The following is a 53,609-nucleotide window of genomic DNA, read 5'->3' as shown; positions in this document are numbered from 1 at the left end:
TCGCGATGTTGCTGGCGCGGGCGCGTTGACAAATTTCCTCTGCATCATAAATGTCGGGTAGGGCAAGCACAGCATGTAAGCCGGAATTGAGGCCAACTAGTTGGCCGGAAATCCGGTTGGCTTGTAGCGCCTCAGCCAAAGCCTGACGTTTCTGCCGATAGATTTTGCGCATCTTTCGCAGATGTTTTTCAAAATGCCCCTTTTGAATAAATAGTGCCATGGCGTTTTGCAGCACAATGCTGGGCGCATAATCCAGCAATTGCCGCCTTTTGGCGAGGGCGGCGATGATTTCTGGCGGGGCGACCAGATAGCCAAGGCGCAAATCTGGGAAGAAGGATTTGGAGAAGGTGCCCATATGAATGACCATCTCCGGCGCGTGCGCGGCCAGAGGAGGCAGCGGCGGCACGTCATACCGAAACTCGCCATCATAATCATCTTCCAGAACGGGCACGCGATGCTGTTTGGCAAAGGCCAAAAGCTTGGCACGACGCGGGGCGGATAAGCGCCCGCCCAAGGGAAACTGATGTGCTGGCGTGACATAGATTGCGCCGAAATTGCTCTGCACCGCAGGCAAAGCTTCGATGTGAATGCCATCCTGATCTGTGGGGCAGGGCATGATGTCCGCCCCACCGCGCTGGAAAATCTGCCGGGCCAGTGGATAGCATGGATTTTCCATCAAGATCTCTTGCCCTTCGGCCAGCAGAAGCGGTGCCAGCAAATTGCTGGCATGGGAGATGCCGCTGGTGATGATGAGGTGATTTGGGTTCACCACATATTGCCGATTGCGCCGCAGATAGGCGGCAATCTCATGCCGCAATGTGATGGAACCCTGCGGATCGCCATAATCCGCCTGCGGCGACATGAGGGCGGCTTGGGCGAGGCAACTTCGCCATTGAGCTAACGGCAGTTGGCTGACATCTGGTCGACACGGCAGAAAGTTGATCTTGGCGTGCGGTGCCACATCAATGTCGGGTTCGGCAATGGCATCAAAGTTGAAGGCAAAGCCTGCCTCTAATGTGCCATTTTCATGCGCCGAAAGGCGGGTGGGCATAGCTGCTACAAATGTGCCTGCTCCCGCGCGGGTGTGCAAAATGTCCTCCGCCAGCAAAATTTCATAAGCCAATTGAACGGTGCCGCGGGCGATGCCCAGTTCGTTTGCCAACTGGCGGCTGGGTGGCAATTGATCTCCCGGTATCAATGAGTTTTGCTCAATGGCATTACGGATTTGCTGAGCAAGTAAGGTGGATAAATTTTGCCCGTCATCGGGGTTGCTGAGATCGAACTGCAAGTCAATCATTGAAAATTGGACCATTCAAATATGCATACATTGGCTCATTTATATAATCCAATATTTTGCTAGGCAATCTCCTACCAACTTAGGAGGCATGCCGATGGACGATAATCAAAATTTACTGGATCGCTTCAGCGCAGCGTGGAGCGAAAAGGATGCGGAGAAAGTGGCGAATTTGTTCGCGCCGGATGGTGTCTATTTCGCCTCAATTGGGCCAGAGCCGGGGCATAAAGCCGTGGGCCGGATAGCGATCAAGAAATTGGTAGCCGCAATGTTTGCCCAAGATGCAGGGGCGCAAAGCCAGACAAGCGTACCAATTATGATGGAAGATGCAGCCTTTTGGACATGGCAATATGATTTGCCCGACGGCACCACTGAACTTGGATGTGATCTCTTGCGCTTGGCAGACGGTTACATCACCCTGAAAGATGCCTATAGAAAGGTGCGCCAAAAATGAGCGTGATGAAAACAGACCCATATCAAGGCCGCGACTATGTTTATTGCGGTCGCGTGCAACAATTTGGCTTTGAGCTGAAAACCTATTCCATTTGTGCCAAAAGCCGGACGCCTCTGCCGACCGATCCCATTTTTAGCGCGGCGATGGAAGCGCTGCACACATCTCAAATTATAGACATGCCGCATCAGGGCATCGGCTATCTAATGGTGCACTTTGGCGAGGCAGCCAATTGGGTGCTCACCCGCGTTTGGCGCGAGGGCGACATTGTGGCGGGCTTGTTGACCCACTTTGAAGCGGGGAAATTGCTGCAAGTTGATGAGCCGATGATCGAGTGTGTTTGGGAAGAAGTTATTGTGCATCATGAGCGCAATGCCTGGGTGAAACACATGATGGGCGGCGCGGGCAAAGAGGGCTATTTGGCGGACCATTTGGCCGATGGACAATATTGAGATTATCCATTCGCCGCTTGGAATTGTGCCAATTGATCAGCATGTGCTTTGACAAAGGCAGGGCGGGCCTCGCCGCGTTCTTTTAAGGCTCGGCACTTCCGATAGGCGCTGAGGCCATCAAACCGATCGATCAAGCGCAGCACATCCACCATCAAAATGTCGGCGATGGAAAATTGGTCATTAAGCCAATGTTTGTCGCCGATGAAACTTTCAAGGTGGGTCAGGCGATTACCAAGAAAATTATCGAACATGCCAAAGCCAGATTGATCATTGTCCGTGCCGGAAAATTTGAACAGCGACCATGGCACGCTGGCCATCTCCATGGAGTTGAGGGCGCCAAAAACCCATTGGGTAACGGCAAAGCGACCGGCCTGATTGCGTGGCATCAAATGCTCACTTTGCTCGCCCAAATAGAGCAGGGCAGCACCGCTTTCGAATATGGTTTGGCCATTGTGCGTCAGCCAGGGGATTTGGCCAAAAGGATGTTTGGCGAAATGCTCCGGCCCACGATCATGAAACGGCGTGCTCTCAACGCGATAAGGCAGCTTGGCTTCTTCCATCGCCCAGCGCAACCGCAAATCACGAACATAGCCGCGCGGCAATTCTGGCACCCAATCATATGTGGTGATGATAAATTCTGACATGCGACGCTCCCCTAAACTCTCCAATAGGGCTGCCAGCTTTGGGCAATCGCGTCAAGCGAAGCGGCGCACGTTAATTCTATTGCATCGCCAGACGAACATTCCTAAGTTGCAACACATATTGTTTTAGGGGGATAAAATGCTCTGGCTGATCTTAGGCTTAATCTTGTTTTTAGGCGTTCACTCGGCACGTATGTTGGTGCCTGATTTCCGCGAAAAATTCATTGCCAAGCGTGGCGAGATGACCTGGAAAGGGCTTTATGCTGTCGAATCTTTGATCGGCTTCGCCTTGATCGTTTGGGGCTATGGCCAAGCGCGCATGGACCCGGTGATCATTTACGAAACACCATATTTCTTCCGCCACATCGCCCACGGCCTGATGCTGATCGCCTTTATCGCTTTGGCAGCGACCTATGTGCCAGCCGGCAAGATCAAAGCAGCGCTAAAGCATCCAATGATCCTTTCCGTCAAAATCTGGGCCTTCGCCCACCTTTTGGTGAATGGCGATCTGGCGTCGATCATCCTGTTTTTGAGCTTCTTAGGTTGGGCCGTTTGGAACCGCATCAATTTGAAACGCCGGGGCGCACCGAACCCGGTTGCCGGTCCAGTGACCAATGATGTGATTGCTATTGTGGTTGGCGGCGTTGCCTTCGCCCTGTTAGCATTCTGGGGCCATGGTGCGCTGATTGGCGTGCCGTTGTTCTAACAAACGTCTGCTGCGGGCTGAATCAGTCAGTGTTGATTTTTATGGCCTGATCGCGGATCGTGGTCAGGCATGAACACGCGGGCCGACGAAGAGGGCAAGCAGCGATTTCGATGCTGCCTAGTCGGCAAGTTTTCGGGGAAATAGTACCCTAGTTTCGGCCTCGTTTTACTCAAGTTTTGAAAAGCTGTTCGAACTTTAGAAGTGCGGCCTTCACCCATTTGCGCACCATGACAGGAGAGCGGCAAATAGTGTTTGATTTTGGATATCAGGCCCAATTCGCCTGACCTTAGTGCATGGCAGTAAATGCTACGGCAAAGAATGGTTTGTGTCCTAAAGCAGTCAGTTTACGGTTGCAAATGTTCTCTATATGTTCCATCTTGACCTAGCGTCCTAATTTTTAGGAGGGGATGATGGATCAGGAAGCAAAGTTCGGCATTTTAAAGTCGTTACACAACAGAACCGGGGCGTTCATTATGCCAAACCCTTGGAATGCGGGTTCGGCACGGCTGCTTGCCAGCATGGGGTTTGAAGCCATGGCGACGACCAGCGCTGGCTATGCCTTTTCGGTTGGCAAGCGAGATTCTTTTGCCGGACTAAGCCGAGATGAGCTTATTGCAAACGCGACCGAAATTGTTAGAGCTTGCGATATTCCAGTGTCTGCCGATTTAGAGGATGGATTTGGTGATCAGCCCGAAATCTGCGCGGAAACTATTTGCATAGCATCTGACATCGGCTTGGTTGGCGGTTCCATTGAGGATGCGACTGGCAATCCCGATGAGCCGATTTTTGAATTTGATTTGGCAGTCGCACGCATTCGTGCTGCTGCGGAAGCTGCGTCGGAACTTCCTTTTCTGCTAACTGCCCGCGCAGAGAATTACCTCTGGGGTCGGCCCAACCTCAAGGATACAATATCGCGCCTGCAGGCTTTCTCGGAGGCAGGGGCTGATGTGCTCTATGCCCCCGGTTTGCCGGACATTGAGGCCATCCGAACCGTGTGCAGCGAAGTTGATAAACCGGTGAATGTCGTAATGGGACTTAGTGGTCAGAGCTATACTGTTGAAGAACTATCTGAAGCAGGGGTTAGCCGTATTAGTGTTGGTGGTTCCTTTGCTAGGGCTGCATATGGTGCGCTTAAGCGTGCGGCTGAGGAAGTCAGGGATAAGGGCACATTCACCTACGCTTCGGCTGCTATTCCGGATGCTGTTTTGGCCGACCTCATGTCGCAAGAGCAATATTCAGGGCGAAAGTGATTGTTATCATTTCCATTGCAATATGGACGTGCACCTAATTTGACTATCTGCTTTTGGCACCAAATGATGAACTCGATTATTGAGGCGGATTGCTAGAGAGTTTGGGGCGTCGCCTGCCAAGATGATCTAACTCCTCCGCGCGTTTCCCCGTACGTCCAATATATTCAACAGTGCTTCGCTTGCCGTTGTCATCCTCAATCGTGATAAGATAGCTGACCTCTGTTTTGTGTAAAACGAAGCGAGCTAGAAACGCTTTGTATTCAGACACATGAACACCGTGCTTCTCACAAAATTGGGGGAACGCATTTTTTAGCAATGGCAATGCCTGCTCGACTTCCCCATTCTTGATCGCGCCGTCAACCTTGCCGGTCAAAAAGTCCGCTGTGATAACACCCTCTTTGTTTGCTGCCGCCTCTGCAAAAATATCTGAAAGAAGAAGACGATTTGGAACAACAAAACTTACGCCACCTGCCAGCGAGGTGGCGTAATTGTGGGCAACGCTGTGAAGCTTTTTGTGTCTCATTTGTAAATACTAAACTGGTGCAAAAATGGTAGTGAAGCCACACCACTCTCGTCAGGTCAACATGAGCCTCACTCATTCCCCTCTGCACACCGAATACAAAACCCTGCTGCGGGGTCGACTTCCAATCGCCGTTTCGCGATAGGGTCGCCGCAATTGTCGCAATAGCCATAGTCGCCATTTTGTAGGCGGGTGAGGGCCATCTCGATGCGGGTAAGTTCGCGGCGGCGTTGGCGATTTTGCGCTTGCGCCATGGCTTGGCCCTGCATCGCATCCATGCGGGAGAGGCGGCCGACGGATTGTTGGTCCAGCTCTACCGCTTTGCGCGCATCTTCGCTTATGGCATCAATTGCCTGAAGCTCTTGCTGTTTTGCCAACAAAACCTCTTTAAAGTGCGCGATTTCTTGTGCGTTTAATTCGTCCATAAGCTACTGATTTTAACCGCATTTGGAAAAAATCAAAGGGGGCGTGAATTTTCATCGTATTTTGCACCAGAAAAATTGCATTTTCCTTTGCATCACACTATGGTGCGGCACTCAAACACGGCCCGAATAAAGAGCATATCTAAATGTCAGACGAAATTTTTAACGAAGTCAACGAAGATCTCCGCAACGAGCGTATGCGCAAGCTATGGCGCCAATTTGGCCCATGGATCATTGGCGCGGCGGTTGTTATTGTGCTGATCGTGGCCGGTAATGAGGCTTGGCGCTGGTGGCAGAGCTCGCAGCAAAATGCATCTGCAGAGCAATTTGTGGCAGCGCTCGACGAAGTTGAGGCAGGAAATTACGAAGCTGGCTTGGAAGCGTTGAACGCAGTTGAAACAAGCGGCGCTGGCAATTACCCAACCTTGGCAAGCTTCCGTGAAGCGGCTGCCCTTGCGCAACAAGGTCAGGTCGATGAAGCCGTTGCAGCTTATGATGCAATTGCGACCACGCAAAATGATCAACGCTTGCGTGAACTAGCTTCCTTATTTGCAGCCTATTTGCTCGTAGATGGTGGCGACCCATTGGCCGTGAGCCAGCGCGTTGGCGATTTGCAAGTGGATGGCCATCCACTGCGCAATGCGGCGCGGGAAGCGCTTGGCCTAAGCTATTATCAGGCAGGTCAATTTGTTGAAGCGCGCACCCAGTTTGACGCGGTGGCCAATGATCCGGCAGCGCCCCGCAATTTGGCGCAACGGATTGGGCTATACATTGCGCAATTGGAATCGCAAGGCGTGACCGGTGGCGACAGTGCTGATGCGGAAGCTGACGCCGCAGCCACTGATGCCGAGGCAAGCGAATAAGCGGCTATTCCGCGAACATATTTAGGCTATTGGAGCCATCAAAATGAGTGTATCTGTTGCGATCGTTGGGCGACCCAATGTCGGTAAATCGACATTGTTTAATCGCCTAGTGGGCAAAAAACTGGCGCTGGTGGATGATTCACCTGGCGTAACCCGCGACCGCCGCGAAGGCACGGGCCGCATCGGCGATCTGACATTTAATCTGATCGACACCGCAGGTTATGAAGATGCTGATGACGGCAGCCTAGAAGCACGGATGCGCGAGCAAACCGAGCAGGCCATTCAAACCGCAGATGTCATCCTGTTTATGATCGACGCACGCGCTGGCGTGGTGCCGATGGACGAGCATTTTGCGCGCTTGCTGCGCAAGGCCGACAAAAAAGTGACGCTTGTTGCCAACAAATATGAAGGCCAATTGGCAGATGCCGGCCTTTATGAGGCGTTCAAGCTGGGCTTTGGCGAGCCGATCGCGCTTTCTGCCGAGCATGGCATGGGCCTTGCCGACCTATACAACATTGTTGCCACAGCAATTGAAGAAGCAGCTGAAGTGCTTAAAGAAGGCGAAGCTGAATTTGAGGCGGCGGTGGCCAACCTCGATGATAGCATGATGCCCGAGATCAATGTTGAGCTGGACGAAGATGGCAAAGGCGTTGAAGACGGGAAGGGCACATACGACCCCAATCGCTTTTTGAATGTGGCCATTGTAGGTCGGCCCAATGCGGGCAAATCAACGCTGATCAATAAGATGGTGGGCGCTGAGCGCGTGTTGACCGGGCCCGAAGCAGGGATCACACGCGATGCGATTATGGTGCCATGGGATTGGCATGGCCGGACCATCAATTTGGTGGACACGGCGGGTATTCGCAAAAAATCTCGCGTGCAGCAAAAGCTGGAAAAGCTCTCTGTCGCTGATGCGCTGCGCTCAATCCAATATGCCGAAATTGTTGTGCTGATGCTGGACGCAACCATCCCGTTCGAAAAGCAGGACCTGCAATTGGCTGATCTGGTGGAGCGCGAAGGCCGCGCCATCGTGATCGCGCTGAACAAATGGGACCTTGTGAAGAACAAGCAAGAGCATTTGCGCGAAATGAAAGAGGCGTGCGAGCGGCTGTTGCCACAGCTTAAAGGCGTGCCATTGGTGACCTTATCTGGCTTGCGTGGCAAGAATATTGACCGCTTGATGGAAGCGGTGCTGAAGGTGGAAAAGACTTGGAATTCAAGGATTTCCACCGCGCGTTTGAATCGATGGTTGAGCGGCATGACCGAAAGCCATCCGCCCCCAGCCGTGTCTGGTCGCCGCATCAAATTGCGCTATATGACCCAAGCCAAAACGCGGCCACCAAGCTTTATTATTTTCTGCTCGCGCCCCGATGCGCTGCCGAAATCTTATGAGCGATATTTGGTGAAGGGCTTGCGCGAAACATTTGGCCTTGAAGGCGTGCCGATCCGGCTTTGGATCCGGGGGGGACAAAACCCCTATCACGAAAAAGGCAAGTTTAAGCCATCCTAAAATCAAGGGCCGCGAAAGCGGCCCTTTTTGTTCTTGAACTTAGGCCTTTTGGACCAAAGCGGCTGCGGCCGCTGAGCCGAGCAGGCCCGTCGCAGCGCCATATTTCAGGGTGATCTGCCCCGCGTGATTTTCAAACAACAGACGGCTATAGCCTGCCAAAAAGGCACAGATGGCAAAGATCACAAACACCAGTGACATAAAGAGCGGCACCAGCACCATCAGTTGGGCCAAAACGTCGCCGCGATGGTCAATAAATTGCGGGAAGAAGGCCACGAAGAAGCCGATGGCTTTGGGATTAAGCGCGGTGATGGCAAACCCTTGCGTAAACGGGGCTTGCACCTTCTGGTTGGTTTCCAGCTTGATTTCGCTTGGCGCACGCAATTGCTTGATGCCCAGATAAATCAGATAGGCGACGCCAGCCCATTTCACGATGTTGAACAACATTGCAGAACCTTGCAGCACCGCGCCAAGGCCAAGCAAGGAGATGGTGAGCAACACAGCATCTGCTGCCAAAACGCCCAAAGTATATTTGAGGCCAGCCATGGTGCCTTGCCGGAGGCTCACCACCAAAAGCAGTAAGATAGAGGGGCCGGGGACAATGGTGATCAAAATCACCGCAATGATAAAGCCTATCAGCATAAATATCTCCCAAATTTGACAACCATTAGGCCATGAAGGCTGAATCAATGAAAGTGATAATTATCAATGGATCTATTCATCCCAGTGATGGATTGTGCTTGACCAACTAATCATGTCGGATTAGCGTGAGCCGCAAACGTCTAATAGAGCTTCACCATGACCACTGTTTCTTTGATCGCTTATTGCATCGCGCTCGCGATTGCTGTTGCCATTCCCGGCCCGGGCATTATGGCCCTGTTGGGCACGGCTTTGGGGCGCGGGTTCAAACCTGCTTTTGCCATGCTGATCGGCATCACCTTTGGCGATTTGACTTGGCTGACGCTTGCCATTCTTGGCCTCGCAGCCGTGAGTGAGCTTTACGCAGACGCGTTCTTGGTGGCTAAAATCATCGGCGCTGCCTATCTGCTATATCTCGCCTATAAATTCTGGATGAGCAGCGACGCGCCGAAAAAGACCGAAGTGGTCAACAAACGCGGTATCTTTGCGCTGACGCTAAACGGCTACATTATCTGCCTGAGCAACCCAAAGCCAATCCTGTTTTATCTGGCGCTGGCCCCTGTGCTGCTCGATATGAGCGCAATTACGCTCTCGGATTACTTTGTCATTCTAGGTTGTACAGCAGCAATTTTGTTGCTGGTGGCTGTGCCATATCTATTGTTGGCCGCCGGGGCACGTGAGTGGCTTTCATCGACCCGCGTTTACAAATGGATGAACCGTTCTGCCGCCGTGATCATCGGCGCAGCAGCATTAGCTATCGGCTTCCGGGCACATTAAATGCGCGTACATGTGGAATGGGGCGCAAAAGCATTGGAGCGAGCCACTGGCACCGCGATCATTGTGGATTGCTTGAGCTTTTCGACGGCATTGTCTGTTGCATGTGCTCGCGGAGCGAAAGTGTTCCCGTTTGGCACTTATGAGGGCGGCAAGAGGCTAGCCGCTTGCCTCTCAATTGAATGCGTGGGCAAGCGCAAAGAGCAGGGGCTTTCGCTCTCACCGCCGACATTGGACATGGTTCAACCCGGCCAAAAAATTGTTTTGCCGTCGCCAAACGGCTCAAACCTCTCGACTCTGTCTAAGGCAAAGTCCAGTTTTGCTGGCGCGTTGCGCAATGCCAAAGCGGTTGCAGAGGCGGCGATGGGGCAGGGCGATGACATTGTGATTGTCGCGGCAGGTGAGCGCTGGCATGGAGATGGCAGTCTACGCCCAGCATTTGAGGATCAACTCGCTGCGGGCGCGATTGCGTCTTTTCTCACTGGCGACAAAACATCTGAAGCGATTGCTGCGATGGCGGTTTTCAACGCGTGTGAAAATGATTTGCTGGCGGCGTTGCACCAATGCGATTCAGGCAAAGAGCTAACCGAGCGCGGCTTTGCGCAAGATGTGGAATGGGCAAGCCAATTGAATGCGGCCAATTGTGTGCCGCGATTGCAGACACTTCAAAAGACTTATGAAGATATTGGCATGAAAGCGGCAGATATGCCCGGCGATATGAGCCCGAACGAAAAGATACGGTTTTACTCAAGCTCGCAATTGTAAAAGCCGCGGGTCAAATCAATATTTCCGCCAGCGTCTAGGCAAGCATCGACAACGAGCCAGCGCTCAATATGCATACCAAACCAAATGCCGAGGGCCAAAAGGGCAAAGCCGCCTACAATGATAGCGGCTTTTCGGTTCACAGTGGTGAAACCTTGCCGTTGTCTTTCAGGTCAACAAATTGACCATTTTCTGCAAAATCGGGCGAAATCAAATCAATGAATTTCGGCGCAATCTCACGTGGATGTGGAATTGTTTCCGGATCTTCACCAGGCACGGCCTTGGCGCGCATTTGTGTGCGGGTAGGGCCGGGATTGACCACATTGATGTTCAGCGGCGTGTTGGCGTTTTCGCCCGCATATGACTTGGCCATGGCGTTCAGCGCCGCCTTGGTGGCCGCATAAAGGCCCCAATAGGGCTTGCAGCTATAGGCTGAACTGGACGAAACAAATACAACGCGGCCAGCGTCTGACTGCTTCAACAATGGTTCAAGCGAACGCACCAAACGGAAGTTGGCGATCACATTGAGATTAAATGCTTTATCGACATCTTTGGGGGACAGGTGACTAACGGGGCTGATGGTGCCCAACATGCCCGCATTGGCCAACAAGCCGTCCAGCTTGCCCCAACGATCAAAAATGGCACGGCCCATACGGTCAATCGCATCGCCATCCATCAAATCCAAGGGCACCAAAGTGGCACTGCCGCCAGCAGCTTGGATTTCATCATCCAAATCTTCCAACCCACCAACGGTGCGGGCAATGGCGATCACATGCGCGCCGCGCTTTGCCGCCTCAATCGCGCTAAAATAGCCAATACCTCGAGAGGCCCCTGTGACCACAATCACACGGCCAGCCAGATCTTGTTGTTCGGTCATGGATTATCCTGCCTCTCTAAGCATAGAGCGTTGTTTGATATTGCCTTTTTCCGCTTCCAAATCCACTAGACGGGTCGGATATTCCCCAGTGAAATAGTGATCGGTAAATTGCGGATTTTTCGGGTCGCGTTTAACGCCACCCACAGCATCATAAAGCCCATCAACAGACAGGAAGTGCAGGCTGTCGCAACCAATAAACTTACACATCTCGTCATGATCAACATACTGATTGGCGATCAATTTCGATGGGTCCGGCGTATCAATACCGTAATAATCGGAATGGGTGATCTTGGGGCTGGAAACGCACAAATGCACTTCCTTTGCCCCCGCGTCGCGCACCATCTGCACAATCTTCAAAGATGTGGTGCCGCGCACAACTGAATCGTCAACCAGCACAACGCGCTTGCCATCCAACTGGCCACGGTTGGCCGAATGTTTCAGCTTAACGCCAAAGGCCCGAATTTGCTGGCTCGGCTCAATAAAGGTCCGGCCCACATAATGGTTGCGGATGATGCCCAATTCAAACGGGATGCCGCTTTCCTGCGCATAGCCAATCGCGGCTGGCGTGCCACCATCTGGAATGGGCACAACAACGTCCGCATCAATTTTGGCTTCGCGTGCCAGATTGATGCCCATGTTTTTGCGGACATTATAAACAGAACGGCCAGAGACAATGCTGTCTGGACGCGCAAAATATACATATTCGAATAGACACATGCGTTCAGGCTTTTCGTCAAACGGCATGGAAGATTCGATGGTCACCTCACCATTGGGCTGGCGTTCGCAAATGATCACTTCGCCATTTTTAATGTCGCGCACAAACTTCGCGCCAATAATGTCCAAAGCACATGTTTCAGAGGCCAAAATCGGAGAGCCGTTCAAATCACCTAACACCAAAGGACGAATGCCATTCGGATCACGCGCACCAATCAATTTTGTGCGGGTGAGGGCGATCAATGCATAGCCGCCTTCCATCTGGCTGATGGCATCCACAAAACGATCGGACGACCGTTCTTTTTGCGAGCGCGCAATCAAGTGCAAAACCACCTCCGAGTCAGATGTGGACTGGCAGATGGCGCCATCTTTAATAATCTCTTTGCGCAGCTTAAGTGCGTTGGTGAAATTGCCATTGTGCGCAACAGCGATACCGCCTGCGCTCAATTCAGCAAAAAGTGGCTGCACATTGCGCAAAGCTGTTTCGCCAGTTGTTGAATAGCGCACATGTCCGATTGCGGCTTTGCCCGGCAATTTTTCAAGGGTGGCTGCATCTGTGTAATGGTCGCCGACGAGGCCCATATGCCGTTCAGAACGGAACTGTTCGCCATCAAAGGTTACGATGCCTGCGGCTTCCTGACCACGGTGCTGCAAGGCGTGCAGGCCAAGTGCGGTGAGGGCGGCGGCGTCGCTCTGCCCTAGGGTGCCAAATATGCCGCATTCTTCACGCAACGTGTCTCCATCAAGATCAAACGCTTCGGTGTCATCTTGGATACCGGCTTGGCCGGTTGCGTGTGGTGCGTGCATCAGCATTCTCGCCCTAGAAAGTGAAAGGGGTTACCATATGTTTCGGCTCATTACGCCGCTATGCGGTGAGAGTCAACCAAACTCACCGCAAACACCGGTCAACAATTAGACGCATGACGCGCTAAGTTGAACTGGTGCTCAATTCTTCTTCAAACTGATCAGTGCCTTCAGTCACTGGCACTTCTTGTCCAGGTGTGCTGCTGCCGCGCAAGAAATCTGTGAACATCGCTTCCACATCATCCGGTAGGGCTCTGATCAGATCCTCACCGAGATCCGTTAGGATCGGCATGGTTTTGCTGTCAGCTGCGAAACTCCGCAAATCATTCGCAAACAGCCAATTGCCGAAAATTAACAATACCACAATGATCAAGATGCCGCGGATGCCGCCAAAGACAAAGCCTAATGAACGATCCAATGGGCCAATTTTGCTGTCGCTCACCAGATCAGCAATCCACATGGTCAGTAAATGCAGGATAATTAGCGCTACAATAAAGCTGAGAAGCACGGTGACGATGTCCGCCACCATTGGGTCTGCCACATAATTGCGGGCCAACTCAGGATTGTTGTAATACATCCAGACAGCGAAAGCAGCAGAGCCGCCCCAAGTGAGCAGCGACAAAACTTCACGGGTAAAACCGCGCATGGTGGCCAAAAGCGCCGAGATCAACACAAGAACGCCGACAATAATATCAAAGGTGGTGATCATAAATATATCCCTTTTGAACCACTTTGTGCTTCATTTACCCTTTATCTGCCAGCCTGCCAAGACTACAGGGCGAATTTAACCAAACTCGTACACAGGCGTGGCTATACAGGTTCACGCTGCGGGTTTGCCCGGCCCTTAGCGGCGATTTGCGCCACAAGGTCAGCCAATTGCTTGTGGGTGCCCAATTGCAAGGCCAGCCCTTTATCCACATCTTTCAGTTGTGCCGTATGAGCAATGCCGAAGCCAAGCTTTTGCGCCTCTTTTAGGCGCGTGCCCGCATGGGACACGGGACGCACGCCGCCAGAAAGGCTAACTTCGCCAAAATAGACCGCGTCCGCGGGCAATGGCGAATTGGTGAGGGACGACACAAGGGCGGCCGCCACGGCCAAATCGGCCGCAGGTTCCGAGATTTTCAAGCCACCAGCCACATTCAGATAGATATCGTTCGCCCCAATGCGCACGCCGCAATGGGTTTCAAGAACGGCCAGCACCATGGACAGGCGGGCATTGTCCCACCCCACAACGGCGCGCCGGGGCGTGCCTAAAGGCGAGGGCGAAACCAAAGCCTGAATTTCAACTAGAACTGGGCGCGTGCCTTCCATGCCAGCAAAAACAGCAGAACCCGTCGCGTCTTTATCGCGTTGATCAAGAAACAGGGCAGACGGATTGGCGACTTCGCGCAGCCCCATATGGGCCATTTCGAAAACACCAATTTCATCAGTGGCGCCATAGCGGTTTTTCACGCCGCGCAAAATGCGGAAATTGTGGCCGCCATCGCCTTCAAAATACAGCACCGCATCAACCATATGCTCGACGACACGCGGCCCAGCGATCTGACCATCTTTGGTGACATGGCCAACCAACACCACAGCGGCGCCCGTTTTTTTGGCAAAGCGCGTCATCGCCTGTGCACTGGTGCGAACTTGCGTCACCGTGCCGGGCGCACTGTCGATCCGATCTGTCCATAAGGTCTGGATTGAATCGATGATCACCAAGTCTGGTTTTCCAGCAGATTCCAGCGTGGCCAAAATGGTTTCCACATGGGTTTCGCTGGCCAATTGTACCGGAGACGATTCCACCCCGAGACGGGTGGCCCGAAGGCGCACTTGGGCGATGGCTTCCTCGCCCGAAATATATACAACATTGTGGCCCTTGGCGGCGAGGGCGGCCGCGGCCTGCAGCAAGAGTGTAGATTTGCCGATGCCCGGATCACCGCCAACCAAGCTGGCAGAGCCGACTACAAAGCCGCCGCCCGTAACCCGGTCTAGTTCTGAAATGCCTGTTGTGATGCGCTGCGCGTCATCAGTGGCACCGGTGAGGGGAACAAGTTCGATGGGGCGGCCAGCCGCGGTAGCGGCCTTTGGCCCGGAGCCGACGCCGGAATTGACCTGTTCTTCAACAATGGAGTTCCATTCGCCGCAATTGTCGCAACGACCCGCCCAGCGTGGCGTTACACTGCCACAAGACTGGCAAATAAATTGCGCCTTCTGCTTGGCCATCTATTCGACGCTCCCAACATAGGTGCGGCGATAGCGACCACGCAGATTGGTCAAAACCTCATAGCCGATGGTGCCACAGGCATCTGCAATGTCGTCGATTGAAACATTAGGCCCCAAAACTTCGACCATCTCGCCCGGAACAGGGCCGTTTGGTCCTAAGTCAGTGACATCGATTGCGAACGTATCCATGGAAATGCGGCCCAAAATCGGCACCAATTTGCCTTTGACGGCAACACGCGCACCCATATGGTTGGTGGCCGAACTGTTGGCGCGGAAAAAACCGTCGCCATAGCCGATGGCGGCAATGGCAATGCGGCTATCGCGCTGCAATGTGTAATCAGCACCATAGCCAACAGATTCACCGGTCTTAGCGTCGCGCACCTGCAAAATAGGTACGTCCAAATTGACCACATGCGCCAGCGGGTTGTTGCGACCACTAATGGCACGACCACCAAATAGCGCAATGCCCGGACGCACTAACTGGAAATGGTTCTGCTTAGATCCCATCAAGCCCGCCGAATTGGCCAAAGAGGCTGGAATCTCAGGGAAATGCGCCATGATAGATTGGAAAAACGCGAGCTGCGTGCGGTTTTTCTCATGCGTTGGTTGGTCGCCGCAGGCCAAATGGCTCATGATCATTTGTGGCTGATAGCCCGTACGTTCCAACTGCTGACGCACCCAGCTTACATCGGAAAGTCGGAAGCCCAAGCGGTTCATGCCCGTGTCAAAATGAAGGCTAGAAGGATAGGCTTCCCCATGCTCAACGCAATAGGCAAGCCACTCTTCCAACATAGCCATGGAATTGAGAACAGGCATCAAACGGGCCTGCGTGTAAATCTCAGCTGTACGCGGCCACAGGCCGCCCAAAACAAATATGTGCGCAGCAGGCAAGGCAGCGCGCAGACGCAACCCTTCTTCAGGATTGGCGACAAAAAAGAATTGTGCGCCTTCCTTAGCAAGTTTTTTGGCAACTTCTTCCAGGCCAAGCCCGTAGCCATCCGCCTTGACCACAGCACCGGTGAGGGTGCCTGGTGATATTTTGTCGAGTGCCGCCCAATTGCGCGCAATTGCATTCAAATCAACGGTGAGTTGACCTGAACTCAATAGCGAGGAAGCGGAGATGTCGGTCATATTTGTGTCCAATGGCTCAAAACAAGGCAAACGAGATGCAGATCAAACTATTCCAACTGCTCTGGCAGATACTCATCTTTGGCCAAATTACCAAAGCGTGTCAGATTCGCGTTAAAGTGTAGCTGCACAGTGCCCGTAGGACCATGCCTTTGCTTAGAAATAATCACTTCAGCTCGGCCTTCGACCTCATTCATCTTTGCTTGCCACTCGAAAAACTCCGGGGTGTTTTCCTGCGGCATCTTACCTTTGAGGTAATATTCTTCCCGATACACAAACAGCACCACGTCAGCATCCTGCTCGATAGACCCTGATTCCCGAAGGTCAGCAAGCTGTGGGCGCTTATCGTCACGCGCTTCCACCTGTCGGGAAAGCTGGGAAAGGGCAATGATGGGCACTTCCAGCTCTTTCGCCAATGCTTTCAAGCTGGTGGTAATCTCGGTCAATTCCTGCACCCGGTTGGCTTGCGACTTGGCAGAAGAGCCGGACAGAAGCTGCAAATAGTCGACGATCAACAGGTCCATGCCTTTTTGACGTTTTAAACGCCGGGCACGGGCTGCCAATTGCGAAATGGCCAAGCCACCAGTGTCATCAATGTAAAGCGGCGCTTTCGCCATGATGTTCGAGGCTTCAACCAGCTTGGAAAACTGGTTTTCATGAATTTTACCGCGCCGAATGTCAGAAGATGAAATCCCCGACTGTTCCGCCAAAATACGAGTGGCCAGCTGTTCAGCACTCATCTCCAAGGAGAAGAAGGCGACCACACCGCCATTGGCGGGCTTGATCGACCCATCGGGCAACACTTCCGGCTCATATGCCTTAGCAATGTTGAACGCGATGTTGGTGGCCAGCGAGGTTTTACCCATCGCAGGACGGGCAGCGAGAATGATCAAGTCAGAACGCTGCAACCCGCCCATCTTTTGGTCCATATCCACAAGACCAGAGGCCAGACCAGATAGCGAACCATCGCGCCGATAGGCTTCCCCCGCCATATGCACGGCTTCACGCAAGGCGGCGCCAAAATCCACAAAGCCACCATCGGAGCGGCCTTTCTCGGCCAGCTCAAATAGCGCTTTTTCAGTATTCTCAATTTGCAGGGCAGGGGGACTATCGAAATCTGCCGTGTAGGCCTCATTCGCCAATGTCTCACCCACCACAATCAGTTTGCGGCGAATGGCCAAATCATAAATGGTTTGCCCATAGTCCGACGCGTTGATGATGGTGGTGGCATCAGCAGCCAAACGCGCCAAATATTGCGTCATGGAAAATTCAGGCGTCAGATCATCTGGCAAGAAGGTTTTGACAGTGATCGGTGTTGCGCGCTTGCCTGTGCGGATAATCTTGGTGCAAACCGAATAAATGTCAGCGTGAACTTGTTCGTAAAAATGTTCGGCCAACAGAAAATCTGACACCCGGTCAAACGCCTCGTTGTTCACAAGGATCGCGCCCAAGAGCGCTTGTTCTGCTTCAACATTGTGTGGCGCCTGCCGATAGTCCTCAGACTGCGCAACGTCGAATTTTTGTGCCGCTTCCATTTCCATACCCCTTAGCCGATTGTCCACATTATGACAATTTTGGCTAGTCTCATTTGTGATCAGTGAGCATTTACTTCAATGCCTGTTTGATCGCCTGTGATCAATGGGGAAAAATGCAATCATACACGAATAATTGCCGATGGTTCTCAACAGGCAACAAAAAAGGCTGGAGCAGAACTCCAGCCTTCAAATTTTTGCGTAAAGAAGATTGCTTATTCAGCTTTTTCTTCTTCAGCGTCATCAGCAGCAGCTTCGGCTTCTTCAGCTGCTTCCTCGGCAGCTTCTTCAGCTTCTGCTTCAATCTCTTCAGGTACTTCGTCGAAGTTCATGACAGTCATGTCTTCGCCCTGTGCCTGACGATCAGCTTCGTCCTGTGAGCGCGCTACGTTAACAGTGATTTCTGAAGTCACTTCAGCGTGCAAAGCCAATGCAACAGTGTGCAAGCCAACAGCTTTAATCGGTGAGTTCAATTCAACCTGTGAACGGCCAACTTTAACATTGTCTTCACCCAAGGTGTCAGCAATGTCACGTGCAGAAACAGAACCGTAAAGCACACCAGTTTCACCAGCCTGACGGATGATGGTGATGGTTTTGCCATTTACTGATTCGGCAACTGCCATCGCAGAATCGCGACGTTCAGCGTTGCGTTTTTCAATTTCTTCACGCTCAGCTTCGAAACGGGCGCGGTTTGCGTTGTTTGCACGCAAAGCTTTGCCTGTGGGCAACAAGAAGTTACGTGCGAAGCCGTCTTTAACAGCTACTTCGTCACCAATGGTGCCCAAACGACCAACGCGTTCAAGAAGGATAACTTTCATTTTTATTCTCCAATGCTGTCCCGCAAATTGCGGTTAGGGGACCGATCCCCAACGTTCGGCGAGCCGAACTTAACTTACGACGTAAGGCAAAAGGCCCAAGAAACGTGCGCGTTTGATTGCGCGAGCCAGCTCACGCTGCTTTTTCGCAGAAACCGCAGTGATACGGCTTGGAACGATTTTGCCACGCTCTGAAACATAGCGCTGCAACAAACGAACATCTTTATAGTCGATCTTTGGAGCGTTTGCGCCAGAGAAAGGACATGTTTTACGACGACGCTGGAAAGGACGACGTGTTTGTGTGCCGGATAGATCACGAATAGCCATGCTCAAATCTCCTTAGAAGCGACGTGGACCGCGACGATCGCTACGATCATCACGTTTTTGCATCATTGGTGAAGGGCCTTCTTCAAGCTCTTCAACGCGAACAGTCATAAAGCGCAACAAATCTTCATTAATGCGCATTTGACGTTCCATTTCAGCAATTGCAGTCGCCGGCGCATCAATGTTCAGCAAAGTGTAGTGTGCTTTGCGGTTTTTGTTGATGCGGAATGTCAATGATTTCAAACCCCAATATTCAGTTTTAGAAACTGAACCACCGTTTGAGGTGACAAGGTCTGTTACAGTTTTGGTAAGCTCTTCCACTTGTGATGTGGAGATATCCTGACGTGCCAGGAAAATATGCTCGTACAATGGCATATTAATCGCCTTTTGTTTGGTTTACACTTTTGTTCATCCGCCGGCGCAAAGCCCCTTTGAAGCCTTCAAAAGGCGCCAAAGAAATCTTACAAAGAGCGGGAACACGGGAGGCCGATGCCGTTCTTAGCATCATCTGCTCGCACAACCATGTGGCAATGAAAAACAGTCCTCCGTTCAGCTCCCGGCCAAACGAACTCGGGCTTCATAAAGCGGCAAACGGTAAAATGCAAGCCTAAAGCGGCGTTTTTGTTGCTATTTAACGCCCCATGATTGCCGCACTTACTCACAGGCGAATTGGCTTTTGACCGAGTTTGTCCTTGCGTCTCATTCTGAGCAAACTATAAACTCCCGACAAAATTATAAGCATAAAGGGGAGTGGCCAGCCTATGTCCACGTCAAATGTACGCCCATTGGAGAATGATGATAAGGAACGCTGGACGGAGCTTTACGCCGCCTATGCGCGCTTTTATAATTCCACCCAAAATGGCGAAATGCGTGAACAAGTCTGGTCTTGGCTGATGGATGAAGCCAACGACCTGCAAGGGCTGGTGGCTATGGACAAAAAAGGGAATGTGGTAGGCATTGCCCATTATCGTCCGTTCCTGCGCCCCTTGGCAGCATCCAAAGGCGCATTTTTGGACGATTTGTTTGTTGACCCGTCGCACCGGGGCTCAGGCGCGGCCGAGGCATTGATCGAAGAGATCAAGAAAGTTGCCGAGGAAAAGGGCTGGTCGATTGTGCGTTGGGTCACCGCCGACAATAATTATCGTGCACGCGCCGTTTATGATCGGCTGGCACGCAAGACTGACTGGCTGACATACGATATACAGCTATAACTCTTTTCGAAATCAAGTGAGGCTTGAAATATGAGTTCAACCGCATTCACCTTCCCCGGACAGGGCAGCCAAGCCGTTGGCATGGGTCAAGAATTGGCCGAGCACTATGATGTGGCCAAGAAGGTTTTTGATGAAGTTGATGACGCGCTTCAAACCAAATTGTCGTCTATCATGTTTGGTGGTCCAGACGATACATTGCGCCTAACTGAAAACGCACAACCTGCCTTGATGGCCGTTTCCATGGCGGTGATCCGCGTGTTGGAAAGCAAAGGTGTGCAAGTGGGCGATGTGGCCAAATATGTTGCCGGACATTCTTTGGGCGAATATTCAGCCCTTTGCGCTGCGGGTGCGTTGTCAATTTCAGATACCGCTCGTTTGCTGCAAGTGCGCGGCCGCGCCATGCAACAGGCCGTGCCTGTGGGCGAGGGCGCAATGGCGGCCATTCTCGGTCTTGAATATGCAGACGTTGAAGAAGTGGTTCAAGCCGCTGCGCAAGGCGCTGTGGTGGACGTGGCTAACGACAATGCACCAGGCCAGATCGTGGTCTCCGGCGCGGCATCAGCGGTGGAGCGTGCTGTTGAAATGGCAAAAGCGAAAGGCGCTAAGCGTGCAATGCTCTTGCCTGTATCAGCACCTTTCCATTGCTCTATGATGGGCCCTGCTGCCGAGGCGATGGAAGCTGCACTGGCCAGCGCTGACGTGAAGGAGCCTGTGGTACCCGTCGTTTCAAACGTATTGGCTGCGCCGATTTCAGACCCAAGCGAAATCAAAAAGCGCTTGGTGGAGCAAGTGTGCGGCAAAGTACGCTGGTCACAATCAGTTAGCTGGATGACAGGCGAGGGCGGGATCGATACGCTTGTGGAGCTGGGCACTGGCAAAGTTCTGACTGGATTGGCCCGCCGCATTAACCGCGACGCCAACGCCTTGGCCATCAATACGCCAGATGACATTGAAAAATATGTCGAGAGCCTTAACTAACACCCGAACCAATAGGGGAAGACTACATGTTTGATTTGAGCGGCAAAAGAGCGCTTGTAACTGGTGCCAGCGGCGGTATTGGCCGCGCCATCGCCGAAAAGCTTGCAGAAGCAGGCGCAACTGTTGGCCTTTCAGGCACACGTGTTAACGTGCTGGAGGAAGTCGCAAGCAGCATCTCTGGCGATACGCATATTTTGCCTTGTAACCTTTCCGACACGGAAAGCGTGGACGCTTTGATTCCTTCCGCTGTGGACGCCATGGGCGGTTTGGACATTCTGGTGAATAATGCCGGCATCACTCGCGACAATATTTTCATGCGCATGAAAGATGAAGAGTGGGATGATGTGATTGCGGTGAACCTAACCGCTGCCTTCCGCTTGTCTCGCGCTGCGGTTAAAGTGATGATGAAGCAGCGCTATGGCCGCATCATCGGCATCACATCTGTTGTGGGCGTCACCGGCAATCCGGGGCAGGGCAACTATGCTGCGTCTAAAGCAGGATTGATTGGTATGTCCAAAGCGATTGCACAAGAAGTGGCAAGCCGAAATGTGACCGTAAACACCATCGCACCGGGCTTTATCGCCTCTGCCATGACGGATGAATTGAACGAAAAACAACGCGAAAGCATTTTGGGCACAATTCCGTCAGGTAGATTGGGTACAGCTGATGAAGTTGCGGCGGGTGCAGTATTCTTGGCCAGCGACGAAGCAAGCTACGTCACGGGCCAAACCATGCATATCAATGGCGGTATGGCCATGATTTAATAGGCATTTGTCTTGCCATGAGAAATTACTTCTCAATATGGTCAAATGTGGAAAAGTATGATAATGCCCCGTCCAACACGGGTCCAAAGACGCCTTAACCTTGATTTTATTCAAGATGAGGTGCATTTAAGCGGACAACCCGCCACATTAAGTGGTGCCGTTGAACTAAATTGAAGACTTTTAGGTGAAGAGGAACCAAATATGAGCGATATTGCAGATCGCGTTCGCAAGATCGTTGTTGAGCATTTGAACGTAGATGCCGACAAAGTGACAGAAAAAGCCAGCTTTATTGATGATCTTGGCGCGGATTCGCTCGATCAGGTTGAACTGGTTATGGCGTTTGAAGAAGAATTCAGCGTAGAAATCCCTGACGATGCTGCTGAATCAATTCAAACATTTGGCGATGCCGTTTCTTTCCTAGAAAAGGCTGTTAAGTAAGACCTAGGGGATTTCCCCTTTAGCAGCCGTAGGACATCTGAAATGAAGTTGCGCAGAGTAGTTGTCACTGGTCTTGGCATTGTGAGCCCATTGGGCGCGAATGTTGAGACTGTCTGGAAAAATATTCTTGACGGAAAAAGCGGAGCCAAAAAGGTAGACGAATTCGATGTGTCAGATTTGGCATGTCAGATTGCCTGCCGTATTCCGCTAGGTGACACCGCAGACGGTAACTTCAATCCAGATGACTGGATGGACGTGAAAGAACAACGAAAGGTTGATCCTTTCATTGTTTACGCCATGGCAGCTGCTGGTCAAGCTCTTCAAGACAGTGGTTTTGAAGCCAAAACAGACGAACAAAAAGAACGGGCCGGTGTTTTAATCGGATCGGGTATTGGCGGCGTAGGGGGCATTTATGATGCTTCTGTAACGCTCGCGGAAAAAGGCCCGCGTCGGATCAGTCCGTTTTTTATCCCAGGTCGCTTGATCAATCTCGCGTCTGGCTATGTTTCAATCCGCCACGGATTGAAAGGACCAAACCACTCTGTTGTCACAGCCTGCTCAACCGGGGCGCACGCCATTGGCGATGCGGCACGGCTGATCGCGCTGGATGATGCAGATATTATGGTCGCTGGTGGCGCTGAATCTCCGGTAAACCGCCTTTCATTGGCTGGGTTTGCTGCGTGTCGCGCCCTTTCAACAGGTTTTAATGACGATCCACAGCGGGCTTCACGCCCCTATGACAAAGACCGCGATGGCTTTGTGATGGGTGAGGGCGCAGGCACCGTCATTTTGGAAGAATATGAACATGCCAAAGCACGCGGCGCCAAAATTTACGGTGAAGTGGTTGGCTATGGTTTGTCTGGCGATGCACACCACATCACAGCGCCTGCCGAAGACGGCAATGGCGGCTATCGCTCTATGCAAGCGGCGATCAAGCGCGCTGGCTTGGACGTAAGCGATATTGATTATGTGAATGCTCACGGCACATCGACCCCATTGGGCGATGAAATTGAACTGGGCGCGGTGACCCGCTTGATGGGCGACCACGCGAAGAACGTGACCATGTCTTCCACCAAATCAGCTGTCGGCCATTTGTTGGGCGCTGCAGGTGCTGTTGAAGCGATTTTCTCAGTTCTTGCCATGCGCGACAACATCGCACCACCTACAATCAATTTGGACAACCCGTCCGTTGAGACCGAAATTGACTTGGTGCCGAATAAAGCCAAGGCGAAAGAAATAAATGTGGCGCTCTCCAACTCGTTTGGTTTTGGCGGCACGAATGCCTCATTGGTGTTTAAAAAGCTGAGCTAGGGCTGCGGTTCCACATCGCGACAAAAAGAGCGGGGAAGAGGATTCTTCGCTCTTGTTTTTGCCCTAATCTTCCATTCAGTATAGCGCCAAAATCAGAATAAGCAGGGTGCCATGTTTGGAAAACGCAAAAACAAAGTTCGTAAAAAACCAAATACATTTGTGCGGATCGCAAATGCGTTCATGTCGCTCGTTATTCTCGGCTTGGTCATCGTCGGCGGCGTGATCTATTTCGGCGTCAACCAATTCAATTCTGACGGACCTATCGAAAGCGAAACAATCTTCGCAGTGCCGCAAGGGGCAGGGGTTTCAACCATCGCCCGTAAACTGCAAGACGAAGGCCTGATTTCCAGTTCTTACATCTTCCGTTTTGGCACCGTCGCCATGGATAAGGACACCGAGCTGAAAGCTGGCGAATTCCGCATCGCCGCCCGGTCCTCCATGCGCGATATCTTGATTGAACTGACCGAAGGCCGTGCCATCCAATATAATGTGACAATCCCTGAAGGTTTCACCTCCTGGCAGATTGTTGAGCGACTTAAAGCAGCTGACTTGCTGACTGGCGAAATCGAAGAGATTCCCGCCGAGGGAGCTTTGTTGCCCAACACATATAATTTCGAACGCGGCGCCACCCGCCAAAGCGTGCTTGAGCAAATGATTGAGGCGCATGATGAAGCGTTGGCCGAGATTTGGGAAAACCGTGACGAAGGCCTGCCAATTGAAACACCGGAAGAACTGGTGATCCTGGCGTCTATCGTCGAAAAAGAAACAGGCTTGGCCGCTGAACGCCCAGAAGTAGCTGGCGTATTCATCAATCGGCTGAACAAAGGCATGCGCCTGCAATCAGACCCAACCATCATCTACGGCATCACCAAGGGTGAGGGCGTTTTGGGGCGTGGTTTGCGTCGGTCCGAGATTGATAAGAAAACAGAATATAACACCTATCAAATCGATGGCTTGCCCGTGGGCCCAATTGCCAACCCAGGCATTGAATCCATGAAGGCCGTGGCCAACCCAGCGGAAACCGAAGCGCTTTACTTTGTAGCTGATGGCACAGGTGGCCATGCATTTGCAAACAGCTACAAAGAGCACCAAGCCAATGTTGCTGCGTGGCGCAAAATTGAAAAAGAACGCCTAGAAGCTGAAGAAAAAGCGGCACAGGAAGAAAAAGAAGCGCTGGAACAGCAGGAAGCGGAAAAGCTGGACGACGACAGCAGCAATCAATAAAACAAGGGCGCAATTTATCGCGCAAAGGAGAGCTGATATGTCCAAACCCATCGCAAGCATGACCGGTTTTGCCCGGGCATCGGGGGGCATTTCGGGCGCGTCCTTCAATCTTGAAATCAAATCCGTAAATGCGCGCGGCCTTGATTTGCGGCTGCGCGTACCGCACGGCATCGACGATTTGGAAAACTTGCTGCGGCAAAAGCTATCCAAGGCGCTGACGCGCGGCGCCGTGCAGGTTAACCTCAACATCACTTATGAACATTTGCAGAGCGAAGTGAGCGTTAATCAGCAAGCGCTGGACACAGTGCTTGCCGCGATGACTGACCTTGCCAGCAAAGTAGAGGCCGATCGCCCCCGCTTGGATGGCATTTTAGGGCTTAAAGGGGTGCTGGAGCTCACCGAAGCCCAGTTGAACGATGAAGACCTTGCCGATTTGAAACAGGCCATTCTGAATGCTGCAGACAATGCCATTGCCGATCTTATTGCTTCGCGCGAAGCGGAGGGGCTCAATGTCCAAGCATTTTTAACCCAACGTCTCGTCGAAATTGCAGAACTGACATTGAAGGCTGAGGAGCATCCTGCCCGCAGCCGTGAAGCCATTTTAGAAAAATTGCAGGGGCAAATCGCCCAATTGCAGGAAGGCGAGAACGGCTTGGCAGAAGATCGCTTGCACGCTGAGGCGCTGATGCTGGCCACCAAAGCCGATATTCGTGAAGAGTTAGACCGCTTGGCCGCGCACGTAGATGCCGCACGTAAGCTGCTCAAAGGTGGTGGCGCGGTGGGACGAAAGCTCGATTTTCTCTCGCAAGAATTCAATCGCGAAGCCAACACATTGTGCTCGAAGAGCAATCATGTGGACTTGACTGCAATTGGCCTTGATTTAAAGGCTGCAATCGACCAATTACGTGAACAAGTTCAAAATATAGAATAGGATTTTCCATGTTTGATCGTCGGGGCTTGATGCTCATCCTTTCATCGCCATCCGGGGCAGGGAAAACCTCGATCTCGCGCACCATTTTGCAGCAGGATCCAAACCTCAAACTATCCATTTCAGTGACCACGCGTCCAAAGCGCGCCAATGAAGTTGATGGCGTGGACTATTTCTTTAAGACCGTCGAGCAATTCGAACAAATGCGCGACAAGGGCGAACTGTTGGAATGGGCCGAAGTGCACGGCAATTTCTACGCGACGCCAAAGGCCGCGATTGAAACAGAACTGGATGCCGGCCGGGATGTGTTGTTTGACATCGACTATCAAGGCGCAATCCAGCTTTACGAAAAATGTCCAGAAGACATTATCGGTGTTTTCATCCTTCCCCCATCAATTGCCGAGCTGAAACATAGGCTGGAGCGCCGCGCAGATGACAGCGAAGAAGTGATCCGCCGCCGCCTGACGACAGCGCAACAAGAGCTGAAGCAATGGGAAAGCTATGACTATATTATCGTCAACCGCGATTTGGAGGAAAGCTGTGCCGCCGTTGCGTCCATCTTGGACTCCGCCCGCATGATGCCGTCACGCCAAAAAGATTTATCCAATTTTGTCAAAGGCTTGCAAAACGAGCTTGATTCAATCTTGTGAGAAGCTCGGATGCGGTGAATTACGATCAGGGTATTCACCATGCGGCAATTTTTACCACTTCACATGTTCACAAGCCTGTACATGAATTAGCTTCCGTGCTAAATATGAATGGCTAACAAAGAGATGTGCAATTTTGAACAATTGGAAATTTTATGCCAATTGGGATGGGTTGCCAGTCCACCATCTTTTTGTATATGCGCTCACGATACTCAATATTAGGCACGAATATTGCTGTGTCCACCCGCTCGTGGTTCGAGCGGGTGTTTTGCATTTTGGGGGGTATTTTTAGCGGTTCGTCTCAACCCAGCGGGCCATTTCTACAAACTGTTCGGTACTCAATTGCTCGGCACGTTCGGTGCCTTTGAGCGACATGTCATCAAACAAAATTGGCAAATCAACATTCAAGCTTTTAAGGCTTTGGCGGAGCATTTTGCGGCGCTGACCAAATGCAGCGCGGGTGACATGTTCCAAAGTGCTTGCCTTAATCTGCTGCGCGTCAGGCTTCGGCACCAAATGCACAATCGCTGAACTCACCTTTGGCGGTGGTGTGAAGGCCCCGGGGCCCACATTCAGCGCCACCTTGGTGTGGCACCGCCATTGCGAAAGGATCGAAAGACGGCCAAACGCTTTACTGCCAACGGGTGCACAAATACGGTCTGCAACTTCCTTTTGAAACATCAATGTCAAACTGTCGAAATAGGGTGGCCAAGGGCCGTCCAACCATCCTGTGAGCAAAGGGGTTGCAATGTTGTAGGGGAGGTTGGCAACAATTTTTGTCGGGCCATCGGCCAACGCGCGATAGTCAATCTCTATCGCATCGCCTGGAATGACTTCCAGTCGATCCGGATAGGCGGCTGCAATCTCTGCCAATGCTGGCAAAGCACGGTCATCGCGCTCAATGGCGATCACCTTTTTGGCACCCGAAGCCAACAATCCGCGTGTTAAACCGCCGGGCCCGGGCCCAACTTCAATTATGGTATGATCTTCAAGCGGTTCTGCAATGCGTGCAATGCGTGCCGTCAAATTGAGATCGAGCAGAAAATTCTGACCCAATTCTTTTTTTGCCCGCAAGCCATGCTGGGCGATCACTTCGCGCAGGGGCGGCAATTCGTCAATTTGGCTCATGTATTTAACCGATCTATCTCATTCACCTAAGCTGAGGGGCTTTTGGGTCATTTCGTCGGCAATGGCAAGGGCCTTCAAAAAACTATTGGGCGAGGCTGTGCCGGTTCCTGCCAGCGAAAGCGCAGTGCCATGATCGGGCGAGGTGCGCACAATTGGCAGCCCTAAAGTGATATTCACGCCGTCGTCAAACCCGATCGCCTTTACGGGGATCAGCGCCTGATCATGATACATGGCAATCATCGCATCATAATTGGACCAAATGTGCGGTGCAAAGGCCGTATCCGCAGGCAATGGCCCTGCTGCTGCGATGCCATCCTCCTGCAATTGCTGTAACGCGGGGGCAATGATATTGATTTCCTCACTGCCCATAGTGCCATCTTCACCCGCATGTGGGTTCAAACCGGTTACACCAATTTGCGGCGTGGGAATGCGAAAGCGATTTTGCAAGTCACGGTGAACAATGCGAATAGTGTCCATGATCAGATCAGGTGTCAGCGTTTCGAAGACTTGCCGCAACGCCATATGAATAGTGACAGGCACCGCACGGTGGTTGCCGTGCGCCAACATCATGATCGGCGTCAGCGGGTTTCCGTTCTTCGCGCAAAGCGCGGCCAGATATTCTGTGTGACCCGGGAAATCAAAGCCTTCTTTGTAGAGATTGGCTTTGTGAATCGGGGCCGTAACCAACCCACGGCACTGGCCCGCAAAAATAGACGCGACACCATCGCGGATAGCATCAATCACCATATTGGCCGCAAGCGGCGACAGCACGCCCGGCTGATCTTCAATGCGGTGGCCGAGATCAAACACTGGCAATGCACGTTCAAAAACCTCAATTGCCTCATCTGGTGTCGTCGCTTCAATCTCAAACTCATATCCCAACCGCTTGGCGCGCGCGGCCAAAAAGGCTGGGTCGCCAAAAACACAAAAAACGGGCAGCTGGCGGGCTACCCGTTCTTGATAGGCTTGCAATATCAGGTCCGGCCCAATGCCCGCAGGCTCTCCAATCGAAACGGCGAGGGGGGCGAGGGCCATATTGATATCCTCGTTAGACTATCGGTTCTCGATATTTGCTTGTTCGCGCAGCTTGGCAAGATAATCGGAAGCTTCGTCCTTAAGCTTTTCGGTGCCCACTTCATTGCGCAATTTGTTTTTCACAAAGGTCAAATCTTCGGCCTGTGTCTTGGCGCAAATGGCCAGCATTTGCACACCGCTCGCAATGGTGCGTGGCTTAGAAATGCCACCAACATTCAGACCAGCCAACTCTTTGGCAACAGGATCTGCCAGCTGTGTAGAGTGACGGCGACCAATTTTGCGCACCGCTGCGTCACGATAAGAAAGGGCCAAAGCCACAGCATTGTCGCAGCCATTAAAGTTACGGCGATATTGGTTCGCCTCGTTGGTGCGCGAACGTGTGGACCCGGTTGTGTTCAAAAACACGATTTCAGTGAGCATGAAATCGAAATTCGTGGCATTGCCAACTTCTTCCCGCGCAGCCAAATCCAATTCGAGGTCAGAAATTTGAACCTTTTTGCGCAGCACATTTGCGACCACACCTTGCCAAGCAATCTGTGCACGAAGTTTGTCTTTAAGTGTTTTAGATTGCACGCCAGCGGCGTTCAAAATCTGTGTCAATTTTGAAGAGCTCAATTTCAAGTTTACCGCAACCTTGGCGTAGGCATCATTCACGGCAGAATCAGGCACGGAGCGCCCAATGCGTTTCATTTCACCGATCATCAACGCTTCATCGATTAGTTCTTCTCGTGCCAAACGAAGACGGTCGTTATTGGATTTGCCTCGCCGCTCAAGCCGCATAAATTTGGCGCGCTGGCTAATATCATGATCAGTGATTGTTGTGCCATTGACCACAACTTTAATCGTGGCCGCAAAGCTAGTCTGGCCAAAACTTGCCAAGCTCAACAGGGCGATAAATATAAGGCTCACGATACGCATATCTGTTCGTTCCTAATTGATTATTTGAAGTCGAATAGCACTAATCGGCAAAGAATGCGGCTATTTTTTGAGTTTGACTAGGGTTTCAACATTAAAAATCATGATCATAGGCGTAATCGCCGATCATTTTCAGCTTTAGCTTAGCCCCAATGGTGTCTTGGGGGTCGAGGGTGTTGGCTGAAGATCGGTTGTAATAGACGGAGCCGCCCAAATAACCGTCATCATAGCTCAAATCACCGCCATAGCTGACAAAGCTCTGATCTGCCAGATCATAGTTTGAATAGACACCAACGCTCCAATAATCATCGATATTGATGCGCACATCGCCACCGACTTCATGCCGATCCTGGGTGGCGCCAGGCGAAACGCTTTGATGGGCGTAGCTGTAAAACGCGCCGGCACTGAAAATATCAGCGCTATATCTGCCCGCAATTGAACCACGTGCAACGCGGCCATTTTGCGGATCAACAAGAGTTTTGGCGCCCAAAGTCACCCCATCCAACGGCGCGCCTTGGATGCCTGCAACGATGTAGGCGGGGGACACGTCAGCACCGCTGCCAAGACCTGTTTGGTTTGGATTAGCCACAGCCATCGCGTTGGTGCCGCCAATTTGGTATGATTGGCCCACCACAATATCAACCCAGCGACCATTGCCGAAATCGGCATTATATTGCGCGCCAATGGCGACGCGGGTACCACTGTCCTGACGGTCTTCACCGGAGAACCGATTGAAACTGAAGAGATTACTGTCATCAAACACAAAGCTCTGGGCATCATCATTGGTGATCCCAGTGTTGGTGGGGCCGCCGCGCGACACAATTTGCAAACGTGGCGCAAAATAATGTTTGGTGCCTGAACTATCAGTGCCGACTAAGGGCCAACTCACATCCAAGGCGGCAATGGGTGTAGCGCTATAAACTAATTCTGCGGCTGGTGCAGCACCATGGGAGCTGCCACCATCATATTGTACAAAATCTCCACGCACGCCCAAATAAGGAGCGATCAGCAAACCGCCGGGGGCGACCCATTGATTTGTCCAGCCTGCTTCAAGCGATAGGTGCGACTTTGCGCCCTCAAAGCCCAAAACATGTTCGGTGCCGCCAACCATTTTGCTGTGATCAGTGTTGCGCTCCAAATGAATGAGCTTACCAGAAAGCCGAACTTCGCCCCAATCATTGGCAAGCTCTTGCACATGATTGGCTTCAATTTTCGGCACGATCAGCGCTTGGCGTGCCTCATTGGTTGCGCCATTTTCACCTAAGCCAACATATTGCTCAATCCGCGCGTCTAGATAGCTGTCATCTTCAAGATAAGTGCCATAAACGCGATTGACGGCATAATCACCTTCGCGATCGCCAACATCATAGTCTTTGAGGAATGAGCGATCAGAAAACAGCGTATAGGCGCCACCAATGGTTAGATGCTCAGTTGGCGTGTAAGTGGTTTTAGCTTGCACAGCACCACGGAAATTTCGGTCGCCCAACTTGCCGGAAAAGGCGGATGGGTTGAACTGATAAATGCCATATCCACTGACCTTAACAGACGTCACCTTTGTGGAATGTGACCAATCCAACTGACCCAGCACGCCTTGGTTGGTGAAGATTGTTGGTGTCAGTGTCAGATTTGTCCGCGGGTCGTGCAGAATAAAGCCCGGATAAGCGATGCCAACACCCAGTTCTTTCGAATAGGAGAGACGTGCTCTAAATATCTCGTCAAAATCGGTGAGCGATGGATCAGGGATCGTTAAATAGGGGATGGTGGCAATGGGAAAGCCGGCGAACACCATGGAAGGGCGCTCGAAATAAATGGTTTTCTCTTCGGTGTTGCGCACAATGCGCACAGCCTTAATGCGCCAACCAATCTCACGGCCATTCTCATCAACGCAGGTGCCACAAGGGGTGATATCCGCATCATTTAGGTCAAGGCTACGATTAGGTTTGATCTCAGCCTCTGCGGCGGAAAGCCAGTAGCCTGCCTCGTCTTGAAAAATCAGATTTTCAAGGAAACCTTGGCGGAAGTCACCAGTAAGGTTGGCTTTGTCTGCGACATAAACAAGACCATCCGGGTCCCGAACAGCCACATCGCCCAACAATTCAACTTCACGCGTGCGCTTATTGTAAACAACACGCTGCGCTCGGATCAGGTAGCCTTCGGCAGACAATTCAACATCGCCTGTGGCGACGATCAAATCCTGCGCAGGCAAAACGGTAAGCGTTTGCGCGGAAACTTTGAGATCACTGCTGGTGGATAGGGCTTGGCCCGCGAAATAATCAGATGGAAGAAGTTGAGTTTGTTGTGCCATAGCTGCTGGCACAAAAGCGCAGGTCGCCAGCAACCCAAGGCCCAGCAACGCAGACTTAAACTTCCCCTTATGCGTGCAATTACGCGTCACGCTCATCCATCTTCCTTCCGCAACAGAACGGTTGTGCCAATCACAATCGCTACAATTGCAGGTCCCCATGCTGCCAACAGTGCATTTATATTGCCAGATTCTCCGGCGCGGTCGGCAAGTTTCGTCAAAATATACACGACAAACCCTAACAAAATTCCGTAAATTATGTGAGTGCCAGACGTGCCCAGCCGTGAATAACCCGATGTAAATGCAAACGCAATTAATAAAGTACCAACAAGAACAATTGGCAAGGCTTCAAGCCGCCGCATTCGCATTTGTGCGGTATATTCGGCTGGGGTTGTGACGGTTTTACCACGCAGTTGCGATTTCAACTCAAAAATCGACATGCGGGAGATCGACCCAACCTGAAGGCGCAACTGCGCGGCGCTAAAATTGGTGGGCAGGGTAAATTGCTCAAATTGTTGAACAGGATTGCCGGGTTCGCTGATGATACCGTCGAAAAAACGCCATTCAAAATTCTCATACCGCGCCTGTTCGGCCACGATTTGACGATTGTCACCATTTTGGCCGCCCAACATAAACACATTGACGCCATTCATGGCATCACCCGTGTTCAGGATTTCATCTGCTTTGATGATATAGCGGCCCCCATCATAGGATTGCTCGAGCCAGCCAGACCGACGATCCAACGTGCCGGTTGCAGACGATTGCGCCTTCACGCGGGCATCAACAATATCGTTGAGGCGAAGAACGAGGGGGTCCAATGCGTAGCTGACGCAAAGCCCGACCAAAATGGCAAAAATGAGGGGGGCACGTAAAATGCCCCAAATCGAAATGCCTGATGCTTTGGCGACAATGAGCTCGCGGTGGTTTTGTAAATCACTAATCGCGATAACGCCGCCAATCACAAACGAAATGGGCAGCAAATCCATGCTCCACACTGCGGCTGTGAGCGCAGCAGAAGAAAGCGTGGTCAAAGGATGCGTCATGATGTTGGTGCCAGCGCCGCTGCCAAACTCAACGATCTCGATGAGCCCAACTAGGGCGAAAAACAGGCTCATCACCATAAGGATGGCTTTGCAAATTTTGATGCTGACATGCAGGCCAATCAGGGTCATGCGGCACCTCGTACGCTCGAGAATTTCGAGAACAAGCCTTGCCGAATTATCATGGGCAGCGCCAGAAGGATTGGCAAAAGCGGTGGCGCATAGATCAGTGGCCAAAGGGCAGGCGACCTGAATATAAACTGTTCTGCGCCAGTGCCGGTGACCTTAACGATCACGGCGATGGTCATCACAACAAAGTCGACGCTGATGCGAGATTTGCTGCGCATTGTGTTGGGGCGTGACACCATGAAAAACGCCAGTAATCCCATGGACAAAATGTAAAGCGCTGACGCGTTGCGCGAATGCAAGTCCACATTGTCGCGTTTGGATAGCTCACCTGCCGATAGCTGCCGCAGAAGTGCTGCGGTGTTGGGCGTGACCGATGCCGCCGATTGGCTGCCCGACAGGTCTGAAAGGGCGAGCGAGTAGGTCTCAAACTCTAACCCTGACATTTTGTGGGTTTCATATGTGTAATATTGAATGGAACCGCGCCGCAGTCGCACCGTGAGAACGCCATCGATTTGAGCCAATTGAGATTCTTCGGCCACAATCGTTTGAGACCGCAGCGGGTCGCGGGTGTCGTAAACAAAAAAGCCAAGGCCAGTTCCATCTGGCGCGCGCTCGCGGATCATCATGGTCAGGCCAGAGCTGATGGACGTAAAACGGCCAGGACGAGATGAGTTGGCCACCAAGTCTGCATTGATCTGATCGCTTTGAAGCGCGACGAAATATCGTGCTGTTGGCACTACAAAATGAGAAAGTGACAGGCCAAGCGATACCGTGATGGCCATAAACAATAGCCAAGAGCGAATGAGCGGCTTAAGGCCCACACCCGCATAAATGGGAAATATCTCTTTAGACAATTGAAGCGCGCGCACTGTGCGTGAAATGCCAAGTGCAACACAAAGAAACAGGACAATGTTGAGGATATCAGGCAGGCTTAAAAAGGATTGATAGACCATAGCGCCGAGGCCTTGGCCCTTATTGGTGACCAAATCCACCGCCCTTAGCAATTGGATCAGCCAGCCCAAAAAGCACAGCAAAAAAGCGATGCCTGCTGCCGCAATAAGATATTTTTTAAGTATGTAGCGAGTCAGCAATCCCATAAGTGAACTTTTGCCACAGCTTGGCGTTTGTCACCACCTAATTATTCTGCTGTGAGACCATAATTTATCCATCAAAATATTTTTACTGTTGGTTGCACTTTCGCGCGAACTGAAGCAATTTAAGTGAAAATCAAATTCTGCGCAGCCGCGCACCACTTCAATAAACTGGGATAGGGACTATGGGTCAAACATTGACAATTGCTATTGCCGAACATGGCAAAGGCACTGGCAAAAATATCGTGATTACCACAAATGCGGATTTCGACCTGACTGCCAATGGCAAAGCCATCTGGGAAAAAACAGGTCTCGACCTGAAGAAACTAGCCGAAGCGGCAAAGTTTAAGGGCAAGAGCGGTTCTTATCTGCCAGTTTTGGCACCGCAAAATACCGATGCTGATTTGCTTTTGGTTGCAGGCACTGATGGCTTGGCCAAAGACAGCCCTAAACACGAATTTGCAGCATTTGGCGGCAAATTGATCGACCAGCTTAGCAGTCGGCCAGGCAACACCACACGGGTGGTGTTGGATGATGAGATTTTTGATGCTGCAAGTGTGGCAGAAGCGGCGGCAGGGCTAAAGCTTAGCCACTACCGCTTCGATAAATATAAAACGAAAAACAAAGATGATGACCGCGCCAGCGAAATCGAAGTCACGCTAGAGACCAGCTACGCCAAAGACGCTGAAGCAGCGCATAAAGACCGTGATTGCGTGACAGAAGGTACAATCTTCGCCCGTGACTTGGTGAACGAGCCCGCCAACATTTTGGGCACATTGGAGTTTGCCGATGCGGTGAACGGACTTGAAAAAGACGGCATGGAAGTTGAGCTTTTAGATGAAGCTCAAATGAAAAAGCTGGGCATGGGCGCGCTATTGGGCGTAGCACAAGGTTCCGTACGTCCCCCACGTTTGGCGATCATGAAATGGAATGGCGGCGCGAAAGATGAAGCACCTGTGGCCTTTGTTGGCAAAGGCGTGGTGTTCGACAGCGGCGGCCTCTCCATTAAGCCAGCAGGTGGCATGGAAGACATGAAGGGCGACATGGGCGGGGCAGGTGCTGTTGCTGGCCTGATGAAAACCATTTCGTTGCGCAAGCCGAAAATCAATGTGATTGGCGTAATTGGCTTGGTCGAAAACATGTTGGATGCTAACGCGCAGCGTCCGGGCGATATCGTCACATCCATGTCTGGCCAAACCATCGAAGTGTTGAACACTGATGCGGAAGGTCGCTTGGTGTTGGCTGATGCGCTTTGGTACACCAAAGAAACCTTTAAACCAAAATTCATGGTCAATCTGGCGACATTGACGGGCGCCAATCTAGTGGCTTTGGGCAACGAACATGCCGGTCTGTTTTCCAATGATGATCGACTGGCTGAACACATCACGGCGGCAGGATTGGAAACCAACGAAAAAGTATGGCGGTTCCCCATGGGCCCAGCCTATGACAAGCTGATCGACAGCAAGAATGCTGACATGAAAAATATTGGCGGCCGTTGGGCTGGCGCGATCACTGCGGCACAATTCTTGAAACGCTTTGTTGGCGAAACCAAATGGGCGCACTTGGACTTGTCCACCGCTATGGGCGCGCCTGCGACAGCAGTAAATAAAAGCTGGGCAACTGGTTTTGGCGTTTATTTGCTCGACCAAATGGTTCGCAATCACTACGAATAGGGTCAAACCTAAAGGAGCAGGCAGCATGACAGAAATTCTGTTCTATCATTTAGAACAAAAGCCGCTTGAAGCGGTGCTGCCTGTTTTGCTTGAAAAGACATTGGAACGGGGCTGGCGTGCCATGGTGCAATGCGCCAACGCCGCGAAAATGCCAGCGCTGGATGAAGCACTATGGACATTTCGGGCCGAGAGCTTTTTGCCGCACATGGTGCTATCTGATCAGGTGGAACTTGAAGAGCTGGCGGAAATGCCGGTTCTGATTGCTGACAATGATGAAAACCCCAACAGCGCCCAAATCCGCTTTTTTGTGGAAGGGGCGGTGCCCGAAAAGGCTGAAGGCTATGAACGTGTTGTGTTTATGTTCAATGGCCATGATCCAGACGCGGTAACCCGCGCCCGGCAAGCCTGGAAAGCCCTGTCAAAGGACCATGAACTGACTTATTGGCAGCAAGAGCCCAATGGCCGTTGGGTGAAAAAGGCGTAACGCCTATTCCTCCGCCAAAATATCCTCGATCACCAGATCAAGAAACAGGTCCGTCAGCTCGTAACACATGACGATTTCTGACTTTTCCGGGTCATAATAGGCGTTTTGCTCATCGCATGATGTGGCGCGGAATGTGGTTTCTTCGGGCAGATTGTCGGCAAAGCGTTGCTGCAATTCTTCCATCATGCCGGACTCTTTGATGAGGGCGGCTGAAAGTTCAGTTTCAGCGTTCGGCTCGTCATAGATAATCTTGGCGGTATAACCTTCACCGCGCATTGGATTGATGAAGGACTCTGTCATCACAGCCCAAGATTGCTCCAACTGCTCATAATCGGCGGCACACAGATCAATCCGGTCTTCATCCAACCCATATTCAGCTGCAAACTCACCGAATGTTTCCATGCTCTGGCCTGCCATGAGGCAAACAATTTGATAGGAGCGCTGGATGTCTAGGCTGTGGCTGTCGTAAAAATCAGCTTCCTCGAAATCTTCGGTGTTGGAAATGTCGGACAGATACCAACCATCGGCCGCGTCGAACAGGATATTGTCATATTCTTCGTCGCGTTCACTGAGCAGGATGACAGAGGCGATATTATCCGCTGCATCTTCTTCCTTGCCCAAAATAGGCAAGCCAAACTGAGCAATCACCAAATGGCCAAACTCGTGATAAAGCACAAAACGTGTATTGTTTTGCGCAAACTCCACCGCTTCATCATATTGTTCGTCAGTGAGATCTTGCGCCAATGCGGGGGCGATTGCCGCCCCCAACAAGATCAATAGGCCCAACACAAAACGTTTCATACTTCCCCCGCTAGAGGCCAAGCTCGTCTTGTGCCTCTTCTAAAGTTGCCAGCTTCTCCAGCCAAAGCTCTTCAACTGTTTCGATATCTTTGGCCAAATCTGCCCGATCTTTGCCCAATTGGACAGCCTTATCCGGATCTTTTTGAAATAAATCAGGGTCTTCCAAAGCCTTGTCGGTTTTGGACAATTCTTGATTCAGTTTTTCAACCTTAGATTCTAACTGTTTGATTTCCTTGCGTAAGGGCGCAAGCTGGGCGCGTTTTTCGGCAGCAATCTTGCGATCTTTTTTCTTGTCCGCAGGGCTGTTGGCCTTGTTCGGCTCTGGCTTGTCGCGCGTGCCGGTGAGGGACCGTTGATAGGTCTCAAGATCATAATCGCACACGGAGATGGTGCCATCTTTGGCAATCCAAAGCTGGTCCACCGTTGCTTCGATCAAATGCCGATCGTGAGAAATGATCAGCACCGCACCTTCATATTCATTGAGCGCCTGCACCAACGCATCGCGACTATCAATGTCCAAATGGTTGGTCGGTTCGTCCAAGATCAAAAGGTTCGGGCCGTTAAAGGTGACCAAGCCCATCAAAAGCCGCGCTTTCTCGCCACCAGAAAGATTTTCTGCCAACGTGTCCATGCGCGAGGTGGTGAGGCCCATTTGGGCAACACGTGCCCTCCGTTTCGCCTCACTGTCATAAGGCATAAGCGGTTCAACATGCTCCAAGGGCGTTTGCTTTGGCTTGAGCATATCCATTTGGTGCTGTGCGAAATGCGCCACCTCAAGCTTACGTGCTTTGGTGAGGCGGCCATCCATCAGCTTCAGTTCACCTGCCAGCAATTTGGCGAAAGTGGACTTACCATTGCCATTGATGCCCACAAGCGCAATGCGATCTTCAGGATCAATGCGGCCACTGATGCGGCTGAGGATTGGCGTACCTTCTTCATATCCGGTTGCCGCCATTTCCATATCGATAATGGGGGCCGAAACAGCACGCTTAGGCTGCGGGAAGGTGAAGGGGGCCACATGTTCGTCGAACAGTGCTTCCACAGGCTTGATCTTCTCAATCCGTTTCAGGCGAGATTGAGCTTGCTTTGCTTTGGTCGCTTTCGCCCGGAACCGATCCACAAAGCTTTGCATATGGGCGATCTGCTCAAGCTGCTTTTCACGCTGCTTGTTGTTGATGTCCATCTGCAAGCGGCGATTTTCCTCAAACTGATCATATGCGCCGCGGTAAAAGCTAAGACCACCGCGCTCCAGATGCACGATGGAATTGACCGCCTTGTTGAGCAAGTCCCGGTCGTGCGAGATCATAAAGACCGTATAGGGATAGTTTGCCAAATAGCGCTCTAGCCACAATGTGCCTTCAAGGTCCAAATAGTTGGTCGGCTCATCGAGCAGCAACAGATCAGGCTTGGAAAACAACACACCCGCGAGCGACACACGCATGCGCCACCCGCCGGATAGATTGGCGCACGGCTCAGATTGTTTGGTTTGGTCAAAGCCCAAACCTTTTAAAATCGAACTGGCCCGCGCTTCGGCAGAATGCGCCTCAATTTCGGCCAAGCGGGTGTGAACCTCGCCAATGCGCATCGGATCGGTCACGGTCTCCGCTTCTTCTAAAAGCTGAAGGCGTTCCTTGTCAGCTTCCAGCACAATATCCATCACGCTATCTTGGGTGGCAGGCGCTTCCTGCGCCACAGAACCCATTTTTGCGCGGTGATGAATTTCAATATCGCCAGAATCTGTGGGAATTTCGCCTTTTAACAAGCGGAAGAGAGTGGTTTTGCCCGAGCCATTGCGGCCCACAAAACCGGCTTTCGAGCCAGCGGGCAGGGTGAGACTCGCATTTTCAAACAGCGAGCGACCTTCAATAGAGTAATTTAAATTCGTAATTTTCAGCATGATTTCAGCAGCTTTCGAACGGCCTAATTTTGTTCATTATTCGAGATTAGTTTGAAAAGCACACGCCAAACGGAGGCGCAAAAATGCGCGTCACCAACATTTGGGGTGCATTGAAATTTTCAAACAGGTCTTCGAATGAAACTGCCGGAATCCATTATACTGTCTTTGCTTTTGATTTTTGCACAACCCTTAGCTGCGATGGCGCAAACCGTCAACACTGGGCCGCAAAAACCGCATTTTAACACCAAACCATCTTTAGGGCTTACGCGTGAAAATATCCCCATGGTGAAACGCGTGGGCACCGACCAAATCAATTTTGAATATATGTATTTCGCCCCCAATGGTTGCTGGAACTTGGCGGGCCACACGCTAGACGTAGGCCGCTTTGTGGCGGACCTGACCTTCACTGTGCAAATTGAGGGGGGCGTGTGCACCATGGCGATCAAGCCGCTCAATATGGAAGTGTGGTTCGATGGGCCAAAAGATTTGGAGCGCCTGCGCTTTCAAGTGAAGGACCAAGAAGGCCAAGTGATCGAATCCCAAGAATTGCTGATTGAATAGGGGCAAATTGCCCCTGTCATATGCTTGTCACAGCTAAATGATCTTGGTGCTTGTCATATCCCGATAAGGTCTATAAAACGCAGGCCACATCCCACAAAGCAAAATAAGGGTATTTCAATGGCTTTGGAACGTACATTTTCTATCATTAAACCTGATGCCACAAAGCGCAACTTGACTGGCAAAATCATCGCCAAGTTTGAAGAAGCTGGCTTGCGCATCGTTGCATCTAAGCGCATTCACATGACACGCGAGCAGGCTGAAGGCTTCTACGCTGTGCACAAAGAGCGTCCTTTCTTTGGTGAATTGGTTGACTTCATGATTTCTGAGCCAGTTGTTGTGCAGGTGTTGGAAGGCGAAGACGCCATCGCCAAAAACCGCGAAGTTATGGGCGCAACAAACCCAGCAGAAGCTGCTGAAGGCACAATCCGTAAAGAGTTCGCGCTTTCAATCGGCGAAAACTCAGTGCACGGTTCAGACGCACCAGAAACTGCTGCGGAAGAAATCAAATATTTCTTCTCTGACGACGAAATCGTTGGCTAATCGCCATCCATTTCGTGATGAATTTAGGGTCGCTTCGGCGGCCCTTTTTTTATGCGCTGATGGATTGGCCAAACATAAGGCGGTGCCCATCAAGGGTGCGAATGCCAAATTCGCGCATGCCATGCGCCTCATCGCGCAAGGGCTTGATAATCTCCACGCCATTGCCCCCATATTCGGCAAAAAGCGCATCTACATAATCCGCAACAATATAGGCCATATAGGAATGATCGCCCGTCTCGGCCGCGGCCATTTCATCGGGGCAATCGCCCGCCATGATGGTGACATTGTCGCGCACGAAAAAACGCCAGCCCTTATCCTCAATTTCAATCACCTCAAAGCCGAGCTTATCGCGATAAAACAGGCTGGATTTTGCAAGGTCTTTCACCGCAATCACATATCTTGGTTGCTTGAGCATATTCTCTCCTTGCTTATGTGCTGAACTGCACTAAATTGTGCCGCAAATCAGCAACCAAAAATAGCCCCTTTAGTCCCATGAAAAAATCTGTCCTTAAAGTTGAACGCACCGTCTGTCCTCACGATTGCCCATCCACCTGCGCGCTGGATGTGGAGGTTTTGGAAGATGGCACCATGGGCCGGGTGCGCGGGGCGAAGGATGATCCATACACGGCAGGCGTGATCTGCGAAAAAGTGGCCCGATATGCGGAGCGCACGCACCATCCAGATCGCTTGCTGTATCCGCTGAAGCGGGTGGGGGCGAAAGGCGACGGCAAGTTCGAGCGTATCTCATGGGATGAAGCGCTGGATATTGTGGCCGAAAAATTCCTCGCCGCCGAAGACGAGTTCGGCGCAGAAAGCGTGTGGCCTTATTATTATGCGGGCACCATGGGCTATGTGATGCGCGACGGGATTGACCGCCTGCGCAACGCCAAAAACTACTCCCGGCAATATGGCACCATCTGCTCCATGATCTCATGGGCCGGCTATGTGGCGGGCATAGGCCGCTTGCAGGGTGTGAACCCGGAAGAAATGGCGCAATCGGACGTGATCGTGATTTGGGGCACCAACCCGGTGCACACCCAGGTCAATGTGATGACCCATGCCATGAAGGCCCGCAAGGAGCGGGGGGCTAAAATCGTGGTGGTCGATATTTACCGCACCGCCACCATGCAACAGGCCGATATGGGCGTGCTTTTAAAGCCCGGCACCGACGGGGCATTGGCCTGCGCTTTGATGCATATTTTGCTGCGCGATGGCAAAGCCGATCGCGAATATATGAGCAAATACACAGACTTCTCACCCGAGTTTGAATCACATCTTGAAAGCTGGACGCCCGAGCGCGCCGCGGAGATCACCGGACTGGACGTGGCGCAGATCGAAGAGCTGGCCGCTTTGCTGGGCAATAACCCACGCGCTTTCTTCCGGCTGGGCTATGGCTTCACCCGCCAGCGCAATGGTGCCACCGCCATGCACGCCGCGCTGTGCGTGCCCGCCATGCTGGGCGCATGGCAATATGAAGGGGGCGGGGCGTTCCACTCCAACTCAGGCACATGGGGCATCGACAAAAGCCTGATCACCGGATCGGACTTGGCCACCAAGCCCCAGCGCTTGCTGGATATGTGCGAGCTTGGCCCCATCTTGACGGGCGATCAAAAGGCATTGAAAAACGGCCCACCCGTGAAAGCCATGCTGATCCAAAACTGCAACCCGGCTGTGGTGACACCAGATCAGGAACTGGTGCGCCAAGGCTTTAAGCGCGACGATCTGTTTGTGGTGGTGCATGAGCAATTTATGACCGACACAGCCGAACTGGCCGACATTGTGCTGCCCGCCACCATGTTCACCGAGCATGAGGACTTTTACACCCGCGGCGGCCACACCCGCATTCTTTATGGGCCAAAAATCCAAGAGGGGCCGGGCGAAACCCGCTCCAACCATTGGCTGTTCAAGGAACTAGCCAAACGGCTGAACGCCAAGGGTGCAGCCTTTGAAATGGAAGATCGCGAACTGATCGACGAAACGTTCCAAAAGTCCGGCTTTGGCTCGCTGAACGAGGTGGCCGAAGAAGGTTATATCGACCGCGCCGATACAGTGGCCGACGCTCATTATCGCGATGGCTTTGCTTGGGACGATGGCCGCTTCAAATTCGCGCCAGACTGGCCTGCCACGCAAGAGCGCAAAGCAGTAGAATTTGTCTGCGACCCGGCCATTCTGCCCAAATTCGCCGACCATTGGGAAACCATCGAAGCCTGCGACGCGGCGCATCCGTTCCGCCTGGCCACCAGCCCAGCCCGTGCCTTCCTCAACACCAGCTTCACCGAAACCCCCGGTTCGCAAAAACGCCACCCGGAACCCACCGTGTTCGTCCACCCAGACGATGCCGCAGCGCTTAACATCAATGAAGATGATTACGTCACCGTCGGCAACAAACGCGGCGAAGTGGTTCTCAAAGCCAAAATCTTCGACGGCATGCAACGTGGCGTGCTGATCGCCGAAAGTCTGTTTAAAAACAAGGCCCATAAAGGCGGCAAAGGAATCAACACTTTAATCGGCTCCGATCCAGTGCCTCCGTTCGGTGGCGCTGCGTTTCATGATTGTGCGGTTTGGGTGAAGCCATCGCTAGGGTAGAAGGGTGATTTAGACTTGCGCCCGAAGTGTTTGGCTGTACCATCAGGCAATATACTTTGGGGGAGTTTATGCCTTTGAAATTTCTTGAACCTGTTTCTTCCGCGATGGCAGATCGCCTGCGTAATCCAATATATGGCACATTTATTCTGACGTGGCTCGCCACGAATTGGAACCGAATTTTTCTTTTGTTTTTCTCAGAGGAAAAAGCGGAAGTGCGCATCGCGCAATTTTGGAATTCGCTGGATTTTTGGAATGGACTGTTCGCGCCCACGCTTTTTGCAGCTTTTCTGCTGCTCGTGATGCCTTGGCTTGCCGCAGCTTTGGAATTTACCAATCGAAAAGTCAAAAATTGGCGTGTTGATCTTCGATTGGAGCACCGCAGACACGAGGTGGGCAAAGAAATAGAACTTGCGTCTGAAGAATGGAAACTCGCAAGCATTAAAAGCGGAAACGCTGAGTACGAAGAGCTAACCAGCAGATGTGCTGAACTGCAGCGCACGATTGATGAGTTAGAAAACATTTTGGCTGGTTTTACAGAGATTGGTGCATCTCCAGAGCAAGTGAAAAAGGGGCTGGAAGCTGAAAGAGAACACCATCAGTCTGTGCTTAAGATGGTCAATGATCAGTCGGATGAACTGGTAAAGGTGCTGGGAATTTTGCGAAGTGATGAGAATGAAAAGGTATCTAGAGAGCATTGGGACATGCTATCCCGAGTTGCCATAGGCCTGAAAAACATGGTCGATTACGAGATCAAAAGAACTGCTAGCTATTAGTGAGGTGGTATGAATTGTAAAATAGAGTGCTTAAGTATCTAAAATGCTTCGAGCAGCAACAATTTGTTTAGATCCGGTGTGAATTTAAGAATGTAATTGTAAGGCTCTAGCAGGGTCGGCGTGAATAACGCCGCCCTTAAATCTCGTTACTTGATCCAGATTTACGTCGCAGCCGTAGCCTCAATCTCAAACATCAATTCAGGCATGGCCAGCCGTGTGACGCCGAGGAGGGTCATGGGTGGGGCATTGTTGAAGGGGCCGAACTTTTGGCCCAGTAGGTCAAAGTTCTTCAAGGCTTCATCTACATCGGTGGCATAGATGGTCAGGCGGATGACGTGGCCGAGGTTCATGTCGGCGGCTTTTAAAACTTCTTCCAAATTGTCGAGGGCCAAGGCGATTTGCTGGCGCATATCGCCTGCATGTTGTAGGCGGCCTTCGCCATCAACAGCAGTTTGGCCTGCGCAAATCAATTGTCGGCTCGTGCCTTCAATCAGTTCAGCTTGATTGTAGCCGAGTTGAAGTGACCAGGGCCACGGGTTCACAGCGTTTCGTTCCATTTTCATTATCACTTTCAAAAAGCTTGCCTATAATGAGAGGACCGTAGCGACAGTCTGCTGACAGCATGGTGTCAGTAGAGATGTCGTAAGCCTGATAAAAAGGAAGAATTATGCGGCGGGCAGATCGCTTGATTAAACTGGTGCACTTTTTACGCAGTCGACGGCGCGCCGTTACCGCGCAGCAAATTGCCGAAGAATTTGAGGTGTGCACCCGCACGGTTTATCGCGATATTCAGGATTTGGCGGCCAATGGCACGCCCATTGTGGGGGAGGCGGGCATCGGCTATTTGATCGACAAAAGCTATTATATGCCGCCCATCGCCTTTGACGTGGAAGAACTGGAAGCGCTTGGGCTTGGCTTGAGCATGGCCGCGCAATGGACAGACGCGCATTTGGCCCAAAATGCTGAATGTGCGCTCGAAAAGATACGCGCCGTTTTGCCAAAAGATTTGCAGGGCGAGTTGGAGCAGATCACCACCTATTCCATGCCCAACCAAGCGGACGTGCCGTGGGTGATTAGCTTTTCGGACCTTCGCGAGGCCATTCGCAAACGGTGCAAAATCATCATCGACTATACCAATGAAGCGCAGCAAAGCTCTAAGCGCACCTTGCGGCCCTTGGCTTTAATCTATTGCGGGCCGGTTTGGCTGTTGGCGGCATGGTGCGAAAAAAGGGATAATTTCCGAAATTTCCGCTTAGACCGCATCAGCAATATGCAGGATGCAGGTGAACAGTTTGAGGATGACCCTACAAAAAATCTCACCGCCTACAAGGCGCAAGATGGTGTGTGCTGAGCGTCACCCATAAACCTGCCAAAAGAAATAAACCGTCAGCCCCAAGCCATAGATGATCACAAAGCGGCGCACATATATGGAGGGGATCAGATAGGAAAGGCGCGCGGCGAGATAACCGCCGATGGTGGCGCCCACGAGGGCAACAGAACCTTCCAACCAATAGATCGAGCCGCCAATGGCCAGCCGGATCACGGCGGTGAGTGCCACGAGGGTGGAGAGCCACAGCTTGATGCCGTTCATGCCGTTGATGTCTTTATAGCCCGCCAGCACCAGAAACGCCAAAAGGATGATGCCCAGCCCGGCATTGAAAAAGCCGCCATAAAAGCAAATAGCTGTGAGCAACACCGCCGTGCCGATGGCCCCCGCGCGCGCCGCACGCTTGCTGCCGCTGCTGCGTGACACCAGATAGCTGTTCAATTGGCCGCCAAAGCTGAAGGCGAGCACGGCGAACAGCATCAACCATGGCACTATAGTGCTGAATTGCGCGTCCGACACGAGCAACAAAGCCTCGGCCCCGAGATAACCCGCCACAAGCGCGATGATGGAATAAAGCACAAGCCTTTGCCGATTGGCCATGATCGCATCGTAAAAGCCGATGGCGCCGCTGGCATAGCCGGGCAGGCAGGCAAATGTGTTGGTGGCATTGGCGGCCACGGGCGGCACGCCCACCAGCATCAGTGCCGGAAAAATCACAAATGACCCGCCGCCAGCCAAAGCATTTAGCACGCCAGCGCCTAGCCCGGCGAAAAACAGAATGATCCAGTCCAAAATATTGTCCTTTTGATCCAATGATGCGTGCAATAATTATCCAAGGATTGGACAATATGAAACAAAATCGTGCTGTACACGTTTTTGTGTTTGAGATGGGGTTGATAGTTTATCGTAAAATTACGATAAACCAAACTTAACTTATTCAAACCAGCGGGGCGCTTTATGTCAACGGTACAAAACAAGCCAATCGATCTTTATTATTGGCCGACACCTAATGGGTGGAAAATCTCTATCCTTTTGGAAGAGTTGCAGGTGCCTTACAATTTGCATCTGATCAATATTGGCAGCGGCGATCAGTTTGAGCCAGATTTCTTGAAAATCTCGCCCAACAACAAGATGCCAGCAATTGTGGACCCGGAAGGGCCAGGCGGTGAGCCGATTTCGGTGTTTGAATCTGCAGCCATCATGAAATATTTGGCCAAAAAATTCGACAAATTCTATCCGAGCGACGAGCGCGAGCAGGTAAATGTTGACCAGTGGCTATTTTGGCAAATGGGCGGATTTGGCCCAATGCTGGGGCAAAACCACCACTTCAATAAATATGCGCCAGAAAAGCTGCCTTATGCGATGAAGCGCTATACCGACGAAACGCACCGGCTTTACGGCGTGTTGAACAAGCAGCTCGCCGATCATGATTATGTGGCAGGCGATTATTCCATTGCAGATATGGCGATTTATGGCTGGGCCACCCTCTGGGAAGGCCAAGGCATGGATATTGAAGAATTCCCTCATGTCAAAGCATGGTTGGCGCGCTTGGGCGCCCGTGATGCCGTTGCAAAAGGCATGGTGGTTGGCAAAGATGAGCGCGAAAAGGTCAATCTATCTTCGGATAAAGAAGCCCAAAAGGTATTGTTTAATCAGCGCGCAAAATAATCAGTTTGGGTCGAGATCACGGCGCGATCTTGACCCAATCTTCCTTCAGGCACAAAATGCTGTAGAACAAGCAACCCTTCAGCCGAATGGTTTGTGAGTTCGGCATTTTCGCGGTGCCTTCATACATTTTCCCATCCAACGGATTATAAAGCTCGCCCACAAAGGTCTTGGGCTCTTCGCTTTTCGAAAATGTAATCAATAAAATGCCTTCAATCGGACGATTGCGCAGCGTTGGGTCCGGATTGCGTTTGTCGGTTAGCCCAGGCTTAGCCGCCTTGGTTACAGTGCCACAAAATTGTCGGCCGCACCGTTCAATCCGCACTTCAGCGTCCAGCCGCGTGCGCCAAGTGCCCACGGGGTTAAAGGCTTGCGCAAAGCTAACCGTTGCTGGCAGCGTCAAAATGAGCGCCAATGTGAAGCGGAATAAAGATTGTAAAGCGGTCAACTGCATATCCATTTCCAAATACAAGTTATTAAAACATGATTCGCAGCTCGCGAATCCATAAGCTTGCACCGATAAAAATTAGCGCAAAATCAAAATCGATTTTTACAAAGGGGCGTTTCTCAATATTTAATTTTCCCCCGAAAACAGCGCCTTCAAAGCTCTGCATTTGATTATGGCTTCTAAATTATGAACCCATGTTGCAGTTTTCAATAACAACAGATCACAAGACATTGTCAAAATTTTGAAAAAATGGCTTGCATCGACAACAGACAAAAGGTTATTCACGGCCTCGGAGAGGTGGCCGAGTGGTCGAAGGCGCTCCCCTGCTAAGGGAGTAGGCGGTGTAGAGCTGTCTCGAGGGTTCGAATCCCTTCCTCTCCGCCATAAGCCTTGATTTCATTGATCTTTTCGCGATTTTTCAACCGTTGTCATAACCGTGAAAAAATCGCGCCGCCCATTCAAACTATAGTCACCCATAGTTCCCGCTCACATCAGCGTATGAGAATCGGTGTGGTGCTAGGCGGCGCAATTAATGGCAATCCCGGCAGGGCTCGAACCTGCAACCTACGGCTTAGAAGGCTGTTGCTCTATCCAGTTGAGCTACGGGACCAAACTTTTCTAAACAGCGTTCACCCCGTCATGGCTCGTTTCCAACGCCACCAATTCGGCCTGGGCTTCGATCGCCAAACGGCTGAAGGCGCGCAATTCCAAACCACTCAATCCCTCATTCTGGCCAAGCCTTGCGGCGAGCAAATCAACAAAATCTCGTGCTGCCCTTATGTGCGGTTCGGCGTCGCTATGAAATCTTTCAGCTGGTGATTTGTGTGCGGTCATCTTTGCGGCTCCTGATTTTTATGTTGATGTCAACGATAAACATTGATTCAATTGCTGTCAACTAATTTCGTTGAACTCAACACAGGGGCGGTGTAATAGGGTTGATGGCGCGCTTTGGCGCAAAGGCAAATGGGAGTACACAGGCATGACACCTAAGCAATGTAGGGCGGCACGAGCGCTGTTGAAGTGGTCGCAGACAGAACTTGCGGACAAGGCCAATGTTGGCCTATCGACAGTTCGGGATTTCGAAAAAGAACGCCACAAGCCAATTGAGAACAACTTGCGCGCAATGATTGCAGCGCTCGATTCTGCAGGCATCCAATTTCTTGAAACAGGCGACACAGCAGCCGGGCAGGGCGTCGCTTTGAAGCTTTGACATCGCGTTTCGATTTGATATTCTGAATTCTCACCACAGCACAATCCACCACTGCATTTTCTTGAAACAAGATGGTGAGCTGCAATGTGGAAAAAATCAAAGACTGACAATTCTCACGACACCGACCGCCCCTTTACCCCCGACACATTGGCCAAGAGATGGGGATGCTCTGGAAAGCATGTGCGCAACCTCATAGACCGCGGAGAATTGCGATTTTTCCGACTGGGATCGAAATTAATCAGAATTCCGGCAGATGCTGTGAGAGAATTTGAAGGCCAGGCGACAGCAGCAAAACAGGATGCGCCAGTCGAACACGAAGAAGCGCCTCAAGCTGATCCACCCGTTGAGCGCAATAGACTGTCCCCTTTGACGCGTGCGAGGCTGAAGGGTAGGATTCGACGGTCGAGAGAGAACGGTCAGAACTAACGCTGCAATTGTCGCCAAGGTTAGGGTTTGTGGTTTGACTGTAAACGAAAAGGTGGTGATGGCGGATGAATTGGACGTTCTTACAATGTTGTAAGAACAAAGAAAACCCCGCCGAAAGGGGCGGGGTTACAAACGGTCAACGATGCGCTGCTTGATTAGCAGGTCTTAAGTGATTCCATATCAGAATGTACGGCGAATACATCGCTCTCATCCCAATTTTTCCAGCTATCCTGCGCGCAGCGATCAATTAGCGAATCCTTGCGCGGAGGAATAGATTTTATTCTTTCCTTGGCGGCAGCCAAGGCCAATGAAACAGGGTCTGCTTCCATTGATGCTACTGGATCAATATCCAGCTTCCTTGCAGAATTTGCCATGTTATAACTCCTTAGCCAAATATTTGGCTCTTTTATCCCCGTCTGGGGCTTTGTACCCATAACGCTCATATATTGAAGCGTCAAGAGGTTCATTAATTCGGACTTCTTTCGCTTCGACTAGCAATGCGTATTCTTCCGCACAGGCTAATATAGGTAATAGAATGCCCCCTTTAAAGTATGTTGGGGCAAATGACCTTTCTACGAAGTTAACATACAAAGCGGATTTTGACTTGTTGAATTTTCCATAAGCCATTCCTTGTAGTATTTTCTCGTCGCCTATCTCCTGCCAAACCGCGGTGCTAAAATGCGATGGTATTGGCTCGAATTTGTAAGATAGGCGTTGCCAAGAAATGCTAAAGCCGCACCAACCTTCGTCCTCATAGTATTCGTGCCACTCATTATCGGCTATATCTATAGCCTCATCCGTAATTGTGCCAATTGTAAGGCCTCTCCACACCTTTCTCTCGTCAGGGCTTTTTAGGTGCCTGTTGAATCGGTCCACAGCCCGCTTTTGCGCTTCTTGCAACAGCCGTTGATAGAATAACTCATGGTCTTTCATATTGTTCCTTTAGGCGAGTATATGGCTATAAAAAGTAATAAAGCGTATCTACTCCACTCCCAAAGATCAATTTTTACCTCCCCACATCATAAAAGTGGTGTTCTCTCCAAACCTCATTGCTGACGCGCTACGCTTTTCCGGCAACACCAACTAGCTATACCCAGGCGACATACTGTTTGTGCATCCGTGGCAAATCGTAAATCGGAGGTTCTTCGCGTACCGATTAGCCGTTTTGCACTTTGGGCACGACAACAGCCTTTGAAAATCAGGCGCCAAAATCGTTGCGCTTGGATCGTATACTTCCTTCAGCTTTACCAAATCCACTGTTCCGCCATGGCTGCAGGTGTTGCAAGCAACAAGCACTTCATCTTCGTTTTCAAGGTGCGCGTTGATTGTGCTGAGATTGATCACGCAGCCTATTCCATGTCTGGCACATCACCTGCGCGAAACAATTCCACCGGCGCACCATATTCACCTAACTTTGGATCTGCATCCCTAGACCACGCAACAACGCCGGCACAGTCATGAGCCAGTAGCTTGGCATTATTTATGGCTGATTGTTCGGATTGGAATTCCCTTGGCTGAAATGCCGGAATCAAATCACCATCTTCATTTCGATTAAATGCAGCAAGAACGATAAGTTTTGTCATGTCTGTGTTCCCATTTTGCAGTGAGAACAAAATAAGAACTTTTACGGCGGTTGTCTAGGGGTGATTGACGTTGGGCAGGCGGGTAGTTGAGGTGCTATTGACGGGGTTGTTGAGATCGTTGTTATCAACAAGATGGGCCGATTAGACTACTTCAGCTTGTGAATCTGAACTTTTATGCCAATATATCCGTTATAGACTCGGAGCCGCAGGCCACCTGAGAGATTGACTCACAGGCGATTTTCAGCGAAAAGTGGCCGACTTAGGCATTATTTAACCACAATATCAGTTAAATGTTGGCGTTAACTGACAAACAGAACCAACGAATTAAACTGAGGGTATGCAAATGAAATTAGCTCTCGATACGTACAAAGATATTATATTTGGTGACAACTCTCGTCGCATCCACGCCTTGTTCACCTTGGCGCTGTGGACCTGCGCGGGCGCATTCCTGTTTTCAACAATTCTTTATTACATTACACCTTACGACAACCAAGTGGCCCCATTTATTGGTGGCTTGGCGATTTCGGCTGTGGTTGGACTAATCAAATTTAGCTAGAGGCCTATGGCTGTTCCATGGAATTACATTGCCTCACCGGCGGCAACAGTGATCACTGCACTACTGCTGGTGGGGTTCTTCATCGCAACTAAATGCCATCGTGACCATGAAGGCGCCATTTCGCGCAGAAGGCTAGCCAGCGTATTTGGCCTTTCTGCGTCCTTGTATACCTTCCTTGTGTGCGTGTCTTCTGAATTGGTAATCAAAGGTCCACACGTTTCCGAGCTTATCGAACATGGCTTTGGCAATGCTCGCATTTCTTGGCTACTCGCCGCCTTCGTTCTTGATGCTGGCTTTCGCTTATGGCACGAATACGACCTAGCCAACAACGACAAAAAAGCTGTGACTGGCAGCGGAAATCCAAATTGACTTGGCGCGTTCCCAACGCCGAAGCTGACGAGTTAAAAATCATCCGACTGTTAGATGAAGCATATGCTGCCGACATCAGGCGGATTAAAGAAGAACAATCATCAAATGAAAAAAACAAACCGGAGCCCGATCATATATCTGCTGTATTAGATGCAGAATAACGACCATTGCGATCCGAAGCCGTATGCACCATGAAACAACAGCACATTTTTAAAATTATTATTGGCATAATTCCCTTATCCCTATTCCCAACAACAAGTGCCTCCGCCATTGATGTTTGCAAAGGCGGAAATCGTGCGGAACGCAAAGTTACATGCGTTTATGATGGTGATACTGGTTGGGAAAACGGTGTTAAATGGCGAACCCTTGGCATTGATACGCCTGAAATCAATTCAAGCGCATCTTGTGGACGTGAAAACAGATTGGGCCACCAATCCCGCGACAGATTGATTCAGCTGATGAACCAAGGCTACCAAATCCGTTGGAGCGGTAACAGTGGTGGTGCTGGCCGCCAATTAGTTGACGTGTTGACTTTGGACGGTCGCAACACCGCTGATATTTTGAAATCAGAAGGGCTTGCACAGAATTGGCCCAATAACGGGAATATTTGGTGCAATTAGTGACAATTCGCCAGTGAACCTCGACACAGCATCAACGATTTTACCCAAACGCTGAATTGGCCCGTCGCGTTTTAATTGCAATAAATGGCGACTAATAAAACCTCAACTAATCGTAATTGTTTGGCCGGGTTGAGGGGTTAGGTTAAAATACGCTTGATTTTTTCTATTGCTCTTAGTGTAATGCCAGTATGGCTGGAAAATTTAATCCATTTCGCCCAGACAAAATGGTCCCCCCAGGCTTGTTCGCTGGCCGACTTGAAGAAATAGAATATACCGAAAGTTGCATGCTTCAAACAAAGCATGAGAATCCAAAACATTTTATGTTTGTGGGTGAGCGGGGCATTGGAAAGTCATCGCTTATTCTATTTGATCAGTATCTAGGAGAGGGACTTGTTGAAGCCAAAGGAGGACACAAATACAACTTTATTGTTTTGAATGTGTCGCTGCGAAGAGAAGATGATTTTCTGGCGATAATTGATAGAATCGCAAACGCACTAAAAAAACAGATTGAGAAACATGATGTATTCGGCACATTTGTCTTAAAGACGATAGAAATATTGACACGTTTCGAGGCGGCTGGTGTCCGTTACAACCACCAAGTGACCACAAAAAATGAGGCCTTTTTATCTCTTCAAGATGATCTCGAAAACGCCTTTATCAAAATGGCCGACGCTTTTGACGGAATCCTCCTGTTGATTGACGAAGCGGATGCGCCGGATTCTAGCGCTGACTTGGGTTTAATTTGCAAACTTCTAACCGAAGAAATGTCAAAGCGCCAGACTGATCGGCTCTGTATCGGACTTGCTGGACTACCGACCTTGCCAATCAAACTAAGGGAAAGCCACGAATCATCCTTGCGATTGTTTCAAATAATGAACTTAGAGACGCTTGAGAGCGGCGAGCGCGAAATGGTCATCCAGATGGGCCTGAATAGCGCGAACAAAAAAAATGAAGCACCCATAGGCATAACCCCAGAGGCCGAGATATTGATTTCTACTTACTCTGAAGGTTACCCGCACTTTCTTCAAGAGTTCGCTTTTTGTGCATTTGAAGAAGACAGCGATAACATGATCGATAAAGATGATTTTTTCAAAAGTCTTTTCCGAGAAAATGGAGCGTTTGATCAACTCGGGGCAAAATACTTTGACCGAGACTATGCCACACCCGGATCAGATGACTATCGAGAAGTGCTAAAATGTATGTCTGACGGTTATGATGGCTGGATAACGCGTGGCGATATCATTGTTAAAACTGAGTTGAAAGCCAGCACGGTTGACAATGCACTTCGCGCGCTTAAGAAGCAAGGTTTAATCATTCAAGATGATCGCCGTTCTGGACACTATCGACTTCCAACCAGATCGTTTGCAGCTTGGATAAACATTAAAAAGAAGGCAGAATTTGCATAGGTGTAGCAGTCTTACAGACTGCTACAGACTGCTACAGACTGCTACAGACTGCTACAGACTGCTACAGACTCGTGGCACGTTCCGCCGATCTACTTGAGGCAGTTGCCGACCGTATGGGACGAGCCCCCAAGGGGTATGCGCCACGGCTTGACGATTAAATCGCTATCTCTTCGGCCCGTCTACCGTGCGGCTGGTTTGTTTTAAGTCATCTTATCTTCTGCAACTCGAGTAAACCGGAACCACGCTGAATCGACATCAAACGAAGAAGACTTCATTTCAGTCTCCAGAGGGCCAGAATTTGCAGCGTCCACAACGCGCGCAAACGTCTGCCGAACAGCACCGCGGCGCACAAGTGAAATCTCACGCAAGTCGGCCTTCTTAATTAACCGCACTTCTTGCCCTTTGATGTTGAAGTCCCGATAATCGATGTGGTTGTACCCAACCGACACCGCGTTCCAGCGATGTTGAGAAACGATTTCTCGGACGCCGTTGTTTTTGAGCTCCAGGCGGAATGCGAGCCCTTTCTCGTCGCTGAGCAGTTGCAGGCCGCCTGATGTATCGTCAAGAACGTCGCGATTGTGGTCCAGTTGAAACTGAACCTTGTTCTTCATAAGCGAATTTCCGAAACATCCGGGTGCGAATACTTCGGCGCGGCCTTTATGCGAGTGAAACTTGCCATACACACATGCCCATCCTTGCAAAACCGGATGGGCCATGTTGAAAGTCGACTTGCGTGACGTTGGCGACGAGGGTGGCGGAGACTGAAGGCGTCCATCGATAGCCAACATTCCGCCGCCGAAATAACCAATTTCCATCGGCTCGTCGCCGGTAGCTTTGCAATCGCGGCTCATCGCAATACC

General features: G+C 51.2%; 64 protein-coding genes, 2 tRNA genes and 1 pseudogene (2 of these 67 cut by a window edge). 32 read left to right on the top strand and 35 right to left on the bottom strand.

Annotated elements, in window-relative coordinates:
* On the bottom strand, window positions 1-1,312 hold the 5' portion of the coding sequence (locus tag ACP15Y_RS03775) for a PLP-dependent aminotransferase family protein (protein WP_424981662.1). The gene continues 134 nt to the left of window position 1, outside the view; 1,312 of the gene's 1,446 nt are visible here — the first part of the coding sequence; it begins with the start codon at window positions 1,310-1,312; its stop codon lies beyond the left edge, outside the window.
* 79 nt (window positions 1,313-1,391) lie between these two features.
* Between ACP15Y_RS03775 and ACP15Y_RS03770 the strand changes: the two genes are divergently transcribed.
* On the top strand, window positions 1,392-1,748 hold the full coding sequence (locus tag ACP15Y_RS03770; protein WP_424981661.1) for an SgcJ/EcaC family oxidoreductase: 357 nt from the start codon (window positions 1,392-1,394) through the stop codon (window positions 1,746-1,748).
* On the top strand, window positions 1,745-2,197 hold the full coding sequence (locus ACP15Y_RS03765) for a hypothetical protein (RefSeq protein ID WP_424981660.1): 453 nt from the start codon (window positions 1,745-1,747) through the stop codon (window positions 2,195-2,197). Before ACP15Y_RS03770 ends, ACP15Y_RS03765 begins: the two co-directional genes overlap by 4 nt.
* 2 nt (window positions 2,198-2,199) lie before the next feature.
* On the opposite strand, the gene ACP15Y_RS03760 is transcribed toward ACP15Y_RS03765, so the two are convergent.
* Window positions 2,200-2,841, bottom strand: a complete 642-nt coding sequence (locus tag ACP15Y_RS03760) for a glutathione S-transferase family protein (protein ID WP_424981659.1) — start codon at window positions 2,839-2,841, stop codon at window positions 2,200-2,202.
* 136 nt (window positions 2,842-2,977) lie between these two features.
* On the opposite strand from ACP15Y_RS03760, the gene ACP15Y_RS03755 reads away from it, so the two are divergent.
* Together ACP15Y_RS03755 and ACP15Y_RS03750 are read left to right on the top strand one after the other, a co-directional pair.
* Window positions 2,978-3,544 (top strand): NnrU family protein, encoded by a 567-nt coding sequence (locus ACP15Y_RS03755; protein ID WP_424981658.1) that lies wholly within the window; start codon window positions 2,978-2,980, stop codon window positions 3,542-3,544.
* A gap of 407 nt (window positions 3,545-3,951) precedes the next feature.
* Window positions 3,952-4,794 (top strand): isocitrate lyase/PEP mutase family protein, encoded by an 843-nt coding sequence (locus ACP15Y_RS03750; protein ID WP_424981657.1) that lies wholly within the window; start codon window positions 3,952-3,954, stop codon window positions 4,792-4,794.
* Between the two features lie 76 nt (window positions 4,795-4,870).
* Here the strand turns inward: ACP15Y_RS03750 and ACP15Y_RS03745 are convergent, their stop codons facing one another.
* A complete protein-coding gene (locus ACP15Y_RS03745; protein ID WP_424981656.1) occupies window positions 4,871-5,317 on the bottom strand; it encodes a hypothetical protein in 447 nt (148 codons plus the stop codon).
* A gap of 68 nt (window positions 5,318-5,385) precedes the next feature.
* Window positions 5,386-5,739 (bottom strand): TraR/DksA family transcriptional regulator, encoded by a 354-nt coding sequence (locus tag ACP15Y_RS03740; protein WP_424981655.1) that lies wholly within the window; start codon window positions 5,737-5,739, stop codon window positions 5,386-5,388.
* A gap of 143 nt (window positions 5,740-5,882) precedes the next feature.
* On the opposite strand from ACP15Y_RS03740, the gene ACP15Y_RS03735 reads away from it, so the two are divergent.
* A complete protein-coding gene (locus tag ACP15Y_RS03735) occupies window positions 5,883-6,599 on the top strand; it encodes a tetratricopeptide repeat protein (protein WP_424981654.1) in 717 nt (238 codons plus the stop codon).
* A 43-nt stretch (window positions 6,600-6,642) separates the two neighbouring features.
* Entirely contained in the window at window positions 6,643-8,109 is a 1,467-nt protein-coding gene (gene der / locus ACP15Y_RS03730) for a ribosome biogenesis GTPase Der (RefSeq protein WP_424981653.1), read from the top strand.
* A gap of 39 nt (window positions 8,110-8,148) precedes the next feature.
* On the opposite strand, the gene ACP15Y_RS03725 is transcribed toward der, so the two are convergent.
* The gene (locus ACP15Y_RS03725) at window positions 8,149-8,748 is read right to left on the bottom strand and encodes a LysE family translocator (RefSeq protein WP_424981652.1); all 600 of its coding nucleotides are present in this window, start codon (window positions 8,746-8,748) and stop codon (window positions 8,149-8,151) included.
* Between the two features lie 156 nt (window positions 8,749-8,904).
* On the opposite strand from ACP15Y_RS03725, the gene ACP15Y_RS03720 reads away from it, so the two are divergent.
* Window positions 8,905-9,522 (top strand): LysE family translocator, encoded by a 618-nt coding sequence (locus ACP15Y_RS03720; protein WP_424981651.1) that lies wholly within the window; start codon window positions 8,905-8,907, stop codon window positions 9,520-9,522.
* Window positions 9,523-10,284, top strand: a complete 762-nt coding sequence (locus ACP15Y_RS03715) for a 2-phosphosulfolactate phosphatase (protein WP_424981650.1) — start codon at window positions 9,523-9,525, stop codon at window positions 10,282-10,284. It begins immediately after the preceding gene.
* On the opposite strand, the gene ACP15Y_RS03710 is transcribed toward ACP15Y_RS03715, so the two are convergent.
* The 10 genes and pseudogenes from ACP15Y_RS03710 to rpsF form a co-directional block, all read right to left on the bottom strand.
* The gene (locus ACP15Y_RS03710) at window positions 10,263-10,424 is read right to left on the bottom strand and encodes a hypothetical protein (protein ID WP_424981649.1); all 162 of its coding nucleotides are present in this window, start codon (window positions 10,422-10,424) and stop codon (window positions 10,263-10,265) included. The genes ACP15Y_RS03715 and ACP15Y_RS03710 overlap by 22 nt on opposite strands.
* Window positions 10,421-11,158: an SDR family NAD(P)-dependent oxidoreductase gene (locus ACP15Y_RS03705; protein ID WP_424981648.1), complete on the bottom strand. Its 738-nt coding sequence runs from the start codon at window positions 11,156-11,158 to the stop codon at window positions 10,421-10,423. The genes ACP15Y_RS03710 and ACP15Y_RS03705 overlap by 4 nt, the downstream gene beginning before the upstream one ends.
* A 3-nt stretch (window positions 11,159-11,161) precedes the next feature.
* A complete protein-coding gene (gene purF / locus ACP15Y_RS03700) occupies window positions 11,162-12,679 on the bottom strand; it encodes an amidophosphoribosyltransferase (protein ID WP_424982455.1) in 1,518 nt (505 codons plus the stop codon).
* 121 nt (window positions 12,680-12,800) lie between these two features.
* Entirely contained in the window at window positions 12,801-13,385 is a 585-nt protein-coding gene (locus tag ACP15Y_RS03695) for a CvpA family protein (RefSeq protein WP_424981647.1), read from the bottom strand.
* Window positions 13,386-13,486: 101 nt separating this feature from the next.
* A complete protein-coding gene (gene radA, locus ACP15Y_RS03690; RefSeq protein WP_424981646.1) occupies window positions 13,487-14,884 on the bottom strand; it encodes a DNA repair protein RadA in 1,398 nt (465 codons plus the stop codon).
* The gene (alr, locus tag ACP15Y_RS03685; RefSeq protein WP_424981645.1) at window positions 14,885-16,015 is read right to left on the bottom strand and encodes an alanine racemase; all 1,131 of its coding nucleotides are present in this window, start codon (window positions 16,013-16,015) and stop codon (window positions 14,885-14,887) included.
* Between the two features lie 47 nt (window positions 16,016-16,062).
* The gene (locus ACP15Y_RS03680) at window positions 16,063-17,553 is read right to left on the bottom strand and encodes a replicative DNA helicase (RefSeq protein ID WP_424981644.1); all 1,491 of its coding nucleotides are present in this window, start codon (window positions 17,551-17,553) and stop codon (window positions 16,063-16,065) included.
* A gap of 206 nt (window positions 17,554-17,759) precedes the next feature.
* Window positions 17,760-18,362 (bottom strand): 50S ribosomal protein L9, encoded by a 603-nt coding sequence (rplI, locus tag ACP15Y_RS03675; RefSeq protein ID WP_424981643.1) that lies wholly within the window; start codon window positions 18,360-18,362, stop codon window positions 17,760-17,762.
* A 69-nt stretch (window positions 18,363-18,431) separates the two neighbouring features.
* On the bottom strand, window positions 18,432-18,686 hold the full coding sequence (gene rpsR, locus ACP15Y_RS03670) for a 30S ribosomal protein S18 (protein ID WP_255768534.1): 255 nt from the start codon (window positions 18,684-18,686) through the stop codon (window positions 18,432-18,434).
* Window positions 18,687-18,707: 21 nt separating this feature from the next.
* Window positions 18,708-19,058 (bottom strand): annotated as a pseudogene (rpsF, locus tag ACP15Y_RS03665) (30S ribosomal protein S6); the annotation flags it as partial.
* A 386-nt stretch (window positions 19,059-19,444) separates the two neighbouring features.
* Here rpsF and ACP15Y_RS03660 point away from each other — a divergent pair.
* The 8 genes from ACP15Y_RS03660 (at window position 19,445) to gmk (ending at window position 26,187) form a co-directional block, all read left to right on the top strand.
* On the top strand, window positions 19,445-19,894 hold the full coding sequence (locus ACP15Y_RS03660; RefSeq protein WP_424981642.1) for an N-acetyltransferase family protein: 450 nt from the start codon (window positions 19,445-19,447) through the stop codon (window positions 19,892-19,894).
* 30 nt (window positions 19,895-19,924) lie between these two features.
* Window positions 19,925-20,872, top strand: coding sequence for an ACP S-malonyltransferase (gene fabD, locus ACP15Y_RS03655; RefSeq protein ID WP_424981641.1), 948 nt, complete (start codon window positions 19,925-19,927; stop codon window positions 20,870-20,872).
* 26 nt (window positions 20,873-20,898) lie between these two features.
* Window positions 20,899-21,636: a 3-oxoacyl-[acyl-carrier-protein] reductase gene (gene fabG / locus ACP15Y_RS03650; RefSeq protein ID WP_424981640.1), complete on the top strand. Its 738-nt coding sequence runs from the start codon at window positions 20,899-20,901 to the stop codon at window positions 21,634-21,636.
* A gap of 201 nt (window positions 21,637-21,837) precedes the next feature.
* Window positions 21,838-22,074, top strand: a complete 237-nt coding sequence (locus ACP15Y_RS03645; protein WP_133572318.1) for an acyl carrier protein — start codon at window positions 21,838-21,840, stop codon at window positions 22,072-22,074.
* 48 nt (window positions 22,075-22,122) lie between these two features.
* Window positions 22,123-23,385 carry a beta-ketoacyl-ACP synthase II gene (gene fabF / locus ACP15Y_RS03640; protein WP_424982454.1) on the top strand — a complete coding sequence of 421 codons (1,263 nt, stop codon included), beginning with the start codon at window positions 22,123-22,125 and terminating at the stop codon, window positions 23,383-23,385.
* Between the two features lie 111 nt (window positions 23,386-23,496).
* Window positions 23,497-24,609 (top strand): endolytic transglycosylase MltG, encoded by a 1,113-nt coding sequence (mltG, locus tag ACP15Y_RS03635; RefSeq protein WP_424981639.1) that lies wholly within the window; start codon window positions 23,497-23,499, stop codon window positions 24,607-24,609.
* A 37-nt stretch (window positions 24,610-24,646) separates the two neighbouring features.
* Window positions 24,647-25,540 (top strand): YicC/YloC family endoribonuclease, encoded by an 894-nt coding sequence (locus tag ACP15Y_RS03630; protein ID WP_424981638.1) that lies wholly within the window; start codon window positions 24,647-24,649, stop codon window positions 25,538-25,540.
* Window positions 25,541-25,548: 8 nt separating this feature from the next.
* On the top strand, window positions 25,549-26,187 hold the full coding sequence (gmk, locus tag ACP15Y_RS03625; RefSeq protein ID WP_424981637.1) for a guanylate kinase: 639 nt from the start codon (window positions 25,549-25,551) through the stop codon (window positions 26,185-26,187).
* Window positions 26,188-26,472: 285 nt separating this feature from the next.
* Here the strand turns inward: gmk and rsmA are convergent, their stop codons facing one another.
* The 6 genes from rsmA to ACP15Y_RS03595 all read right to left on the bottom strand — a co-directional run bounded on the left by rsmA (window position 26,473) and on the right by ACP15Y_RS03595 (window position 33,830).
* Window positions 26,473-27,312, bottom strand: a complete 840-nt coding sequence (gene rsmA, locus ACP15Y_RS03620; protein WP_424981636.1) for a 16S rRNA (adenine(1518)-N(6)/adenine(1519)-N(6))-dimethyltransferase RsmA — start codon at window positions 27,310-27,312, stop codon at window positions 26,473-26,475.
* 18 nt (window positions 27,313-27,330) lie between these two features.
* The gene (gene pdxA / locus ACP15Y_RS03615) at window positions 27,331-28,347 is read right to left on the bottom strand and encodes a 4-hydroxythreonine-4-phosphate dehydrogenase PdxA (protein ID WP_424981635.1); all 1,017 of its coding nucleotides are present in this window, start codon (window positions 28,345-28,347) and stop codon (window positions 27,331-27,333) included.
* Window positions 28,348-28,365: 18 nt separating this feature from the next.
* Window positions 28,366-29,265, bottom strand: a complete 900-nt coding sequence (locus ACP15Y_RS03610; RefSeq protein ID WP_424981634.1) for a peptidylprolyl isomerase — start codon at window positions 29,263-29,265, stop codon at window positions 28,366-28,368.
* A 91-nt stretch (window positions 29,266-29,356) separates the two neighbouring features.
* The gene (locus ACP15Y_RS03605; protein ID WP_424981633.1) at window positions 29,357-31,663 is read right to left on the bottom strand and encodes an LPS-assembly protein LptD; all 2,307 of its coding nucleotides are present in this window, start codon (window positions 31,661-31,663) and stop codon (window positions 29,357-29,359) included.
* Window positions 31,660-32,736, bottom strand: a complete 1,077-nt coding sequence (locus tag ACP15Y_RS03600) for an LptF/LptG family permease (RefSeq protein ID WP_424981632.1) — start codon at window positions 32,734-32,736, stop codon at window positions 31,660-31,662. The genes ACP15Y_RS03605 and ACP15Y_RS03600 overlap by 4 nt, the downstream gene beginning before the upstream one ends.
* Window positions 32,733-33,830, bottom strand: a complete 1,098-nt coding sequence (locus ACP15Y_RS03595; protein WP_424981631.1) for an LptF/LptG family permease — start codon at window positions 33,828-33,830, stop codon at window positions 32,733-32,735. Before ACP15Y_RS03595 ends, ACP15Y_RS03600 begins: the two co-directional genes overlap by 4 nt.
* 179 nt (window positions 33,831-34,009) lie before the next feature.
* On the opposite strand from ACP15Y_RS03595, the gene ACP15Y_RS03590 reads away from it, so the two are divergent.
* Window positions 34,010-35,497, top strand: a complete 1,488-nt coding sequence (locus tag ACP15Y_RS03590) for a leucyl aminopeptidase (protein ID WP_424981630.1) — start codon at window positions 34,010-34,012, stop codon at window positions 35,495-35,497.
* 25 nt (window positions 35,498-35,522) lie between these two features.
* The gene (locus tag ACP15Y_RS03585; RefSeq protein WP_424981629.1) at window positions 35,523-35,981 is read left to right on the top strand and encodes a DNA polymerase III subunit chi; all 459 of its coding nucleotides are present in this window, start codon (window positions 35,523-35,525) and stop codon (window positions 35,979-35,981) included.
* A 3-nt stretch (window positions 35,982-35,984) separates the two neighbouring features.
* Here ACP15Y_RS03585 and ACP15Y_RS03580 read toward each other — a convergent pair whose 3' ends face one another.
* Both ACP15Y_RS03580 and ACP15Y_RS03575 read right to left on the bottom strand, forming a co-directional pair.
* Window positions 35,985-36,782, bottom strand: a complete 798-nt coding sequence (locus ACP15Y_RS03580) for a DUF4344 domain-containing metallopeptidase (RefSeq protein WP_424981628.1) — start codon at window positions 36,780-36,782, stop codon at window positions 35,985-35,987.
* A 10-nt stretch (window positions 36,783-36,792) separates the two neighbouring features.
* A complete protein-coding gene (locus ACP15Y_RS03575) occupies window positions 36,793-38,679 on the bottom strand; it encodes an ABC-F family ATP-binding cassette domain-containing protein (RefSeq protein ID WP_424981627.1) in 1,887 nt (628 codons plus the stop codon).
* A 135-nt stretch (window positions 38,680-38,814) separates the two neighbouring features.
* Here ACP15Y_RS03575 and ACP15Y_RS03570 point away from each other — a divergent pair, with 135 nt between their 5' ends.
* Complete coding sequence (locus tag ACP15Y_RS03570; protein ID WP_424981626.1) at window positions 38,815-39,240, top strand: hypothetical protein; 426 nt, start codon at window positions 38,815-38,817, stop codon at window positions 39,238-39,240.
* A gap of 117 nt (window positions 39,241-39,357) precedes the next feature.
* Window positions 39,358-39,780, top strand: a complete 423-nt coding sequence (gene ndk / locus ACP15Y_RS03565; protein ID WP_424981625.1) for a nucleoside-diphosphate kinase — start codon at window positions 39,358-39,360, stop codon at window positions 39,778-39,780.
* A gap of 49 nt (window positions 39,781-39,829) precedes the next feature.
* Here ndk and ACP15Y_RS03560 read toward each other — a convergent pair whose 3' ends face one another.
* Entirely contained in the window at window positions 39,830-40,195 is a 366-nt protein-coding gene (locus ACP15Y_RS03560; protein WP_424981624.1) for a VOC family protein, read from the bottom strand.
* Between the two features lie 77 nt (window positions 40,196-40,272).
* On the opposite strand from ACP15Y_RS03560, the gene ACP15Y_RS03555 reads away from it, so the two are divergent.
* Entirely contained in the window at window positions 40,273-42,366 is a 2,094-nt protein-coding gene (locus tag ACP15Y_RS03555) for a molybdopterin-containing oxidoreductase family protein (protein WP_424981623.1), read from the top strand.
* Window positions 42,367-42,434: 68 nt separating this feature from the next.
* Entirely contained in the window at window positions 42,435-43,139 is a 705-nt protein-coding gene (locus tag ACP15Y_RS03550) for a hypothetical protein (protein WP_424981622.1), read from the top strand.
* A 161-nt stretch (window positions 43,140-43,300) separates the two neighbouring features.
* Here ACP15Y_RS03550 and ACP15Y_RS03545 read toward each other — a convergent pair whose 3' ends face one another.
* Entirely contained in the window at window positions 43,301-43,696 is a 396-nt protein-coding gene (locus ACP15Y_RS03545; protein ID WP_424981621.1) for a RidA family protein, read from the bottom strand.
* Window positions 43,697-43,806: 110 nt separating this feature from the next.
* On the opposite strand from ACP15Y_RS03545, the gene ACP15Y_RS03540 reads away from it, so the two are divergent.
* Complete coding sequence (locus ACP15Y_RS03540; protein WP_424981620.1) at window positions 43,807-44,490, top strand: helix-turn-helix transcriptional regulator; 684 nt, start codon at window positions 43,807-43,809, stop codon at window positions 44,488-44,490.
* A 3-nt stretch (window positions 44,491-44,493) separates the two neighbouring features.
* Here ACP15Y_RS03540 and ACP15Y_RS03535 read toward each other — a convergent pair whose 3' ends face one another.
* Window positions 44,494-45,258, bottom strand: coding sequence for a sulfite exporter TauE/SafE family protein (locus ACP15Y_RS03535; RefSeq protein ID WP_424981619.1), 765 nt, complete (start codon window positions 45,256-45,258; stop codon window positions 44,494-44,496).
* Window positions 45,259-45,423: 165 nt separating this feature from the next.
* Between ACP15Y_RS03535 and ACP15Y_RS03530 the strand changes: the two genes are divergently transcribed.
* The gene (locus ACP15Y_RS03530) at window positions 45,424-46,134 is read left to right on the top strand and encodes a glutathione S-transferase N-terminal domain-containing protein (protein ID WP_424981618.1); all 711 of its coding nucleotides are present in this window, start codon (window positions 45,424-45,426) and stop codon (window positions 46,132-46,134) included.
* 16 nt (window positions 46,135-46,150) lie between these two features.
* Here ACP15Y_RS03530 and ACP15Y_RS03525 read toward each other — a convergent pair whose 3' ends face one another.
* On the bottom strand, window positions 46,151-46,585 hold the full coding sequence (locus tag ACP15Y_RS03525; protein WP_424981617.1) for a DUF2147 domain-containing protein: 435 nt from the start codon (window positions 46,583-46,585) through the stop codon (window positions 46,151-46,153).
* 22 nt (window positions 46,586-46,607) lie between these two features.
* Window positions 46,608-46,745: a hypothetical protein gene (locus ACP15Y_RS03520; protein ID WP_424981616.1), complete on the bottom strand. Its 138-nt coding sequence runs from the start codon at window positions 46,743-46,745 to the stop codon at window positions 46,608-46,610.
* Between the two features lie 125 nt (window positions 46,746-46,870).
* Here ACP15Y_RS03520 and ACP15Y_RS03515 point away from each other — a divergent pair.
* Window positions 46,871-46,963 (top strand) — tRNA-Ser (locus ACP15Y_RS03515).
* A 149-nt stretch (window positions 46,964-47,112) separates the two neighbouring features.
* On the opposite strand, the gene ACP15Y_RS03510 is transcribed toward ACP15Y_RS03515, so the two are convergent.
* Both ACP15Y_RS03510 and ACP15Y_RS03505 read right to left on the bottom strand, forming a co-directional pair.
* Window positions 47,113-47,189, bottom strand: a tRNA-Arg gene (locus ACP15Y_RS03510).
* A gap of 8 nt (window positions 47,190-47,197) precedes the next feature.
* The gene (locus ACP15Y_RS03505; RefSeq protein ID WP_424981615.1) at window positions 47,198-47,413 is read right to left on the bottom strand and encodes a hypothetical protein; all 216 of its coding nucleotides are present in this window, start codon (window positions 47,411-47,413) and stop codon (window positions 47,198-47,200) included.
* Between the two features lie 145 nt (window positions 47,414-47,558).
* On the opposite strand from ACP15Y_RS03505, the gene ACP15Y_RS03500 reads away from it, so the two are divergent.
* Together ACP15Y_RS03500 and ACP15Y_RS03495 are read left to right on the top strand one after the other, a co-directional pair.
* A complete protein-coding gene (locus tag ACP15Y_RS03500; RefSeq protein ID WP_424981614.1) occupies window positions 47,559-47,789 on the top strand; it encodes a helix-turn-helix domain-containing protein in 231 nt (76 codons plus the stop codon).
* An 84-nt stretch (window positions 47,790-47,873) separates the two neighbouring features.
* Complete coding sequence (locus tag ACP15Y_RS03495; protein WP_424981613.1) at window positions 47,874-48,215, top strand: excisionase family DNA-binding protein; 342 nt, start codon at window positions 47,874-47,876, stop codon at window positions 48,213-48,215.
* A gap of 155 nt (window positions 48,216-48,370) precedes the next feature.
* Here ACP15Y_RS03495 and ACP15Y_RS03490 read toward each other — a convergent pair whose 3' ends face one another.
* The 3 genes from ACP15Y_RS03490 to ACP15Y_RS03480 form a co-directional block, all read right to left on the bottom strand.
* Window positions 48,371-48,589, bottom strand: a complete 219-nt coding sequence (locus ACP15Y_RS03490; RefSeq protein ID WP_424981612.1) for a hypothetical protein — start codon at window positions 48,587-48,589, stop codon at window positions 48,371-48,373.
* A gap of 1 nt (window position 48,590) precedes the next feature.
* Entirely contained in the window at window positions 48,591-49,148 is a 558-nt protein-coding gene (locus ACP15Y_RS03485; protein WP_424981611.1) for a hypothetical protein, read from the bottom strand.
* Window positions 49,149-49,564: 416 nt separating this feature from the next.
* Entirely contained in the window at window positions 49,565-49,798 is a 234-nt protein-coding gene (locus tag ACP15Y_RS03480; RefSeq protein WP_424981610.1) for a hypothetical protein, read from the bottom strand.
* 343 nt (window positions 49,799-50,141) lie between these two features.
* Here ACP15Y_RS03480 and ACP15Y_RS03475 point away from each other — a divergent pair, with 343 nt between their 5' ends.
* The 5 genes from ACP15Y_RS03475 (at window position 50,142) to ACP15Y_RS03455 (ending at window position 52,749) form a co-directional block, all read left to right on the top strand.
* Window positions 50,142-50,354: a hypothetical protein gene (locus ACP15Y_RS03475; protein ID WP_424981609.1), complete on the top strand. Its 213-nt coding sequence runs from the start codon at window positions 50,142-50,144 to the stop codon at window positions 50,352-50,354.
* Between the two features lie 6 nt (window positions 50,355-50,360).
* Window positions 50,361-50,723: a hypothetical protein gene (locus ACP15Y_RS03470; protein ID WP_424981608.1), complete on the top strand. Its 363-nt coding sequence runs from the start codon at window positions 50,361-50,363 to the stop codon at window positions 50,721-50,723.
* Window positions 50,720-50,884, top strand: a complete 165-nt coding sequence (locus ACP15Y_RS03465; protein WP_424981607.1) for a hypothetical protein — start codon at window positions 50,720-50,722, stop codon at window positions 50,882-50,884. The genes ACP15Y_RS03470 and ACP15Y_RS03465 overlap by 4 nt, the downstream gene beginning before the upstream one ends.
* Before the next feature lie 30 nt (window positions 50,885-50,914).
* Window positions 50,915-51,343 carry a thermonuclease family protein gene (locus ACP15Y_RS03460; RefSeq protein WP_424981606.1) on the top strand — a complete coding sequence of 143 codons (429 nt, stop codon included), beginning with the start codon at window positions 50,915-50,917 and terminating at the stop codon, window positions 51,341-51,343.
* Window positions 51,344-51,531: 188 nt separating this feature from the next.
* The gene (locus tag ACP15Y_RS03455; protein WP_424981605.1) at window positions 51,532-52,749 is read left to right on the top strand and encodes an ATP-binding protein; all 1,218 of its coding nucleotides are present in this window, start codon (window positions 51,532-51,534) and stop codon (window positions 52,747-52,749) included.
* Between the two features lie 200 nt (window positions 52,750-52,949).
* Here ACP15Y_RS03455 and ACP15Y_RS03450 read toward each other — a convergent pair whose 3' ends face one another.
* The gene (locus ACP15Y_RS03450; protein WP_424981604.1) at window positions 52,950-53,600 is read right to left on the bottom strand and encodes an HK97 family phage prohead protease; all 651 of its coding nucleotides are present in this window, start codon (window positions 53,598-53,600) and stop codon (window positions 52,950-52,952) included.
* Window positions 53,597-53,609: the 3' portion of a hypothetical protein gene (locus tag ACP15Y_RS03445; protein ID WP_424981603.1), read on the bottom strand. It continues 575 nt past the right edge of the window; only the last 13 of its 588 coding nucleotides appear in the window; its start codon lies beyond the right edge, outside the window — the gene reads right to left on this strand; its stop codon occupies window positions 53,597-53,599. The genes ACP15Y_RS03450 and ACP15Y_RS03445 overlap by 4 nt, the downstream gene beginning before the upstream one ends.

Source organism: Maritalea sp. S77 (assembly GCF_049801075.1).
Lineage (GTDB): Bacteria > Pseudomonadota > Alphaproteobacteria > Rhizobiales > Devosiaceae > Maritalea.
This window is presented reverse-complemented; position numbering and strand designations above follow the sequence as displayed.

What these genes read in the sequence shown, in the direction of transcription:
- ACP15Y_RS03770 (WP_424981661.1), top strand. Translation starts at nt 1,392, where the DNA reads ATGGACGATAATCAAAATTTACTGGATCGCTTCAGCGCAGCGTGGAGC.
- ACP15Y_RS03765 (WP_424981660.1), top strand. Translation starts at nt 1,745, where the DNA reads ATGAGCGTGATGAAAACAGACCCATATCAAGGCCGCGACTATGTTTAT.
- ACP15Y_RS03760 (WP_424981659.1), bottom strand. Translation starts at nt 2,841, where the DNA reads ATGTCAGAATTTATCATCACCACATATGATTGGGTGCCAGAATTGCCG.
- ACP15Y_RS03755 (WP_424981658.1), top strand. Translation starts at nt 2,978, where the DNA reads ATGCTCTGGCTGATCTTAGGCTTAATCTTGTTTTTAGGCGTTCACTCG.
- ACP15Y_RS03750 (WP_424981657.1), top strand. Translation starts at nt 3,952, where the DNA reads ATGATGGATCAGGAAGCAAAGTTCGGCATTTTAAAGTCGTTACACAAC.
- ACP15Y_RS03745 (WP_424981656.1), bottom strand. Translation starts at nt 5,317, where the DNA reads ATGAGACACAAAAAGCTTCACAGCGTTGCCCACAATTACGCCACCTCG.
- ACP15Y_RS03740 (WP_424981655.1), bottom strand. Translation starts at nt 5,739, where the DNA reads ATGGACGAATTAAACGCACAAGAAATCGCGCACTTTAAAGAGGTTTTG.
- ACP15Y_RS03735 (WP_424981654.1), top strand. Translation starts at nt 5,883, where the DNA reads ATGTCAGACGAAATTTTTAACGAAGTCAACGAAGATCTCCGCAACGAG.
- der (WP_424981653.1), top strand. Translation starts at nt 6,643, where the DNA reads ATGAGTGTATCTGTTGCGATCGTTGGGCGACCCAATGTCGGTAAATCG.
- ACP15Y_RS03725 (WP_424981652.1), bottom strand. Translation starts at nt 8,748, where the DNA reads ATGCTGATAGGCTTTATCATTGCGGTGATTTTGATCACCATTGTCCCC.
- ACP15Y_RS03720 (WP_424981651.1), top strand. Translation starts at nt 8,905, where the DNA reads ATGACCACTGTTTCTTTGATCGCTTATTGCATCGCGCTCGCGATTGCT.
- ACP15Y_RS03715 (WP_424981650.1), top strand. Translation starts at nt 9,523, where the DNA reads ATGCGCGTACATGTGGAATGGGGCGCAAAAGCATTGGAGCGAGCCACT.
- ACP15Y_RS03705 (WP_424981648.1), bottom strand. Translation starts at nt 11,158, where the DNA reads ATGACCGAACAACAAGATCTGGCTGGCCGTGTGATTGTGGTCACAGGG.
- purF (WP_424982455.1), bottom strand. Translation starts at nt 12,679, where the DNA reads ATGCACGCACCACACGCAACCGGCCAAGCCGGTATCCAAGATGACACC.
- ACP15Y_RS03695 (WP_424981647.1), bottom strand. Translation starts at nt 13,385, where the DNA reads ATGATCACCACCTTTGATATTATTGTCGGCGTTCTTGTGTTGATCTCG.
- radA (WP_424981646.1), bottom strand. Translation starts at nt 14,884, where the DNA reads ATGGCCAAGCAGAAGGCGCAATTTATTTGCCAGTCTTGTGGCAGTGTA.
- alr (WP_424981645.1), bottom strand. Translation starts at nt 16,015, where the DNA reads ATGACCGACATCTCCGCTTCCTCGCTATTGAGTTCAGGTCAACTCACC.
- ACP15Y_RS03680 (WP_424981644.1), bottom strand. Translation starts at nt 17,553, where the DNA reads ATGGAAATGGAAGCGGCACAAAAATTCGACGTTGCGCAGTCTGAGGAC.
- rplI (WP_424981643.1), bottom strand. Translation starts at nt 18,362, where the DNA reads ATGAAAGTTATCCTTCTTGAACGCGTTGGTCGTTTGGGCACCATTGGT.
- rpsR (WP_255768534.1), bottom strand. Translation starts at nt 18,686, where the DNA reads ATGGCTATTCGTGATCTATCCGGCACACAAACACGTCGTCCTTTCCAG.
- ACP15Y_RS03660 (WP_424981642.1), top strand. Translation starts at nt 19,445, where the DNA reads ATGTCCACGTCAAATGTACGCCCATTGGAGAATGATGATAAGGAACGC.
- fabD (WP_424981641.1), top strand. Translation starts at nt 19,925, where the DNA reads ATGAGTTCAACCGCATTCACCTTCCCCGGACAGGGCAGCCAAGCCGTT.
- fabG (WP_424981640.1), top strand. Translation starts at nt 20,899, where the DNA reads ATGTTTGATTTGAGCGGCAAAAGAGCGCTTGTAACTGGTGCCAGCGGC.
- ACP15Y_RS03645 (WP_133572318.1), top strand. Translation starts at nt 21,838, where the DNA reads ATGAGCGATATTGCAGATCGCGTTCGCAAGATCGTTGTTGAGCATTTG.
- mltG (WP_424981639.1), top strand. Translation starts at nt 23,497, where the DNA reads ATGTTTGGAAAACGCAAAAACAAAGTTCGTAAAAAACCAAATACATTT.
- ACP15Y_RS03630 (WP_424981638.1), top strand. Translation starts at nt 24,647, where the DNA reads ATGTCCAAACCCATCGCAAGCATGACCGGTTTTGCCCGGGCATCGGGG.
- gmk (WP_424981637.1), top strand. Translation starts at nt 25,549, where the DNA reads ATGTTTGATCGTCGGGGCTTGATGCTCATCCTTTCATCGCCATCCGGG.
- rsmA (WP_424981636.1), bottom strand. Translation starts at nt 27,312, where the DNA reads ATGAGCCAAATTGACGAATTGCCGCCCCTGCGCGAAGTGATCGCCCAG.
- pdxA (WP_424981635.1), bottom strand. Translation starts at nt 28,347, where the DNA reads ATGGCCCTCGCCCCCCTCGCCGTTTCGATTGGAGAGCCTGCGGGCATT.
- ACP15Y_RS03610 (WP_424981634.1), bottom strand. Translation starts at nt 29,265, where the DNA reads ATGCGTATCGTGAGCCTTATATTTATCGCCCTGTTGAGCTTGGCAAGT.
- ACP15Y_RS03605 (WP_424981633.1), bottom strand. Translation starts at nt 31,663, where the DNA reads ATGAGCGTGACGCGTAATTGCACGCATAAGGGGAAGTTTAAGTCTGCG.
- ACP15Y_RS03600 (WP_424981632.1), bottom strand. Translation starts at nt 32,736, where the DNA reads ATGACCCTGATTGGCCTGCATGTCAGCATCAAAATTTGCAAAGCCATC.
- ACP15Y_RS03595 (WP_424981631.1), bottom strand. Translation starts at nt 33,830, where the DNA reads ATGGGATTGCTGACTCGCTACATACTTAAAAAATATCTTATTGCGGCA.
- ACP15Y_RS03590 (WP_424981630.1), top strand. Translation starts at nt 34,010, where the DNA reads ATGGGTCAAACATTGACAATTGCTATTGCCGAACATGGCAAAGGCACT.
- ACP15Y_RS03585 (WP_424981629.1), top strand. Translation starts at nt 35,523, where the DNA reads ATGACAGAAATTCTGTTCTATCATTTAGAACAAAAGCCGCTTGAAGCG.
- ACP15Y_RS03580 (WP_424981628.1), bottom strand. Translation starts at nt 36,782, where the DNA reads ATGAAACGTTTTGTGTTGGGCCTATTGATCTTGTTGGGGGCGGCAATC.
- ACP15Y_RS03575 (WP_424981627.1), bottom strand. Translation starts at nt 38,679, where the DNA reads ATGCTGAAAATTACGAATTTAAATTACTCTATTGAAGGTCGCTCGCTG.
- ACP15Y_RS03570 (WP_424981626.1), top strand. Translation starts at nt 38,815, where the DNA reads ATGAAACTGCCGGAATCCATTATACTGTCTTTGCTTTTGATTTTTGCA.
- ndk (WP_424981625.1), top strand. Translation starts at nt 39,358, where the DNA reads ATGGCTTTGGAACGTACATTTTCTATCATTAAACCTGATGCCACAAAG.
- ACP15Y_RS03560 (WP_424981624.1), bottom strand. Translation starts at nt 40,195, where the DNA reads ATGCTCAAGCAACCAAGATATGTGATTGCGGTGAAAGACCTTGCAAAA.
- ACP15Y_RS03555 (WP_424981623.1), top strand. Translation starts at nt 40,273, where the DNA reads ATGAAAAAATCTGTCCTTAAAGTTGAACGCACCGTCTGTCCTCACGAT.
- ACP15Y_RS03550 (WP_424981622.1), top strand. Translation starts at nt 42,435, where the DNA reads ATGCCTTTGAAATTTCTTGAACCTGTTTCTTCCGCGATGGCAGATCGC.
- ACP15Y_RS03545 (WP_424981621.1), bottom strand. Translation starts at nt 43,696, where the DNA reads ATGGAACGAAACGCTGTGAACCCGTGGCCCTGGTCACTTCAACTCGGC.
- ACP15Y_RS03540 (WP_424981620.1), top strand. Translation starts at nt 43,807, where the DNA reads ATGCGGCGGGCAGATCGCTTGATTAAACTGGTGCACTTTTTACGCAGT.
- ACP15Y_RS03530 (WP_424981618.1), top strand. Translation starts at nt 45,424, where the DNA reads ATGTCAACGGTACAAAACAAGCCAATCGATCTTTATTATTGGCCGACA.
- ACP15Y_RS03525 (WP_424981617.1), bottom strand. Translation starts at nt 46,585, where the DNA reads ATGCAGTTGACCGCTTTACAATCTTTATTCCGCTTCACATTGGCGCTC.
- ACP15Y_RS03520 (WP_424981616.1), bottom strand. Translation starts at nt 46,745, where the DNA reads ATGCAGAGCTTTGAAGGCGCTGTTTTCGGGGGAAAATTAAATATTGAG.
- ACP15Y_RS03505 (WP_424981615.1), bottom strand. Translation starts at nt 47,413, where the DNA reads ATGACCGCACACAAATCACCAGCTGAAAGATTTCATAGCGACGCCGAA.
- ACP15Y_RS03500 (WP_424981614.1), top strand. Translation starts at nt 47,559, where the DNA reads ATGACACCTAAGCAATGTAGGGCGGCACGAGCGCTGTTGAAGTGGTCG.
- ACP15Y_RS03495 (WP_424981613.1), top strand. Translation starts at nt 47,874, where the DNA reads ATGTGGAAAAAATCAAAGACTGACAATTCTCACGACACCGACCGCCCC.
- ACP15Y_RS03490 (WP_424981612.1), bottom strand. Translation starts at nt 48,589, where the DNA reads ATGGCAAATTCTGCAAGGAAGCTGGATATTGATCCAGTAGCATCAATG.
- ACP15Y_RS03485 (WP_424981611.1), bottom strand. Translation starts at nt 49,148, where the DNA reads ATGAAAGACCATGAGTTATTCTATCAACGGCTGTTGCAAGAAGCGCAA.
- ACP15Y_RS03480 (WP_424981610.1), bottom strand. Translation starts at nt 49,798, where the DNA reads ATGACAAAACTTATCGTTCTTGCTGCATTTAATCGAAATGAAGATGGT.
- ACP15Y_RS03475 (WP_424981609.1), top strand. Translation starts at nt 50,142, where the DNA reads ATGAAATTAGCTCTCGATACGTACAAAGATATTATATTTGGTGACAAC.
- ACP15Y_RS03470 (WP_424981608.1), top strand. Translation starts at nt 50,361, where the DNA reads ATGGCTGTTCCATGGAATTACATTGCCTCACCGGCGGCAACAGTGATC.
- ACP15Y_RS03460 (WP_424981606.1), top strand. Translation starts at nt 50,915, where the DNA reads ATGAAACAACAGCACATTTTTAAAATTATTATTGGCATAATTCCCTTA.
- ACP15Y_RS03455 (WP_424981605.1), top strand. Translation starts at nt 51,532, where the DNA reads ATGGCTGGAAAATTTAATCCATTTCGCCCAGACAAAATGGTCCCCCCA.
- ACP15Y_RS03450 (WP_424981604.1), bottom strand. Translation starts at nt 53,600, where the DNA reads ATGAGCCGCGATTGCAAAGCTACCGGCGACGAGCCGATGGAAATTGGT.